The 55919-nt window shown below is 71.7% G+C and carries 54 protein-coding genes and 1 pseudogene (1 of these 55 running past the window's edge); 26 read left to right on the top strand and 29 right to left on the bottom strand.

Features of this window, described 5'->3' with window-relative positions:
- Window positions 1–491, bottom strand: partial view of a dienelactone hydrolase family protein gene (locus AC559T_RS22125; RefSeq protein ID WP_498869972.1) — the 5' portion only. The gene continues 256 nt to the left of window position 1, outside the view; the window shows 491 of its 747 coding nt (coding positions 1–491); the start codon lies at window positions 489–491; the stop codon falls past the left edge of the window.
- A 355-nt stretch (window positions 492–846) separates the two neighbouring features.
- Here AC559T_RS22125 and AC559T_RS22120 point away from each other — a divergent pair, with 355 nt between their 5' ends.
- The 3 genes from AC559T_RS22120 to AC559T_RS22110 all read left to right on the top strand — a co-directional run bounded on the left by AC559T_RS22120 (window position 847) and on the right by AC559T_RS22110 (window position 3774).
- Window positions 847–2304: an MFS transporter gene (locus AC559T_RS22120; RefSeq protein ID WP_498869971.1), complete on the top strand. Its 1458-nt coding sequence runs from the start codon at window positions 847–849 to the stop codon at window positions 2302–2304.
- Window positions 2305–2430: 126 nt separating this feature from the next.
- On the top strand, window positions 2431–3063 hold the full coding sequence (locus AC559T_RS22115; RefSeq protein ID WP_498869970.1) for a TetR/AcrR family transcriptional regulator: 633 nt from the start codon (window positions 2431–2433) through the stop codon (window positions 3061–3063).
- Between the two features lie 105 nt (window positions 3064–3168).
- Window positions 3169–3774, top strand: coding sequence for a hypothetical protein (locus AC559T_RS22110; RefSeq protein ID WP_498869969.1), 606 nt, complete (start codon window positions 3169–3171; stop codon window positions 3772–3774).
- Between the two features lie 51 nt (window positions 3775–3825).
- Here AC559T_RS22110 and AC559T_RS22105 read toward each other — a convergent pair whose 3' ends face one another.
- Window positions 3826–5496 carry an alpha/beta hydrolase gene (locus AC559T_RS22105; protein ID WP_498869968.1) on the bottom strand — a complete coding sequence of 557 codons (1671 nt, stop codon included), beginning with the start codon at window positions 5494–5496 and terminating at the stop codon, window positions 3826–3828.
- Window positions 5497–5806: 310 nt separating this feature from the next.
- Entirely contained in the window at window positions 5807–6289 is a 483-nt protein-coding gene (locus tag AC559T_RS22100) for a winged helix-turn-helix transcriptional regulator (protein WP_498869967.1), read from the bottom strand.
- Window positions 6290–6344: 55 nt separating this feature from the next.
- Here AC559T_RS22100 and AC559T_RS22095 point away from each other — a divergent pair, with 55 nt between their 5' ends.
- Both AC559T_RS22095 and fabG read left to right on the top strand, forming a co-directional pair.
- Window positions 6345–7763 (top strand): MFS transporter, encoded by a 1419-nt coding sequence (locus tag AC559T_RS22095; RefSeq protein ID WP_498869966.1) that lies wholly within the window; start codon window positions 6345–6347, stop codon window positions 7761–7763.
- 194 nt (window positions 7764–7957) lie between these two features.
- Entirely contained in the window at window positions 7958–8719 is a 762-nt protein-coding gene (gene fabG, locus AC559T_RS22090) for a 3-oxoacyl-ACP reductase FabG (protein ID WP_498869965.1), read from the top strand.
- A 94-nt stretch (window positions 8720–8813) separates the two neighbouring features.
- Here the strand turns inward: fabG and AC559T_RS22085 are convergent, their stop codons facing one another.
- Window positions 8814–9227, bottom strand: coding sequence for an ArsR/SmtB family transcription factor (locus AC559T_RS22085; RefSeq protein ID WP_498869964.1), 414 nt, complete (start codon window positions 9225–9227; stop codon window positions 8814–8816).
- A gap of 218 nt (window positions 9228–9445) precedes the next feature.
- On the opposite strand from AC559T_RS22085, the gene AC559T_RS22080 reads away from it, so the two are divergent.
- Together AC559T_RS22080 and AC559T_RS22075 are read left to right on the top strand one after the other, a co-directional pair.
- On the top strand, window positions 9446–10699 hold the full coding sequence (locus tag AC559T_RS22080) for a magnesium and cobalt transport protein CorA (protein WP_498869963.1): 1254 nt from the start codon (window positions 9446–9448) through the stop codon (window positions 10697–10699).
- A gap of 78 nt (window positions 10700–10777) precedes the next feature.
- Entirely contained in the window at window positions 10778–12013 is a 1236-nt protein-coding gene (locus tag AC559T_RS22075; protein ID WP_498869962.1) for a sensor domain-containing phosphodiesterase, read from the top strand.
- A 72-nt stretch (window positions 12014–12085) separates the two neighbouring features.
- Here AC559T_RS22075 and AC559T_RS22070 read toward each other — a convergent pair whose 3' ends face one another.
- The 4 genes from AC559T_RS22070 to AC559T_RS22055 all read right to left on the bottom strand — a co-directional run bounded on the left by AC559T_RS22070 (window position 12086) and on the right by AC559T_RS22055 (window position 13896).
- Entirely contained in the window at window positions 12086–12532 is a 447-nt protein-coding gene (locus AC559T_RS22070; protein WP_498869961.1) for a nuclear transport factor 2 family protein, read from the bottom strand.
- Window positions 12533–12629: 97 nt separating this feature from the next.
- Complete coding sequence (locus tag AC559T_RS22065; protein ID WP_498869960.1) at window positions 12630–13349, bottom strand: NAD(P)-dependent oxidoreductase; 720 nt, start codon at window positions 13347–13349, stop codon at window positions 12630–12632.
- 16 nt (window positions 13350–13365) lie between these two features.
- The gene (locus AC559T_RS22060) at window positions 13366–13626 is read right to left on the bottom strand and encodes a hypothetical protein (protein WP_498869959.1); all 261 of its coding nucleotides are present in this window, start codon (window positions 13624–13626) and stop codon (window positions 13366–13368) included.
- A gap of 15 nt (window positions 13627–13641) precedes the next feature.
- A complete protein-coding gene (locus tag AC559T_RS22055; RefSeq protein ID WP_498869958.1) occupies window positions 13642–13896 on the bottom strand; it encodes a hypothetical protein in 255 nt (84 codons plus the stop codon).
- A gap of 89 nt (window positions 13897–13985) precedes the next feature.
- Between AC559T_RS22055 and AC559T_RS22050 the strand changes: the two genes are divergently transcribed.
- Window positions 13986–14699 carry a hypothetical protein gene (locus AC559T_RS22050; protein ID WP_498869957.1) on the top strand — a complete coding sequence of 238 codons (714 nt, stop codon included), beginning with the start codon at window positions 13986–13988 and terminating at the stop codon, window positions 14697–14699.
- 328 nt (window positions 14700–15027) lie between these two features.
- Here AC559T_RS22050 and AC559T_RS22045 read toward each other — a convergent pair whose 3' ends face one another.
- The 12 genes from AC559T_RS22045 to AC559T_RS21990 all read right to left on the bottom strand — a co-directional run bounded on the left by AC559T_RS22045 (window position 15028) and on the right by AC559T_RS21990 (window position 27976).
- Window positions 15028–15978, bottom strand: a complete 951-nt coding sequence (locus tag AC559T_RS22045; RefSeq protein ID WP_498869956.1) for a TauD/TfdA dioxygenase family protein — start codon at window positions 15976–15978, stop codon at window positions 15028–15030.
- A 103-nt stretch (window positions 15979–16081) separates the two neighbouring features.
- On the bottom strand, window positions 16082–16786 hold the full coding sequence (locus AC559T_RS22040; protein ID WP_498869955.1) for a type 2 periplasmic-binding domain-containing protein: 705 nt from the start codon (window positions 16784–16786) through the stop codon (window positions 16082–16084).
- Window positions 16787–16843: 57 nt separating this feature from the next.
- On the bottom strand, window positions 16844–17614 hold the full coding sequence (locus tag AC559T_RS22035; RefSeq protein ID WP_498869954.1) for an ABC transporter ATP-binding protein: 771 nt from the start codon (window positions 17612–17614) through the stop codon (window positions 16844–16846).
- Window positions 17611–18555 (bottom strand): ABC transporter permease, encoded by a 945-nt coding sequence (locus AC559T_RS22030; protein WP_498869953.1) that lies wholly within the window; start codon window positions 18553–18555, stop codon window positions 17611–17613. The genes AC559T_RS22035 and AC559T_RS22030 overlap by 4 nt, the downstream gene beginning before the upstream one ends.
- Before the next feature lie 568 nt (window positions 18556–19123).
- Window positions 19124–19507: an SHOCT domain-containing protein gene (locus AC559T_RS22025; RefSeq protein WP_112107011.1), complete on the bottom strand. Its 384-nt coding sequence runs from the start codon at window positions 19505–19507 to the stop codon at window positions 19124–19126.
- 153 nt (window positions 19508–19660) lie between these two features.
- Window positions 19661–20260, bottom strand: a complete 600-nt coding sequence (locus tag AC559T_RS22020; protein WP_498869952.1) for a DUF2252 family protein — start codon at window positions 20258–20260, stop codon at window positions 19661–19663.
- A gap of 342 nt (window positions 20261–20602) precedes the next feature.
- Window positions 20603–21739, bottom strand: a complete 1137-nt coding sequence (locus tag AC559T_RS22015) for a hypothetical protein (RefSeq protein WP_498869951.1) — start codon at window positions 21737–21739, stop codon at window positions 20603–20605.
- Between the two features lie 266 nt (window positions 21740–22005).
- The gene (locus AC559T_RS22010; RefSeq protein ID WP_498869950.1) at window positions 22006–22944 is read right to left on the bottom strand and encodes a TetR/AcrR family transcriptional regulator; all 939 of its coding nucleotides are present in this window, start codon (window positions 22942–22944) and stop codon (window positions 22006–22008) included.
- A gap of 92 nt (window positions 22945–23036) precedes the next feature.
- On the bottom strand, window positions 23037–23630 hold the full coding sequence (locus AC559T_RS22005) for a TetR family transcriptional regulator (protein WP_498869949.1): 594 nt from the start codon (window positions 23628–23630) through the stop codon (window positions 23037–23039).
- Between the two features lie 142 nt (window positions 23631–23772).
- A complete protein-coding gene (locus AC559T_RS22000; RefSeq protein WP_498869948.1) occupies window positions 23773–25440 on the bottom strand; it encodes a CocE/NonD family hydrolase in 1668 nt (555 codons plus the stop codon).
- Between the two features lie 140 nt (window positions 25441–25580).
- Window positions 25581–27287 carry a hypothetical protein gene (locus AC559T_RS21995; RefSeq protein WP_112104808.1) on the bottom strand — a complete coding sequence of 569 codons (1707 nt, stop codon included), beginning with the start codon at window positions 27285–27287 and terminating at the stop codon, window positions 25581–25583.
- Between the two features lie 74 nt (window positions 27288–27361).
- Window positions 27362–27976, bottom strand: coding sequence for a TetR/AcrR family transcriptional regulator (locus tag AC559T_RS21990; protein ID WP_020461616.1), 615 nt, complete (start codon window positions 27974–27976; stop codon window positions 27362–27364).
- Window positions 27977–28077: 101 nt separating this feature from the next.
- On the opposite strand from AC559T_RS21990, the gene AC559T_RS21985 reads away from it, so the two are divergent.
- The 3 genes from AC559T_RS21985 to AC559T_RS21975 all read left to right on the top strand — a co-directional run bounded on the left by AC559T_RS21985 (window position 28078) and on the right by AC559T_RS21975 (window position 30771).
- A complete protein-coding gene (locus tag AC559T_RS21985) occupies window positions 28078–29016 on the top strand; it encodes an ATP-binding cassette domain-containing protein (protein ID WP_071063405.1) in 939 nt (312 codons plus the stop codon).
- Window positions 29016–29924, top strand: coding sequence for an ABC transporter permease (locus AC559T_RS21980; protein ID WP_498869947.1), 909 nt, complete (start codon window positions 29016–29018; stop codon window positions 29922–29924). Before AC559T_RS21985 ends, AC559T_RS21980 begins: the two co-directional genes overlap by 1 nt.
- Window positions 29925–29997: 73 nt before the next feature.
- The gene (locus tag AC559T_RS21975; protein ID WP_368955588.1) at window positions 29998–30771 is read left to right on the top strand and encodes a Clp protease N-terminal domain-containing protein; all 774 of its coding nucleotides are present in this window, start codon (window positions 29998–30000) and stop codon (window positions 30769–30771) included.
- 48 nt (window positions 30772–30819) lie between these two features.
- Here the strand turns inward: AC559T_RS21975 and AC559T_RS21970 are convergent, their stop codons facing one another.
- The 3 genes from AC559T_RS21970 to AC559T_RS21960 form a co-directional block, all read right to left on the bottom strand.
- Window positions 30820–33090 (bottom strand): serine/threonine-protein kinase, encoded by a 2271-nt coding sequence (locus tag AC559T_RS21970; protein WP_498869946.1) that lies wholly within the window; start codon window positions 33088–33090, stop codon window positions 30820–30822.
- Between the two features lie 8 nt (window positions 33091–33098).
- Complete coding sequence (locus tag AC559T_RS21965; RefSeq protein WP_071063411.1) at window positions 33099–35417, bottom strand: protein kinase domain-containing protein; 2319 nt, start codon at window positions 35415–35417, stop codon at window positions 33099–33101.
- Window positions 35418–35526: 109 nt separating this feature from the next.
- Window positions 35527–38058, bottom strand: a complete 2532-nt coding sequence (locus AC559T_RS21960) for an NHL domain-containing protein (protein WP_498869945.1) — start codon at window positions 38056–38058, stop codon at window positions 35527–35529.
- Between the two features lie 339 nt (window positions 38059–38397).
- Between AC559T_RS21960 and AC559T_RS21955 the strand changes: the two genes are divergently transcribed.
- The 5 genes and pseudogenes from AC559T_RS21955 to AC559T_RS21935 form a co-directional block, all read left to right on the top strand.
- Window positions 38398–38538 (top strand): hypothetical protein, encoded by a 141-nt coding sequence (locus AC559T_RS21955; RefSeq protein ID WP_498869944.1) that lies wholly within the window; start codon window positions 38398–38400, stop codon window positions 38536–38538.
- 428 nt (window positions 38539–38966) lie between these two features.
- Window positions 38967–39608 (top strand): carbonic anhydrase, encoded by a 642-nt coding sequence (locus AC559T_RS21950; protein WP_498869943.1) that lies wholly within the window; start codon window positions 38967–38969, stop codon window positions 39606–39608.
- Window positions 39609–41167: 1559 nt separating this feature from the next.
- Complete coding sequence (locus AC559T_RS21945) at window positions 41168–41617, top strand: reverse transcriptase N-terminal domain-containing protein (RefSeq protein ID WP_498869942.1); 450 nt, start codon at window positions 41168–41170, stop codon at window positions 41615–41617.
- Between the two features lie 3 nt (window positions 41618–41620).
- Entirely contained in the window at window positions 41621–42964 is a 1344-nt protein-coding gene (locus tag AC559T_RS21940) for a reverse transcriptase domain-containing protein (RefSeq protein WP_498869941.1), read from the top strand.
- Window positions 42965–43035: 71 nt separating this feature from the next.
- Window positions 43036–43185: pseudogene (locus tag AC559T_RS21935) on the top strand (ISAs1 family transposase); the annotation flags it as partial.
- 213 nt (window positions 43186–43398) lie between these two features.
- On the opposite strand, the gene AC559T_RS21930 reads toward AC559T_RS21935, so the two are convergent.
- Together AC559T_RS21930 and AC559T_RS21925 are read right to left on the bottom strand one after the other, a co-directional pair.
- Window positions 43399–43632 carry a hypothetical protein gene (locus AC559T_RS21930; protein WP_498869977.1) on the bottom strand — a complete coding sequence of 78 codons (234 nt, stop codon included), beginning with the start codon at window positions 43630–43632 and terminating at the stop codon, window positions 43399–43401.
- 320 nt (window positions 43633–43952) lie between these two features.
- Window positions 43953–44588: an NAD(P)-dependent oxidoreductase gene (locus tag AC559T_RS21925; protein WP_498869976.1), complete on the bottom strand. Its 636-nt coding sequence runs from the start codon at window positions 44586–44588 to the stop codon at window positions 43953–43955.
- Window positions 44589–44688: 100 nt separating this feature from the next.
- On the opposite strand from AC559T_RS21925, the gene AC559T_RS21920 reads away from it, so the two are divergent.
- The 4 genes from AC559T_RS21920 (at window position 44689) to AC559T_RS21905 (ending at window position 47425) form a co-directional block, all read left to right on the top strand.
- On the top strand, window positions 44689–45198 hold the full coding sequence (locus AC559T_RS21920) for a MarR family winged helix-turn-helix transcriptional regulator (protein ID WP_498869940.1): 510 nt from the start codon (window positions 44689–44691) through the stop codon (window positions 45196–45198).
- A 58-nt stretch (window positions 45199–45256) separates the two neighbouring features.
- Complete coding sequence (locus AC559T_RS21915; RefSeq protein WP_083391002.1) at window positions 45257–45586, top strand: PadR family transcriptional regulator; 330 nt, start codon at window positions 45257–45259, stop codon at window positions 45584–45586.
- Window positions 45583–46578, top strand: a complete 996-nt coding sequence (locus AC559T_RS21910; RefSeq protein WP_498869939.1) for a hypothetical protein — start codon at window positions 45583–45585, stop codon at window positions 46576–46578. The genes AC559T_RS21915 and AC559T_RS21910 overlap by 4 nt, the downstream gene beginning before the upstream one ends.
- Window positions 46579–46747: 169 nt before the next feature.
- The gene (locus tag AC559T_RS21905; protein ID WP_498869938.1) at window positions 46748–47425 is read left to right on the top strand and encodes a hypothetical protein; all 678 of its coding nucleotides are present in this window, start codon (window positions 46748–46750) and stop codon (window positions 47423–47425) included.
- Here AC559T_RS21905 and AC559T_RS21900 read toward each other — a convergent pair.
- Window positions 47415–48356: a helix-turn-helix domain-containing protein gene (locus AC559T_RS21900; protein WP_498869937.1), complete on the bottom strand. Its 942-nt coding sequence runs from the start codon at window positions 48354–48356 to the stop codon at window positions 47415–47417. The two genes, AC559T_RS21905 and AC559T_RS21900, sit on opposite strands and share 11 nt — an antisense overlap.
- A gap of 209 nt (window positions 48357–48565) precedes the next feature.
- Between AC559T_RS21900 and AC559T_RS21895 the strand changes: the two genes are divergently transcribed.
- The 3 genes from AC559T_RS21895 to AC559T_RS21885 all read left to right on the top strand — a co-directional run bounded on the left by AC559T_RS21895 (window position 48566) and on the right by AC559T_RS21885 (window position 51089).
- Window positions 48566–50140 (top strand): MFS transporter, encoded by a 1575-nt coding sequence (locus AC559T_RS21895; protein WP_498869936.1) that lies wholly within the window; start codon window positions 48566–48568, stop codon window positions 50138–50140.
- 210 nt (window positions 50141–50350) lie between these two features.
- On the top strand, window positions 50351–50587 hold the full coding sequence (locus AC559T_RS21890; RefSeq protein ID WP_112108832.1) for a hypothetical protein: 237 nt from the start codon (window positions 50351–50353) through the stop codon (window positions 50585–50587).
- A 25-nt stretch (window positions 50588–50612) separates the two neighbouring features.
- Window positions 50613–51089: an NUDIX domain-containing protein gene (locus AC559T_RS21885; protein ID WP_498869935.1), complete on the top strand. Its 477-nt coding sequence runs from the start codon at window positions 50613–50615 to the stop codon at window positions 51087–51089.
- A gap of 50 nt (window positions 51090–51139) precedes the next feature.
- Here the strand turns inward: AC559T_RS21885 and AC559T_RS21880 are convergent, their stop codons facing one another.
- Window positions 51140–52279: a hypothetical protein gene (locus AC559T_RS21880; RefSeq protein WP_498869934.1), complete on the bottom strand. Its 1140-nt coding sequence runs from the start codon at window positions 52277–52279 to the stop codon at window positions 51140–51142.
- On the opposite strand from AC559T_RS21880, the gene AC559T_RS21875 reads away from it, so the two are divergent.
- Window positions 52251–53363 (top strand): TIGR03618 family F420-dependent PPOX class oxidoreductase, encoded by a 1113-nt coding sequence (locus AC559T_RS21875; RefSeq protein WP_498869933.1) that lies wholly within the window; start codon window positions 52251–52253, stop codon window positions 53361–53363. The two genes, AC559T_RS21880 and AC559T_RS21875, sit on opposite strands and share 29 nt — an antisense overlap.
- Before the next feature lie 16 nt (window positions 53364–53379).
- On the opposite strand, the gene AC559T_RS21870 is transcribed toward AC559T_RS21875, so the two are convergent.
- Entirely contained in the window at window positions 53380–54465 is a 1086-nt protein-coding gene (locus AC559T_RS21870; RefSeq protein ID WP_498869932.1) for a GntG family PLP-dependent aldolase, read from the bottom strand.
- 88 nt (window positions 54466–54553) lie between these two features.
- Window positions 54554–55039, bottom strand: a complete 486-nt coding sequence (locus tag AC559T_RS21865) for a hypothetical protein (RefSeq protein WP_498869931.1) — start codon at window positions 55037–55039, stop codon at window positions 54554–54556.
- A gap of 169 nt (window positions 55040–55208) precedes the next feature.
- Here AC559T_RS21865 and AC559T_RS21860 point away from each other — a divergent pair, with 169 nt between their 5' ends.
- Both AC559T_RS21860 and AC559T_RS21855 read left to right on the top strand, forming a co-directional pair.
- Window positions 55209–55748, top strand: coding sequence for a sigma-70 family RNA polymerase sigma factor (locus AC559T_RS21860; protein WP_498869930.1), 540 nt, complete (start codon window positions 55209–55211; stop codon window positions 55746–55748).
- On the top strand, window positions 55736–55919 hold a 184-nt coding region (locus AC559T_RS21855), incomplete at its 3' end, for an anti-sigma factor family protein (RefSeq protein WP_498869929.1). The genes AC559T_RS21860 and AC559T_RS21855, both read left to right, overlap by 13 nt.

The following is a 55919-nucleotide window of genomic DNA, read 5'->3' as shown; positions in this document are numbered from 1 at the left end:
GGGCTGGACGGGTCGTCGCTGGCCAGCCCGCCGCCGTGGATCGACGCCGTCGCCGCGACCCGATCGGGGTGTGCCGTCGCCGCGGTGAAGGCCATCCGGCCGCCGATGCAGTAGCCGATGGTCCCCACCGGGCCGGGCAGCGCGCCCGGCTCGTCGGCCAGGGCGTCCAGCAGCGCGCCGGTGTCGGCCATCACCCGCTGCGGGGTCGCCTGGGAGGTGACCCGCCCCAGCCGGGCGCGCTGCTCGGGGTCGGCAAAGTCGATCTTCTCCGGTGCTGCCGCGTCGGCCCCGGCGCGGTAGAACGTGTTCGGCAAGGCCACCAGGTAGCCGGCCGCCGCCAGCCGCCCGGCCATCCGCTGCACCGTCTCCCGGACGCCGTAGGCATCCGAGTACATGATCACAACCGGGGCGGGGGCGCCGCCGTCGGGGGCATGGAGATGGACGTCCATCAGCCCGTCTGCCGTCTGGACGTCACGTCGGGACACCGCCATCGGGATCACCTTCCACTCATGCCGCCCCCCGCGCCCGGGCTCCGGTGGGCGGATCCCGGCGGGGACGGCCACCACGTGGCCCACCCACAGTCCGCGGCCGCGCCGGCCGCCAGGGTCCGGCATCCGGCTCCGGATGTGTCCGGAGCCGGGAATCCGACGCCCTTCGGGAGCCTGACACCCCGGTCCACCGCCGCGACCGGCGGGGGACGGGACGCCGGATGACGCCGGCCGCCGTCCAAAGCATTCACCAGCGCCACCTGGCCGCGTCTACAAGGGGGCGCCGACGGGAACGGAGGATCGGCTCCTGTTACGCTCCTTGCGGAGCGGAGGCTCCGTTCCGGAGCCTGGAGGGTTCATGATCCAACCTGCCCGCAGAGCCCACCACCAGGTCACGTTCGCCGTACTGGCGCTCGCCGTGGCCACCTACGCCCTGCTGCAGTCACTGGTCACCCCCGTGCTACCCACGATCATGGAAAGCCTGCACACCAACCAGAGCACGGTCACCTGGGTGCTGACCGCCTACCTCCTCTCCGCCTCGATCTTCACCCCGATCATGGGCCGCATCGGCGACGCCGTCGGCAAGAAGAAAATGCTGCTGGTCGCCCTCGGCGCACTCGCCGCGGGCTCCGCCCTGGCCGCGATCGCCACCGGCATCACCCTGATGATCATCGCCCGCGTCATCCAGGGCGTGGGCGGCGGCATCCTCCCGCTCGCCTTCGGCATCATCCGCGACGAGTTCCCCCTCCCGAAGGTCTCCAGCGCCATCGGCGTCCTGGCCGCGCTGACCGCGGTCGGCGCCGGCCTCGGCCTCGTCCTGGCCGGCCCGATCGTCGACCTGCTCGACTACCACTGGCTGTTCTGGGTTCCCCTGATCATGGTGCTGCTGGCCGCCGCGGCCACCGTCGTGTTCATCCCGGAATCCGCCATCCGCACCCCCTCCAGGATCAGCATCACCCCGGCACTGCTGCTCTCCGCCTGGCTGGTCTGCCTGCTGCTCGGCCTCTCCGAAGGCCCCGACTGGGGCTGGACGTCCGGCAAGGTGCTCGGCCTGCTCGCCGGCGCCGTCGTCATCGGCGGAGCGTGGGTCGTCGTCGAGACCCGCTCCGCCGCCCCACTGATCGACATGACCATGATGCGCCTGCCGGCCGTGTGGACCACCAACCTCGTCGCCCTGCTCATCGGCGTCGGCATGTACGCCCTCATGGGATTCCTGCCGCAGTTCGTGCAGACCCCGACCTCCGCCGGATACGGCTTCGGCGCCACCATCACCGAATCCGGGCTGATCCTGCTGCCGCTGAGCATCACGATGTTCGCCGTCGGGATCGCCTCCGGCCCGCTGGCCGCCCGCTACGGCTCCAAGGCCGTCGTCGTCACCGGCTCCGCGGTCACGATCATCTCCTTCGCCCTGATCGCCTTCGCCCACCACGACAAGTGGGAGGTCTACATCGCCACCGCGGTGATGGGCATCGGGCTCGGCCTGGCCTTCTCCGCCATGGCCAGCCTCATCGTCGAGGCCGTCCCCGCCCACCAGACCGGCGTCGCCTCCGGTATGAACGCCAACATCCGCACCATCGGCGGCTCGATCGGCGCCGCGCTGATGGCCACCATCGTCACCTCCGGCGCCGGATCCGACGGCATACCCAAGGAATCCGGCTACACCAACGGCTTCGCCATGCTCGCCGGCGCCACCGTGCTCGCCCTGATCGCCGCCCTCGCCATCCCGGCCGCCCGCCGGGGCCACCCGGTGACCGCCCAGGACCTGCCGCACGCCGAGCTGGGGCTGGTGCCCGGCGGCACCCTGCTCGGGGAATAGACCGCACCAGCCGGTGCGTACCGGCTGGGGCCCTACCAGCCGGGACAATCAGGCCAGTCGCCCCGTCAGGCCGACCACGGTCCGTCGGCGCCCACGGCTATGGTGGTAGCCGATGATCGTGTAACGATGCTGAGGCGGACTACAGTGATCTCCACGGCTACCGGCGGTGGGAACCAGAACACCGGAGACAGCACCGCGACCGACGCCGGGCCGCGGCTGCGCCGAGACGCCGCCGCCAACCGCCAGCGCCTGATCACCACCGCGATCGAGGTCTTCAACGACGAAGGCATCGAAGCCGGCGTCGAACACATCGCGCAGCGCGCCGGGCTCGGCATCGGCACGCTCTACCGCCACTTCCCCACCAAACAGGCACTCATCGAATACCTGATCCACGAGATCCTCGCCGACATGGCCGGGGCCGCCGAAGCCGCCCGCAACGCACCCGGCGGGCACGGCCTGGAACGCTACGCGCGCGCCGTCGCCAACACCATGGCCGCCCACCGCGGCTGCCTGGCCCGCCTGTGGGAACGCGCCCCCGCACCCGAACAGGAGAAGATGCGCCACACGGTCGCGGACCTGCTGCGCGACGCCCAGACCGCCGGCGTGATCCGCGACGACGTCACCCTGACCGACGTCCTGATGACCCTGCGCTCCGTGCGCGGAGTCGTCGAGGCCCCCGGCGACAACCCCGCCCAGGCCTGCCAGCGCCACCTCGACTTCATCTTCGCCGGCATGCGCCCCGCCTCCGTCCAGCGGTAACCGGGAACAACAGAAGTCCACCGGCAGACCTCGACCCACCGGCCGCACGGGCGTGTCGAACCCGCGGACGGCCGGTGGGTTCGACATACCATCTGACTCCTGACAATGATCAGGAGAGGCTGTCTGGTCGTGACGCTCGCCGCCCGGGAACGGGCACACCCACAAGTGGACGACGCGGTCACCAAGGCGGCGACCCGCTACCGGCGCAGCCGCCGCCTGGCCGGCATCGGCATCGGCGCGCTACTCCTCACCCCCGGCTGGGCCCTGGCCGCCGCCACCATCGCGCGGCACCTGACCGGAACCCACCCGGGCACCCCCTGGACCACCGCGGCCATCGTCCTGGCCGCCGCGGGAACACTCGGCTACGCCGCGATCTTCGGGAGCCGGTCCGGCGCCCAGATCCGGGAGCGACTGCCCTACGACCGGGTCGACGACCTGGCCTACCACTACCTGCGCGTACGCCAGGAAGCCGCCGCCGGCGGCGCGACAGCGCCCCCACCCGAACTCCTGACCGCCGCCGGCCGCGCCGCCCGCCGCCTCAGCGTCACCTGCCCGCACAGCGCCTCCCGACTCAAGGCCGCGATGCTCGCCCAGCGCTACTTCGACACCGCGGCCGGCGCACGCACCCCGGGCCGCCGCCACGGAGCCCTCGACCTCGCTGAAACCCTCGAGACAACCCACCACCTCCTCGCCTCTCTCCGCCCCGTCTGACGGTGCCGGCCGCCGCGCACACCAACGCCGACCGGACCGATTCGTCGGCTGTCACTCCGGAAGCGAACCCGGGGGAGCCGGCGGACGGGTGCAGGTGAGGTCGGCGCTGGGCAGGGTGCCCGACCGCAGGTAGGCATTGACTGCCTCGTCGACACAGCCACTGCGCCCGCCGTACACGCCGTGCACCCGTGCTCCGCGCAACGTCACCAGCCTCGACGAGGACAACGCCCGGTGCAGCGCCCGGCTGCCCGCGTACGGCGTGCGGTTGTCCTTCTCCGCGGCCACCACCAGCGCGGGCACGGCGTTCGCCACCCGGGTCGGTGCCTCCACCGGGCGCACCGGCCAGAACGTGCACGGGGTCAGGTTCCAGATCGCCGCACCCACATGCGGCTGCGGCCGCTGATGACGGCGGATGTCCGCCAGGTACTCACCGGCCACACGGGACGCCGGCACATCCCCGCACAGGACCGCGAGCTGCGCGCTCTGGAACGCGCTGATCGACCCCTCCGGCACCGCCTCCACCCGGCGCCCGGGTGACCCGCCGGGCAGCGTCGGACCGCCGGTCGCGACACCGTCCAGGAACTCGTCGAGGTAGGGGTTCTCCGCCGGCGCGCGGCCATCCGCCGCGTCGGCGAAGGCCCGCACACCCATCGCCAGGATGTCGGACGCCTCCGCACTGTCGTCGACGAGTGCATCCATGAGCAGCCCCGGGATGTCCCCGGCGTCGTACTCCACGCCGTCCACGGTCAGCGGACCGCGCGCGGCCGCGGCGTAGATCCGGTCGACGGTGGCCAGCACCTCCGCGGCCGTGCTGCCAAGCCCGAACTGGGCGTCCCGCCCGGCGGCCCAGCCGGCCCACTCCCGCAGCGCGCCCTCGAGCAGATCCCCGGTGTCGCGCAGCACCCGTGGGTTGTACGTCGTCGGATCCACCACGCTGTCGAGAACGAAACGATCGACCCGGTCAGGGAACATCTGCATGTACACCGCACCCAGGTAGGTGCCGTAGGAAAAGCCGAGGAAGGACGTCTTCCGCTCATCAAGCGCAGCACGGACAATATCCATGTCACGAGCGGTGTTCCGTGTCGACGCGAACGGCAGCACATCGGCGTGCACCGCGCACGCCTGCGCTATCGCGGCCTGACCGTCGGCGGTGCGATCGAAACTGTCCTGGTCGGGGCCGCCGGCGCGCGGCCAGGGCCGCTTCAGGATCGGCCCGCAGTCCAGCGGTGCGCTGCGGCCGACGAAACGGGGGTCCATCCCGACCACGTCGAAGCCGTCCGCCGCCTCACCGAGCAGCCCACGCAGGTCCGGGGTGGCGTCCAGAGCGGGGCCGCCGGGACCGCCAAGATTGATCATCAGAATGCCGCGCCGGTGGGCGGTGTCGGCCGCCCTGGTCCGGGACACCCCGAGGGTGATCTCCCGGCCGTCGGGGCGGGCGTAGTCCAGCGGGACGCTGATCCCGGCGCACTGCGCGCCGGCCGCGTCCAGGTAGGAGCCGATCGCGTCGTTGGGGCCGGTCCGGCACTCGTGCCAGCGCACCGGCTGGTTCTCGAACGGGGCGAGGGCCGGGTTCAGGCTCGCCACACCGGGCGGGGCGGGATCGGGCGCGCCGTCCGCCGCCAGCGCCCCGGGGATCGGCCCGGCGAAGGAGCTGACCCCGACGAGGGCCGCGGCGCCGACAACGACACCGCACATCCACGTGCGTTTCTCATCTCGTCTCATCGCCAGCCAGGATCAACGCGGACGGCCTTTTCCCCGAGGTCCCGGGAAACCGGGCGTTTCCATGATCAAGGCGACATCGATGTTATTTGGAGGCACTCGGGGATTCCGTTTGCCTTGTATGTGGGTTGAAAGGTGTTCAAGGAGGAGTCGGTGGCTGACTGTTCAAGATCATAAACTGGAAGGCGGCGACGTCAACACCGTTGACTATCTTGAGTCTCGGGACGCCGCACAGGGGCGCGGGGCGGACACGCCGCTCCCCCACCGCATCTGTCTGGCGTTCCAGCGGCAGGTCGTCGACGCCTTCGTGCGCTCATGCCTGCGCTGACCGGGCGGGCAGGAGATCCGCGCTGCCGCCGGGGCCGACGACCGCGCGGACGTCGCCCGGGCCCACCGGCTCGCCGCACTGCGAGCAGGTGGGCACCGTGTGGAAGACCTCGCCGCAGCCACGGTGCCGCACGTTCACCGGCGGGCCCGCGGGCGCGGCGTACCGGTCGCCCCACTGCCGCATCGCGGACAGCACCGGCCACAGGTCGCGGCCCTTGTCGGCGAGCCGGTAGTCGTAGCGCGGCGGATGCTCCTGGTAGGTGGTCCTGGCCAGGACGCCGGCCTCGACCAGACCGGTGAGGCGCTGGGTGAGCACGTTGCGGGAGATCCCGAGCCGCCGCTGGAAGTCGTCGAAGCGGCTCACCCCCAGGAAGGCGTCGCGCAGGATCAGCATCGTCCACCACTCGCCGACGACCTCGAGGCACTGGGCCACCGAGCAGTTCATGTCCGCGAAGCTCTTGCGCTCCATGACCGGCACGTTAGTCAGTTGCGTGACGGAACGCCAGCGCCCTAAGTTCAGTTGCATGACAGAACTGATGATGGACCGGGGCGTCTCGCCCTCACGACGCCGCGAGGCGTCCGGACGCGAGGTTCTGCTGATCGTCTGCAGTGGCGTGATCCTGGCGAGCCTCGACCTGTTCATCGTCAACGTCGCGCTGCCGCAGATCGCCCACGATCTCGGCGAGACCGACCTGAGCCGGCTGTCGTGGGTGCTCAACGGCTACGCGGTCGTCTACGCGGCGCTGCTCGTCTTCTTCGGACGGCTCGCCGACCGGTACCGCCGCGACCTCGGCTTCCTGCTCGGCGTCGCGGTGTTCACGCTCGCGTCGGCGGCCTGCGCGGCGGCCACCACCGTCGACATGCTGATCGGCTTCCGGCTCGTGCAGGCCGCCGGGGCCGCGCTGGTGACACCCACCTCACTGGGTCTGGTGCTCGCGGCCCACGAACCCGAGCGCCGTCAGGGCGCCGTGCGCACCTGGACCGCCGTCGGCGGGATGTCGGCGGCGATCGGCCCGGTCGTCGGCGGGCTGCTCGTCGCCGCCAGCTGGCGCTGGGCGTTCCTCGTCAACGTCCCGGTCGGCCTCGCGGCCCTCGTCGTCGGCTGGCGCCGGCTGCCGCGCCTGGCCGGCCAGCCGACCGAGCGGCCCGACGCCGTCGGCGTGCTGCTGGCCACCGGCGGGGTCGGCCTGCTGACCGCCGGGCTGGTCCGGGGGCCGGACTGGGGCTGGTCCTCGGCGGCGCTGGTGGGATCCCTCGCCGGCGGGGTCGGCCTGCTCGTCCTGTTCGCCGTCCACTGCGCCACCAGCCGGAACCCGCTCGTGCACCCGTCCCTGTTCACCTCCCGGCACTTCACCGGCGCCTCGGTCGTCGCGCTGTTCTTCTCCGCCTCCTTCGGCGCGATGCTGCTGTCGATCGTGCTCTGGGAGCAGGGCCAGTGGGGATGGTCCGCGCTGCAGGCCGGCCTGGCCATGGCGCCTGGGCCGCTCATGGTCCCGCTCGTCTCGTTCGGCATCACCGGCAGGCTGATCGCCCGCTACGGGCCGGCGATCGTCATCGGGCTGGGCAGTGTCATCTTCGGCGGCGGGGTCGCCTGGTGGGCGCTCGCGATCACCACGGAGCCGAACTACGTCTCCGGCGTGCTCGGCGGCATGACCCTCACCGGGATCGGCGTCGGCCTGACCCTGCCCACCATGATGTCCACGGCCGCCGCGTCGCTGCCCCCGCAGTCGTTCGCGACCGGCTCCGCGGTCGTCAACATGGTGCGCCAGACCGGCATCGCCCTGGGTGTCGCCGTCACCATCGCGGTGCTCGGCGAGTCGTCGGTGGGCAGCGGCATTCCGCTGCACCTGTTCACCCGGGTCTGGTGGGTCACCGCCGCCCTGTCCTTCGCCGGAATCGTGCCCGCCGTGGCCCTCCTGCGCCGCCCCGCCCGCGCGGCTTGAGCACCCGACCGGCGACGTTGTCGACCGGTGGCGTTCGGGGCCGCGAACCGGTTGACTTTAGGCCGCCGGGCCGGTGTGGGCCCGGTGCCGGCGGTGGTCCGGTCGCACCGGCGACTCGCCCGCGGCGGACGGCTGCCGGCGTGTGTCCGATCGCCACTCCGTCGCGCGTGGCGTCTGGTGTGAGGAGCCGGTCCGTGTCCGAAGCCCCGTCCCGCGTCGCGATCGTCACCGGAGCGGCCCGCGGCATCGGCGCCGCCATCGCGCAGCGCCTGGCCCGTGACGGCATGGCGGTGGCCGTGCTCGACCTCGAGGAGTCAGCGGCCAAGACCGCCGTGGACGCGATCGCGGCCGCGGGCGGGAAGGCGATCGCCCTGGGTGCCGACGTCTCCGACGCCGCCGCGGTGGACGCGGCCGTCGCCCGGGTGGCCGCCGAGCTCGGCGCGCCGACGGTGCTGGTCAACAACGCCGGTATCACCCGCGACAACATGCTGTTCAAGATGACCGAGGGCGACTGGGACGCGGTCATGGGCGTCCACCTGCGTGGCTCGTTCCTGACCGCCCGGGCCACCCAGAAGTACATGGTGGACGCAAAGTGGGGCCGGATCGTCAACCTCTCCAGCATCTCCGCGCTGGGCAACCGCGGCCAGGCGAACTACTCGGCCGCCAAGGCCGGCCTGCAGGGCTTCACCAAGACGTTGGCGATCGAGCTGGGCAAGTTCGGCATCACGGTGAACTGCGTGGCGCCCGGGTTCATCGTCAGCGACATGACGCGGGCGACCGCCGAGCGCCTGGGTGTCGGCTGGGAGGACTACCTGGCCGTGGCGAAGTCGAAGATCCCGGTCGCCCGGCCCGGCGAGGTCGACGACATCGCCCACGCGGTGTCGTTCTTCGTCGGCGAGGGCGCCGGCTTCGTGTCCGGCCAGGTCCTCTACGTCGCCGGCGGCCCGAAGGCCTGAGCCTGTCTGCACGATCAGCCCGGGCGGGCGGACCTCATCGTGGTCGGGTTCGTGTCGGTGGCGGGCATGTCGATGCTCCTGTCAGGCTCGGCGGTCAGGCCAGGTCAGGTCGTCGGTTCGATCGGGTCGGGTCGGGTGACTCGGTCAGGTCGGGTGGGTGGCGGGGCGGCATCGGGTCGACGTCGTCGGGCATGGCTCGCAGGACGTCGTCGAGGCGCCGGTAGCGCTCCTCGGCCTGGCGGCGGTACCGCTCGAGCCACGTCGTCAGGAGGTCGAGGACGTCGACCTCCAGGTGCATCGGACGCCGCTGTGCCTGCCGGCCGCTGCTGACCAGGCCGGCGTCCTGCAGCACCCGCAGGTGCTTGGACACCGCCTGGACGGTCATGTCGTAGGGCGCGGCGAGCTCGTTGACAGTGGCGTCCCCCACCGCCAGGCGCGCCACGATGTCGCGCCTGGTCGGGTCCGCCAGCGCCGAGAACACCCGGGACAGCGTGTCCGCCGCCACCACCGGCACTCCCCCTCCGCATTCCCCAGGCCGGCCACGATCAGCCGGCCACTTCCTCAACCGATTGGTTGAATACCGAGCTTAGGTCGCCTCACCCAGGTCGTCAACCAGTTGGTTGAGGACAGGGCGCGGCGACCGGCCGCCACTGTTCGTCCCGCCGCGGTCACCGCCGTGGGCCCAGGGCTCATCCGGGGCCGGGGCCGCCTGCGCCGTCCGCAAGGATGGACTCCGGGCCGGACAGGGGCCGCAGCGAGCTCGCGGAGGAGAACGGCGTGAACGGGCACGACCAGGACGGCTCCGGCACCGGCGGACACCACGGGCACGGACACGACAGCAACGGGCTCGACGACGGGCTCGACCTCGAGCACGGCGGCGGGTTGCTGCGCGACCTGCTCGCCGGTGCCCTGGCGCGCCCGGTGTCGCTGGTGCGCACCCGTCCCAAGCGGCCCCCGACGCCCACCGCCGAGCAGGTCCGTTCCGGGCAGGTCGTCGCCTGCCACGTCTACGCCGACGGCCAGCGGGTCCCCGACGGGTCGAACATGCTGACCGCCGCGCACATCGCCCGCCGCCACCATGGCGCGTTCGCCTGGCTGGGCCTGTTCGAGCCCACCGACTCCGAGCTGGAATCCATCGCCGGCATCTACGGCCTGCCCGCGCTCGCCGTGGAGGACGCCGTCGTCGCCCACCAGCGACCCAAGATCGAACGGTACGGCAGCACGCTGTTCGTGGTGCTCAAGACCGCCCGCTACGTCGAGCACGGCGAGCTGACCGCGGACACCGAGGTCGTCGTCACCGGCGAGGTGATGGTCTTCATCGGCTCCGACTTCGTCGTCACCGTCCGCCACGGTGCGCACGGTGGGCTCCAGCAGCTGCGCGGCCAGCTGGAGGGACGGCCGGAGATGCTGCGCCACGGGCCGTCCGCGGTGCTGCACGGCGTGTGCGACCGGGTCGTCGACGACTACCTGGCGGTCGTCGACCGCATCGAGGCCGACGTGGACGCCGCCGAGGCGTCGGTGTTCGAGCACTCGGCGCGGCCGTCGGTGGAGAAGCTCTACCAGCTCAAGCGCGAGATCCTCGAGTTCAAGCACGCGGTGAGCCCGCTGACCGCCCCGCTGCGGTCGCTGTCCGACACCCCACTGCCGATGATCGACCCGCATGTGCGCGACCACTTCCGGGACGTCTTCGACCATCTCGTGCAGGCCACACAACGGATCACCCACCTCGACGAGCTGCTGTCGTCGATCCTGCAGGCGACACTGACGCAGGTGACCATCGCGCAGAACGAGGACATGCGCAAGATCAGTGCGTGGGTGGCGATCGGGGCCGTGCCCACCGCGGTCGCCGGGATCTACGGAATGAACTTCGAGCACATGCCCGAGCTGCGGCAGGTCTGGGGCTATCCGGCCGTGCTGGTGACGATCGCGACCGCCTGCCTGTTCCTGTACCGGGCGTTCCGCCGCAACGGCTGGCTCTGACTCCTCGGGAGCCCTCGGCCGTGCCGCGGTGTGTGTGCCGCACCGGCCTGGGCATGCCGTAGCGAGGAGGTGGTGCCCATGGCGCGTCCGGCGTCGCCACTGGGCCCACCGATCGAGGTCGTGGAACCGGACCCCGCGGTGGCCGACCTGCTCGGGGTGCTGCGCCGCCACCTCGGCATGGATCTCGCCTGGCTGGGCCGGGTCGAGGGCAACCTGCTGGTGCTACAGGTCGTCAACGGCGACGCGGCCGGTTTCGGCATCGCGCCGGGCAGCACGATCCGCCGCGAGGCGGCTCTGTACGCCCAGGTACTTGCCCACAATCAGCCGGTCATCATCCCCGACACCCACCGCGACCCGCGGACCGCCGGCGCGGGCACCGTCCAGGTACTGGGTATCGGGGCGTACGTGGCCACGCCGGTCTACGACAACGACAACGACATCTACGGCATCCTCGGCTGCCTCGCGCACCAGCCCCGCCCGGAGCTGCGCGAACGCGACGGCCGGTTCCTCAGCCTGCTGGCCGCGTTCCTCAGCGACGCCGTCATCGACCTGCACCGGGTGTGGGAGACGCGCAGCCGGGTCTCCCGGGTGATCAACGACCTCATCGACGCCGGTGGCCCGCAGATCGTCTTCCAGCCGGTGGTCGACCTCTCCGATGGCGGCGTGGTGGGAGTCGAGGCACTGTCACGCTTCCCGGGATCGACCGACGACCCGGAGGGCTGGTACGCCGTCGCCAGCAGCGTCGGGCTCGGCACGGACCTCGAGCTGACGGCCATCCGGCGCGCACTGACCGTGATGTCCGAGCTGCCCCGCTCGGTCACCCTCGCCGTGAACGCCTCACCGGCCACCATCACCTCCGGTCTGGTCGGCCTGCTGGCCCCGTTCCCGGCCTGCGAACGACTGATCGTCGAGATCACCGAGCACGAGTACTTCAGCGCCGACCCGGTGGTCATGCGCGGCATCCACGCGCTGCGCGCGCTCGGCGCCCAGATCGCGGTGGACGACATCGGCACCGGCTACGCCGGCCTCGAACAGCTCATCCACCTGCGGCCCGAGATCGTGAAACTCGACTACCTGATCACCCACGGGATGGACGGCGACCCCGCCCGCCGCGCCGTCGCCGCAGCCATCGTGGACGTCGCCGCGGAGATCGGCAGCTGCGTGATCGCCGAGGGCATCGAGAACACCGCCGAGCTGCGGGTCGCCATCGACGCCGGCATCGACTTCGGCCAGGGCTACCTGCTCGGCGCACCCGCCCGCACCGCACGCGCCGCCTGCGCCCCGGCCGTCGCACTCGCCAACCACCCCGGCTGACCCCCGCACGACGGGGCGCGAGCCGACGTACGGGGCCGGTGTTCCGGTGTTCCGCGGAACACCGGGTCCGGTTCAGGGGTGGCCGGTCTCCGGCAGGTCGACGGTGTTGCGACGGTAGTGGATCCTCCAGCCGTCCGGAGTGCGCACGTGCCGGCTGTGGTGGTGTCCGAACCAGATGACGCGGGTCAGCCCGTCGTCCTGGGTGCGGCCGACTCCGTAGAGCATCGTGGAACGGGCGGTGTCACCGTCGACGGTGATCCGCGGGTTCATCTCCATGTGGACAACTGCCGGCGGGTTCTTCTCCATCACCGCGGCGAGCATCTCCCTGATCGCGGCCCGCCCGCGTGCCGTCCGACCCGTACTCATCTCGAACTCGCCGTCCTCCGCCCACAGCTCGGCCCAGGCATCGAGGTCACGTGCGTCGAGCAGCTCGCCGTAGTCGATCAGACTCTGCCGGATCTCCTCCCGGTCCTCCAGCAGTTGCACGCGCTCTTCGAGGCTCAACCTGCTTCTGCTCATGGCGAGTAGCTTGACCAAAAAATTTGTACTCAGTCAAGATAATTCTCTCGGCAGCACCGCCCGGTCGCACAGCACGGTCGCCGCGCCGCGCGTCGCCTCAGGGTGGTAGGTGGAGGGTGACGGGGAACGCCGCGTCGTCCAGCAGCCGGTCCGTGTCCGGGGTCAGTGGCGCGGCCACGACGAGGTGGTCCGCCTCGCCGACCAGCTCGGGCAGGGTCCGCACCACGGTCACGGTCGGCTGTTCGGCCGGGCGTCCGCTGCGGCGCAGGGCCAGCAACCGGGTCCCGAACCCGTCCAGCCGGCGAGCCAGCTCCTGACCGATGGACCCGAATCCGATCAGCCCTACCGTCCGACCGACGAGAGTGCCCAGCGGCTCGGTGAGGAACGACTCGTTCGTCTCGGCCTCCCAGATCTGCGGGATCCGCTTCTCGGCGGCGAGCAGCAGGCTGACGGTGAGCTCGGCGATCGCCGGGCTGTTCGCCCCTCGGCCGCACGTCACCGCGCGGCCGGAAAGGCGATCGAGTGGGAAGCCGTCGACACCGGTCGACAGGAAGTGCACCCAGTCGGCCCGGTCGACCGCCGCCAGCACGGCGCGCGGCCGCGCACCACGCAGCACCGCGGGCATCACCAGCGCTGTCACCGGTCCGGGCGGTTCCGCCGGCACGGCCTCTCCACCGAGGACGTCGACGACGTGTGCCTCGGTGCCGAGCCGGGAGCGGACCTGGTCGACGAACGGGCTCGGCAGCACCGCCGCGATCACCACGGAGGTGCCCGGCCGGGCGCGAGGTGAGGCGCCGGGGATTGAGGTGAGCGACATGGTGCGCTGGCTCCCGTCAGGCTCCTGTGGCGAGTTCGAGATGCGTGGCGTTCCGCTGCGCGGCCGGCAGCTGCGCGAGCACCTGCCGCAGTGCCTCCGCGACGCGCTGCGAGGTCTCCGCGGGAAGGCCCTGCCTGGCCCAGAGGGCCAGCGGCAGCGGGGCCGGCCTGGGCAGGTCGTCGCGGGCGACGAGGCCCTCGGGGGTCTGACCGAAGGTCGCCATCAACGCGATCCCCAGACCGGCCCCGACCGCCGCCTGCACACCGGCGAGCTGCATGGCCTCCGGCGCCGATCACCGTCTCGATCGCGTGCAGCGACAGCGTCTCCAGGGCCCGGGACCGCAGCGCGCAGGGGGCTGGTCGAAGGCCACCACCGAGACCGGCTGCGCCGCCGCCGGCCGCCGCCAGGCCGGGGCGGAGTACCAGGTCAGCTCCAGCTCGCCGACCGGCCACGTGCGCGGGTCGTCGGCCGGGCCGATCAGCAACGCCAGGTCGATCCGGCCGGCCTCGAGCCCTTCGCGCAGCGTGGTGCCCCGAAGGAAGGCCATCGTCCATGAGGATCAGACGGGCGTCTGCACCGACCGGAGAGGAATCTCGCCCACGCCGCGGAGCACGGCTACGGCGTTCCTTCGCTGTGATGACGGCGGCTACCGCAATGCTCGGCGCGGTCCAGGCCGTCGCCGTTCCGGCGCCGGCCGAGGCTGTGTCCTGCAACCTGAGCGCGTTCGCGGTCTGGGATACCAGTGACGACTGTCTCCAGCAGTTCATCTGGGAGATCATCGGGTCCTGCGGCTTCATCGACCCGAACCCGCAGTTCGTGCCGGTGCAGAACCCGCCGCCCCCGCCCCCGACGCCGGTACAGCGCACCCGCGCCGAGATCTTCCGCACTGTCCGGGACAGGGCACAGTACGTCCTGGACTCCTTCGATAGCTGTAACGGGCACATCTCCAAATTCGAGGGGTCTCAGGCCAGGGACGCACTACGCAACGCCGTCATCATCAATTCACCTATTCCGGACATGCAGGTCCCGAACACTGTCGCGACCTACGATGCGAATGCTGTGGTGTTCCCGGGCGGACAGAAGGGAGTCATCACACTTTTCCCCAGTTTCTATGAGAGCTCGGCGTCGACACTGTGGTCGATCTTCGGGACGTATCAGCTCGATCAGAATCCGACACTCGACGAGCTCCGGGTCGTCGCCCTGCTCCACGAGGTGGGACACATCACGGAAGTCAACAACCACCCGGTCAACGATCCGGGCGCGGACTTCAACGTCGGCATCCTTCGGGAGTGCATTGGCATCACCGCCACCAAGCCGGGGCTCCAGCCGGAGGCACCGACGCAGAACTGAAGGCTGTACAGGTGGCAGGCGCCTGTCGATACCCCCATCTGCCCGGCGGGTTCTGATCAAGCTCGATCTCCCCACCATGGCAGGCGGGCGTAGCGTCCAGGCAGGCCGAGGTCTGGCCTGGCGACACGCGCCTGCCCCTCCTGGCCGGGTACTTCGACGGCGACGGCCGACTGCTGGGCTGTGTCGCCCCGAACTAGACGTCGAGCCGCTACGGGTCGCCCTCGTCTGGGTGAACAGCGCCTCCGACCCGCTCGTGGCCGGGTTCGCCGAGGTCGTCCGCGAACTCGCCGCTGCTTCGGTGCCCGGCTGACACCGGCCCACAGGCGGGTCAGGGCTGAGGCGCGCCGGGCGCACCGGCGATCGGCGAGTAGGCCGACGAGTCACCGGCTCGGACGACACTCGGCCGGCCGTCGGTACCGACCGGGAGGTCGCCCGCCACCGTCACGCGGTGCACGATTCGGGGCTCGGTCGTGTAGTCGTTGACGGCGTAGTGCTGGGTCGCCCGGTTGTCCCAGATCGCGACGTCGCCGGTGTTCCAGTGCCAGCGAACCTGGTTCTCGGGCCGGCTGACGACCTCGGCGAAGATGTTCAGCAGCAGTGCCGACTGGGTTTGCGAGACTCCCTTGAGCTGCTTGACGAATCCGCCGAGCACCAGGGCGCGTTCGCCTGTCTCGGGGTGGACCCGGACGACGGGGTGCTCCGCCTCGAACTCGATGGAGCGGAACTCCTCGAACTTCGCGATGAACTCCTCCGGCAGCCCTTCGAGGTCCTGCCGACGCAGGCCGTAGTCATGCTGGTTGGTGTGGAAGACCCGCAGGCTCTCGGCGAGCGCCTGGAGCTCGAGCGGGAGGTCGGTCAGGGCGGTGGCGGTGTTGCCCCAGACCGTGTCGCCGCCGGTCGGCGGGATCTCCACGCCCCGGAGCACCGAGATCGCCGGTGGGTTGACGACGAACGTCACGTCGGTGTGCCAGGCGCCCGCCCGGCCGCCCTTGGAGGCGTCCAGCTCGTGGATGATCGGGTAGCCGGCCAGCGACGTCTGCGTCGGGTGCGCCAGCGTGAGCTCCCCCAACGTGCGGGTGAAGGCGATCTGGCTGTCGGGGTCCAGGTGATGCTGCCCCCGGAAGAACAGCACTTTGTGCTTCAGCAGCGCCTGGCGCAGCGCCGCCACGGTCGCGGCGTCGAGATCGCCGGACAGGCGGACACCGTCGACGCGAGCGCCGATGCGGAGAGTCAGGGGGGTGACGTCGAGGTCGACGTCCACAACGGCCGGGCTGGTCATGGTGCGGCTTCCTTCCGGGAGGAGTTGCGGGCCGACGGGATCAGGGGCGGCGGCTCGGAGAACCCGGGGCGCGAGGCGGGCGGGAACCAGTGCGGGTGGATGGTCACGATTTGGCCGGCGTTGCCGGAACGGACGACGACGCCACCGCTGAGGGAGTGACCGACGCCGGGACCGCGTCGTTGAACTCGTCGGTGACGAAGTCGGCCACCACCACCTCGCGGGGGATCAGCTCGGCGTCGGTGAAGGCATCCGCCACCACCTGCAGCCGCTTGGCGACGTCGTCGTCGAGCGGGATCCAGACCCGGTTCTCGCGGCCCAGCGCCACCTTGGCGATCTCGGTCGTCAGACCGGTCTCGGTGGCCCACGCCTGCGCCCACGCGTCCGGGTTCTCGGTCGTCCAGGTGTAGGCCTTACGCAGTCGGGCCAGGAAATCCGCGATCGCGGCGTGCCTGCCGGGGTCGGCCACCGCCTCCGGGCGGGCGGCCAGGAAGGTCAGGCCGGTGCTGAGGCCGCCCTCGCCGTTCACCAGCACCCGGGCGCCGAGGTTCTGCTCGGCGATGGCGGTGTAGGGGTCCCAGATCGCCCACGCGTCCACGCTGCCGTTGTTGAACGCCGCCAGCGCGTCCGGCGGCTGCAGGTAGGCCGACACCAGCGTCAGCTCGGCACCCGAGGCCGCCGCGAAGATCGGCGGGGTCTCGCCGACGCCGCCGAGGTCGATGGCGTCGGCGGCCAGCGCTTCGAGGAGGGGTGGCCCTGAGGTGAACGAACTCCACTCGATCTTGTACGGAAGATCGTCCAGGAGGCCCACGGCGCCGAGCAGCGCCTTGGTGCCGGCCTTCGGGAACAGCGCGGGCGCCGGCCGAGGTCACACCGGAACCCCCAGCAGGCCGAGCAGCTGGGTGCGCAGCCGTCCGACTTCGGGGTCGTCGAGCCGGCGAGGCCGGTCGACCTCGACCGGGACGTCCTGGGCGATCCCGCCGTCGGCCATCACGAGGACACGATCGGCCAGCAGCAGTGCCTCCTCCACGTCGTGCGTGACCAGCACGACAGCCGGGCCGTGCCGCCGCCACAGGTCCGCGATCAGCGCCTGCATCCGCAGCCGGGTGAGCGCGTCCAGCGAGGCGCAGGGCTCGTCGAGCAGCAGCAGGTCCGGCGAGCGCACCAGCGCGCGGGCCAGCGCGGCGCGCTGCGCCTCCCCACCCGACAGCGTCAGCGGCCAGGCGTCGGTCCGGTGGTCGAGGCCCACTTCGGCGAACGCGGCCAGGGATCGCAGGCGCACCTCCGGTCCGGTGAGGCCGAGCGCGACGTTGCGCCACACCTTTTTCCACGGCAACAGTCGTGGCTCCTGGAAGGCGACGGAGCGTCTGGTCGGGACGACCACATCGCCCTCGACCTCGCGGTCGATGCCGGCCAGAATGCGCAGCAGTGTGCTCTTGCCACAGCCGCTACGACCGAGCAGCGCGACGAACTCGCCGGGGGCCACCGTCAGGTCGAGCCCGTCGAGGACGGCCTTCTCTCCGACGGCCGGATCGGTGAACACCCGGCGCAGGCCTCGTACGGTGACGGCGCCACGCCTGGCGTTCTCCTCCGTGGTGTTCTTATTCCCGGTGTTCTCGTTCGCCGCGGTTTCTTTCACTGCCCCGAGAATCCGCGCCGCCACGACAGCGCCCCCTTTTCCAGCAGGCGGACAACGACGTCGGTCAGAAGCCCGAGCAGGCTGTACACGACGAGACAGACCACGATCACGTCGGTCTGCAGGAACTCGCGGGCGTTCATCATCAGGTAGCCGATGCCCTGGTCGGCGTTCACCTGCTCACCGATGACCAGGGCCAGCCAGGAGAACCCGAGGGCGTAGCGCAGCCCGACCAGCATGCCCGGCAGTGATCCCGGCAGCACGACGTGCCAGACCAGCTGCCAGCGGTTGAGCCCGAGTGTGCCGGCGGCTTCCACCAGGCGTTCGTCGACGTCACGGATGGCCGCGTAGGTGTTCAGGTAGAGCGGGAAGGCGACCGCCAGCGTCACCAGTGCGATCTTCGGGGCCTCGCCGATCCCGAACCAGATGATGAGCAGCGGGATGAGGCCGAGAAACGGAACGGTGCGCAGCATCTGCATGGGCGCGTCGATGAGATCCTCGCCGAGCCGGAACAGGCCGGAGAGCAGGCCGAGGGCCAGCCCCGCGAGCCCGCCGAGGACCAGCCCGTAGCCGACCCGGCGCAACGAGACCGCCAGCGCCTCTGGCAGCGAACCATCGACAATCATGTCCCAACCGGTGCCGGCCACCGCGCTCGGAGCCGCGATCGTGTCTTCGGGGATGTAACCGACGACCGAGCCGACCTGCCAGATCGTCAACAGCAGGACGGGGCCGAACAGCCGACGGATCGGCCGGGGCAGGCTGCGCCGCTGCCGCAGTCCGGCCCCGGACAGCGTCTCGACGGCGGGCATGGGCCGGGCCCTCTCCCCCGGCGGGTCCGAGGCTGGCGGGGATTCGTCCTTCTGCCGGGACGTCACCGCGGGTGGGGGCACCGCCTGCCGGGACGCCGCCTCGACGAGCAGGTCCGACGCGTCGGGTGGTGACATGTCAGCCTTCCGTTGCTGCGCTGATTCTGTGACGTGGTTCGAGCGCGTCCGTCCCCTCTGACGTCCTTGCCGTCACCCAGCCGGGAATCGGTGTCAGACGGGAGGACTGACCGTCAGGGCGAACTCGCACATCGGAGCGTTTGCCAGGCGGGACCGGCCAGCCGCCCGGCGCCGCCGCAGGTGGGAGGTTCGGTTGCGCTGGTGACATGGCACAGCTGCGAGTGCGCGACGTCGGAACTGTCAGACGAGCAAGTTCGGACGATCAGCGAGGAGACTTTCGTGGAGTGAGCGGCAGGCTCAGCGGCAGCGTCGACAGAGGGCGCTGGCTACCCGCCCGTAGTCGACGTGCGGGCGGTCGACCAAGATTGCATGACCGCTCATGTCAGGGACGGTACCGACAGGCCAGAACTATGTCTACCAATTTAGTAGACAAAGCCCGGAACCTCTGCCGAGCTGGCCGAGGACGACCGCATGGTCGTGGTCGAAGCCTCATCCAGCGCGGCCGGGGCGCTGGTGCCGGGCCCGACGAGGTTGCGCCAGATGGCGTTGCGCTCGATCCGTAGCACGCTCAGGCCAGGACCCGCGACTTCGCCTGCTGGAACTCCTCCTCGCTGATCTCACCGTTCCTCCGGAGAGCGACCAGCTTCGCCATCTCATCGGCAACCCCCTGAGACTGCACCGCGGACGGCCGAAATGCCTGATGCAAGGCATGCTGCCGCTGCGCGTCCTCAAACGCCCGCTCACCCATTGAATCGCCACGGAATATGGTGTATGCCAGGACACCCAGAAGTGGAATGATGATGACCGCCGCCAACCAACCGGCCTTCGCCCAGCCGGAGAGGTCGCGACTGCGAAAGACATCCGATACGACGATGAAGAGCAGGTACAGCCACAGGACAAACCCGAAGAAGAGCAGCATCGTCCAGAATACTGACAGAAGTGGATAATCCATTACGGAGCCCCCCTTGCGCGCGTCAACAACGATCGTCAACGACGTCTCACGGGTCCGCCGCGCGGTTTCGGTGCCCGCCCTCGGTCGTCCCTGACAGCGCGCCGGCACCCCCGCGTGGTCCGACCGCCGACGGCATTCGCGGTCTGCCGGCCTTCACCCGGGCCGCTGGGGCCGGGGACGGTCGATGCCGACGGGTCCCCGGCCCCGCTCGTTGACCTGCCGTACTGATCCGTCCGGACCGCGCGGCCTCGGCGAGCGCCGCGAAATCACGTTCGTTCTGGTCCGGTCCCACTCCCACGGGCCGGGAAGCGTCTCGTCGAAGTCGTTGATGTCGAACACCAGGTGACGCTCAGGCGACGCGAGCAGACGGAAGTCGAGCAGGTGCGCGTCGCCGCAGAGCTGGACGTCGATCCCCGAGACCGGCGTGCCGGCGAGATCCGCCGCCATCACCGCGGCAGCACCGCGAAAGAACCGGAACGGAGACTCCAGCATGCGCTGATAGCGCAGCGGGACAAGCTCAGGCAGCCGCGCCCCCGACTGCCGTTCGAGCAGGTCGACCGGATCGACCCGGCCCGACGCCGGCGCATACTCGCCATGAATCCCGCGCGGCGCGCGCGTCCTCGCGTCCTTTCCCCGTGCCGCACGTTCGATCGGCGTGAGTTGTTCGGGTTTCGCGGACAGTCGTGTGGATTTCGCGGACAGCCGCGGCCGCGAACCAGCCGCGACCGGCGGCGAGCTGACGACAGCTGCCATGCTCTACCTCACACCGTGTCGGCGGGCCGGTCGGAGGCGACGTCGGCGTTAGGGATATTTTCCTAAGTATTGGCTGCCCGGGACCAGCGAGCAGCAAACATGCAACGCCGACAGGCCGACAGATCAAAACAACGAAGCCCGATTTCGATATTTTTCCAGAATTTCTCGACGCCACGTGCCAAGCTCACTCGCAGCGCCGCGAGGTGGCCGCCAGATCGTCGAGGTTGCCGAAGAAGCGGGTACTGGAGGTCTCGGACATCGCCACCTCCGTCGAGCAGAGGACCCTATGAAACGGCACGTGTCTCCGACCCGCGACGTCGTGACGACGGTGGACACCTGTCGTCAGATCCGCTTCCACCACGCGTCCGCGAAGGTGTCCGGGATGCCGGCCCGGTATTCGAACAGCATCGCCGGACGGCCGCCGACGGTCGCGGCGGCCGGCGGGTGCCCGCCCATCTCACCCTCGGCGAGAACGTGGCGGCGTGCCCTCTCCCAGACTTCGGCACTGGGCACCTGGCCCCAGTCGGCCGCCCAGGCCGGTACCGCCCGGTTGGTGACCATGCGGCGGGCCGCCGTGCTCGCCACGGGGCGCAGCGAGTTCAGGATCTGGACGGGAGGCGTCCGAGGCAGCACGTCCCACATGCTCTTGGCCTCCAGGAGGTGCAGCCTGTCGGGATACCTCGTCCAGATCTGGGCAAGTTTGAGGACCGCCGACATCACGAATGCGTAACTGACTTTTTCGCGGTCTTCCAGGGCGAGCAGCCCGGGGTCGGCGGTGAACCGCTCCGCATACCACGGCAGTGTCAGGAGTGGATGAACTTTCCGGAGGCGCTGCCGGTCGTCCAGGGTGACTCCGGTGCCGATCTCCGCGGCGGCGACCCCGACCGTCGCGTGTTTCGCCGTGCCCTTGACGGTCCCGTCCGTAACACTCCTGATGAGATTACCTGGGTTGAAAATGGTTATCCGGTAGGCACCGGCAGCCCTGCTGGACAGGTGCCCGCCGACGTTCTTTTCGATCGTCGATATCAGGGCCTGCAGGGCGAGTCGTCGTTCTCGCCAGCCGGCCTGGTCGGACAGCTCTGTCGGCGTCGTCCGGAGTTCGATCGTGTATTCACCAAGATCACCCAAAGCCGACACCTGGAGGTCCTTGGTGATCTGGACGAGAACTTCCGGGTCGTCGATTCGGCTCACGACCCCGAACAAGCTCCAGTCGGTCGTCATCAGTTGGATCGTCGCGGGGAGTTCCTCTTCGGTCCCGAGCGACGCCGAGGCGAACGCCGTACGGTAGTGGTTCCGAGCGAAATCCTGTTCGGCACGGTTCGAGACCCGCCGCCGTATCTCCGCCAGGTGATTCCTGGTTGAATTTAAGATCTCACGTACCTTAACTGCCCGCTCTGCGTTGAGGCCGGTCCCCAACGCGTCGATTATGCCTAGCTGCCGGTTCAGCGAATTGAGCGCCTCGGCCTCGTCCGGGGTCACGTGGTCGTCGAAGTTCCAGGAGAGTTGGGGCTGCTCCGACGTGGATTCGGTCATCGTCAGGCTCCTCCGGCCGTTCCGTGCCTCGCACGACGGCGGCGCGCGACGGCGGGGTGTCGGGATGGTGGGTCCAGGCAATCTGGACACCGGTCCTGGCGCATGCTGCCCGCTGGCCGGGGGGTGGGGCAGTCGAATGGGAAAAGTCGTGTTGACTTTCCGGGTTCTCCCCTGTTCCAACGTCGACCTCGGCGGTTACCGCCGGCGGGGAATCAGGCCGCGGCGGCGTCTGGTGGCAGGGTGGCGGCGATGCCGGACAGCAGCCAGTCGAGGCCCTGCTCGAAGGCCCGGTCCGCATGTCCGCCCGAGAGCGTGAGCGGTTCGGTCAGCACCTCGGCGAGCGCCGGGTGCTGTCCACTCGCCGCGAGCTGGTGCAGATGCTCGACGACGGCCTGCCAGCGCGGTTCGGCCGGCAGGCCGGGCACCGCGCGATCGACCGCGCGATCGACCGCGGGCGCTCCCGTGCCACGGTCGCGCTCGTCCCCGCCGCCACCCGCCCGCGCCGGGGCCCGGTCCTGCTCCGCGGCCAGGCGACGCTCAGGGGCCAGGTTCTGGTCCGGGGCCGGGCCGTCGGCGGCGCACGCCTGTTGGCCCTCGCGCTTGCGCGCGGAGACCTCCCCGAGGATGTGCCCGATCACGAACGTGTCCACGGCCCGCAGGATTTCAATCCTGCGGCTGGTCTCCACCCGCAGGCCGGCGAGGGCCTCGAACGACTGCTCGATGTGTCGCACGGCGTTCGGGCCGATGTTTCCGCGTTTCACGACGGACCGCAGCATCCACGTATGGCGCAGGCCCACTTCCCGGCTGCGGGCAGCGATGGCCCGCATCGCCGCCCGCCAGTCCGTGGGCAGCGCCTCGGTCAGGACGGCCTCCCCGGCGACCCGGTCGGTCATGAGGTCGAGCAGGTCGTCCTTGCTCGGGACGTGGGTGTAGAGGCTCATCGGCCGGGCGTCGAGCACGGCCGCGACCCGGCGGATGGAGACCGCGTCGAGCCCTTCGCGGTCGGCGATGTCGATGGCGGCTCCGACGATCGCCGCGCGGGTCAGCCCGGGTCCGGGCGGCGCCGGCGGACTTTCCCACAGCGGGCCGAGTGCCGCACCAGGCCCGGTTCCCCCGCTCGCGGCGCGAGGTTCCGGCTGCCGGTCATCCACCCGTCCAACACTAGCCGCGCGCGGCTTCGATCAGGTGCGACGTGAAACGTCTGCCACGATGACTTCCACTCCTCGGAGCGAGGGATGGCGCATCATTCGCTGGCGCCGACCCCGCCCAGGACGACGGTGTCGATGACGGTGAGGGCATCGCTGATCGTCGCCGCCAGGTCTCCGCCGAGCAGATACCAGCGGGTCTGTGCGGCGAGGATGATCGCACCCGCGGCGACTGCGAGCATCGCGGGCTCCAGGTCGTCGGGCGCCTTGCCCAGCCGCATGCCAAGGAACTCGGCGAGGACGCCGTTGAACTCCAGGATGCTCACACCGAGCATCACCCGGGTGGCGTAGAGGCTGGCCTCCACGACCTGGACCCACCGGGCGACCTCGGCCGAGTCCTCGGCGGCGACGACGTCCTGGACGGCCTGGCGGACCGAACGCATCGGCGCCTCGTCCGCAGGTCGGGTCGCCAGGGCGGTTGCGACGGCCTGTGCCCGGCGCCGGACGACGGCCCGCAGGACATCGTCCTTGGCCGGGAAGTAGCGGTAGAACGTGCGGACGGAGATCCTCGCGGCGGCCGCGATGTCGTCGACCGTCACCACGTCGAATCCGCGGAGCTCGAACAACTGGAGAGCGGCTGACTCGACGGCCCGGGCCGCGGCTTCCAGCCGGTCGGCCCGGGCCTGTCGCACACTCGGCGATGTTCGGTACGGCCGCTTTGCGCCGTCCCCAGCCACTCGCCCTCCTGCCCGTGCGCCCGTGACGGTGGATCGGACCGTCCACCACCAGGCTAGGCGCCGGGCAGGCCCCACAGGCTCAGGGTCAGGGTCAGGGTCAGGCGACGGTCGGAAGGGTCAGGGTGGAGCCGCCGACGCCGGTGGCGACGGTGACGTCGACCGGGGTCGGATTCTGGGTGAGCATCGTCGAGACGCCGCCGGAGACGCGCACGGCGATGCGGTGGCCGGCCCCGAACTGCCAGTCGTCCGGCCGGATCGGAACGGTGAGGGTGACGGGTGCCCCGGTCGGCACCGGGGTGGGCACGACGCTCGAGATCCGGTGGCTGGCCCGGAGGAAGCCGTTGTTGACCAGCGTCTCGGTACCGTCAGGTCCGACGTCGAGCAGTTCGACGTAGAGGTTGGCGTCCGGGCCGGACAGCCTCGCCCGCAGCGTGAGCGTCGGGCGGCCAAACAGCGCCGTCGGTGCGGTGAGCGCGCTGGTCTGGAAGAGGACGGACCCCCCGGCGGTCGACGGATCCTGCGGCTGGTGGAACGTCCTGGTTCCGGCCGTCGGGCTGGCCGCTCCCAGCGAGCCGTCCGGGTTGAGGGTGAACGCTCGCGTGGTGGTGCCGGTCGGCCGGTAGCCGATGATCTCCCGCCATCCCGCTGAGGTCGTGCCGGGGCTGGCGCCGGCGTAACTGACCAGCGTCGGCCGGGGCGGGATCGGGACGTTGGGAATCCGCATCACCCAGTGGTCGAACCAGGCGAGTGTGATCCCCGGGGAGAGTCCTTCGGAGTTGCAGACCCGCCCGCAGCTCGGATACCGCAGCGGGGCCTGGTGCGGCCACTGGCCGTAGATGGCCCACGTGCGGCCGAGGGCACCTTCGATGTTGGTGAACTGGCCGGAGCGGAAGTACTGGTCGACCCAGCCGCCCATCGCGAAAATCGGGACGTTGATCGCATGATGGCGGCCGACGAACGATCGTGACTGCCAGTAGTCGTCGTAGGTGGGGTGCGCGCGGTTGGCCGCGTACTCGGCCTCGGCGTTGATCGCTCCGCCGCTGATCAGCTGAGCGGTGTCGGGCCAGTTGTCGATGCTGCCGCCCTCTGTGGTCTTGATGCCACCCGGATAGATGACGTCGCTGTAGAGGTCGGCCGGGGACTGCAGCGGGGCGATGGCGACCAGGTGCGGAGGCCGGTTGATGGCGGCGGCGTAGGTCGTGTCACCGCCGTAGCTCTCGCCGGTCATTCCGATCCGGCCGTTCGAGAAGGGCTGGACGGCCAGCCATTCGACCAGGTCGCGGGCATCCTTGCCGTCCTGGGGCGACATGGCGTGCTGCCAGGTGCCCCCTGATCCGCCGGTCCCCCGCAGGTTGCAGACCAGGGCGTTGTAGCCGTGGGTCGCGAAATAGGTGGCCTCGCTGGCGACGTAGCTCGCCCGTAATGCCGTATACGGAGTGAACTCGACGACCAGGCCGGGGAAGGTACCCGCGGCCGGCGCACCGTCGGTCGCCGGCCGGACCAGGGTGCAGCTGAGCGGGGTGCCGTCCCGGGCCGGAACTGTGGTCTCGGTGGAGACGGTCTGATAGGTGGCCGGACGGTCGTAGTTCCACCAGGCCTGTGTGCCCGCCGATAAAGGACGGGCGAGGGCGGGCGAGGGCGGGGATGTCGACGGGGCGGCGATACCGGCCGTTGCGGACAAAGCCGATGCGGACAAAGATGCGGCGACCGTCAGAGCGGCGACCGGAGCGAAGCGGCGGATGAACGTTGGCGCACATCTGGCCATGAGGCTCCTTCCCAATCAGACGGCAGATGCTGCCATACAATTTGGAGAAGGTCACGACGGTCCTCAATTCCGCATACCGGATTCGACGGTCAGCATCCTGTTCTGGTCGCCGCTACAGCTGGTATCGACTGCCTCCGTACTCAGGCCGGCGTGGTGCCGGGCAGCCCGGTGACCCGGGGCAGTTCGGCGATCGGGGGCAGCTCGGTCATCCGGGCGAGCAGCCGGGCCAGGAAGAGCGTCTGGCGATGCAGTAGGTCCCGGTCCAGCTTGTCGAGGTTGTCGCCCGGGGTGACCTGCAACAGGTAGGCCGGCCCGGTGATCATCGCGATGGTGGGGATGCCGAGGCGGTAGGCGAAGGTCCCCTCGCCGTAGAGGCCGTCCTGGAACGGCTTCTGGATGCCGGTGCGGGCCAGGTCGCTGTGGCGGACCTCGTCGGTGGCCAGCCGGCGCAGGGTCTCGCTGTTGCCCACCGCGACGGCGACCGGCTCGGTGCGGCCGGTGGCGCGGTAGGGGCCGGTGCCGCCGTCGTCGTCCCAGGCCATGGCGCCGAGGTGTTCGACGGCGAGCGCCATGTCGATCCCCGCCGTGATGTCGGGGTGCTCGCGCAGCCACTCGTCCGGCTTCACGGTCGCCGTCTCGGCGGTCATGTGGCTCGGAGAGAACATGAACAGCAGGTCGCGGCGGCGGGTGGCGGCCGGGAACCGGCTGAAGTACTCGGCGAGCGCGAGCAGCGCCGGGCCGCCGTTCTCCTCGAGCGCGTTCTGCCCGTCGGTGTGGGTGGCGACGAGGACGGTTCGTGGGTCCTGGCGCGGCCCGGCTCCTGGCAGGCGGGCCAGCAGGTAGTCGACGGTGGTGCGGCTCCGGTCGGCGTCCAGGACGAGGGTGGCGCGCACCGGCCCGCGGGCGAGCAGGCCGCGCAGGAGGGCGCCCTGCTCCCGGTCGACCCGCAGCGCCGGGAGGTCGGCGTGCTCCTGCTGGTGTGGGGTGTACTGCCCGGCGGCGAGGGCGGGTGACATGTCGGAGACCTCGATCATGCCGACGGCGCCGTGGGCGCGGGCGGTGGCCAGGCTCGGCGCCGGCGGGATCCCCAGCCAGACCCGGGAGTAGTCCTCCGCCGCGAACTCGGCGCGGGCCTCGGGCGGGTGGACGTCGTACGCCAGGTCGGCGAGCACCGAGGCACGCAGCCGGGCCACCGGGGCGTCGACCAGCACGATCGCCCCGGACGGCGACCCCGCGCCCGGGACGCCCGGGGCATCCGGGGCTCCCAGAGCACCCGGGCCGCTCGCGGCGCCCGCCAGGCCGGCGCCGGCGGCCTGGTAGTCGGCTTCGGCGCCGGCGCCCAGGTCGACCAGCGGTCCCTCGACACCGGCCGGGCCGGTCTCCCCCGAGTACGGCCGGTAGTAGGCGACGGGCACCGACCGGGTCGCGCCGGTGGCGTCGGTGACCCGCAGCGACCAGGACCGCGCGAGCCACTGCGACAGCGGGGTCGGATGGCGGGTCACCTCGAGGCCGTAGTCGCGCAGCTGTCGCTCGAGGTCGTCGATGTGGTGCCGGTGCGCCGCCGAGCCGGTGAACCGCGGTCCCACCGCGGTCATCCGCTCGACCCAGCCCCAGAGCGTGTCGACGTCCACCAGGTCGGTGGCGGCGATCGGGCCCGGCGTGCCGGTGGCGAAGGGCCGGGGCGCGGCGGTGGCCGACGGTGCGCCGCCCGGGTCGGGCGCCGGGCCGTCGCAGCCCGCCGCCCCGGTGCCGGCGACCGCGGCGAACCCGCCGGAGGCCGCCAGCCGCAGCGTCGCGTCGAGGAATCCCCGCCGGCTGGCCGGCTGCCGCCCGTCCCGCGTCGTCATGGCCCTGGATCATGGCAGGTGCGCGGCCACCCGTCGCCACCTGACGGCTACCCGCGCGACACGGCGCGGTTCGGTCAGGAGGTGCGGGTCGGCTGCGCGAGGGCGGCGGCCGGGGACATCAGGTCACCGACGGCGGCGCGCAGCATCCGGCCGAGGTCGGCGTCCGGGACGGCGGCGAGCACCTCACCGCCGAGCACGAACCCGCCGGCGATCGCGCCGAGGGCGCACATCAGCCGCACCCGCAGCTCCACCGGGACGTTCTCGTCGGTGAGGATCCGCTGGAACCGCTCCTGCAGGTCGGCGTGGTCGGCGTCGTGGCTGTGGCCGTGCAGCCGTTCGAGCGCACCGTGGTTGCGGATGTGGAACAGGAACAGCGACCGGTTCGCCAGCATGGTGTTGACGACGAGGTCGAGCAGCTGCGGCCAGCGCTCCGGGCGGGCCAGATCCGCCTCGAGGTCGTCGAAGCCCGCCCGGCCGAGATCGTGCAGACGCAGGTGCAGGGCGAGCAGGATGTCGTCCTTGCTCGAGAAGTGGTAGTAGAGCGCCGCCTTCGTGAAGTTCATCCGCTCCGCGATCTCGCGCAGCGACACCGCTTCGTACCCGGCGGTGCTGAACAGCTCCAGGGCCACGTCGAGGATCCGTTCCCGGGTGCTCTTCTCCCCTTCGGTGGGCGCGGGCGGTCTGGGCATGATCTCAACCTACTTGACGACCCGACACGATGTTACTTACCTTGCGACAGGTAAGTCAGCTTACCTGCTGGCAGGTAAATATTCGGCGGGACGGAGCCCGGATGGACCAGATCATGATCGAGGCGACGGACCTCGCGAAACGCTACGGCGACACCCAGGCGCTGGCCGGGGTCGACCTGAGCGTCCCCGCGGGAACGATCCTCGGCGTCCTCGGCCCGAACGGGGCGGGCAAGAGCACCGCCGTGCGGATCCTGACGACGCTGGCCCGGCCGGACGCCGGTCACGCCCGCGTCGCCGGCTACGACGTCGTCACCCAGGCCGGCGAGGTCCGCCGACGCATCGGCGTGACCGCGCAGGACGCCACCGTCGACGAGGCGCTGACCGGCCGGCAGAACCTGCGGATGGTCGCCGAGCTCAGCGGCCTGCGCCGCGGCGCGGCCGCCACCCGCGCCGACGAGCTGCTGGAGCGGTTCGAGCTGGCCGGCGCCGCCGACCGCGTGGTGAAGGGCTACTCGGGCGGGATGCGCCGGCGCCTCGACCTCGCCGCCAGCCTGGTCGCCCACCCGGCCGTGCTGTTCCTCGACGAGCCGACCACCGGGCTGGACCCGACGAGCCGGGCGCGGATGTGGGACGTCGTGCGCGACCTCGTCGCGGCCGGCACGACGATCCTGCTGACCACCCAGTACCTGGAGGAGGCCGACGCGCTCGCCGACCGCATCGTGGTGATCGACCACGGCCGGGTCGTCGCCCGCGGCACCGCCGGTGAGCTGAAGGCGGCGACCGGCGGGCACCGGCTGGAGGTCACGCTGAGCGCCCCGCACGACGGCGCACTCCCCGCGTTGGCGCCTCTCGTCGAGGGCCGGGTCGACGTCGACGCGGGCGGGCGGCGGCTGCGGGCCGGGGTGCGCAGCGGCTCCGGGGTGGCGACCGAGGTGATCCGGGCCCTCGACGGGGTGGGTGCGCTCGTCGACGACGTCGTCGTGCACGCCCCGTCCCTCGACGACGTCTTCTTCGCGCTCACCGGCCAGGGAGTGTCCTGATGTCCCAGCTCACCGTCGCGACCGGCACCCCCACGCCGAGCGCCCCCGCGACGCCCGCGACGCCCACGACGCCCGCGGCGCCCGCGGCGCCCGCGGCGCCCGCGCGGTCGGGCTCGATCGGCCAGGCGGTGCGCGACGTCGTCGTGCTGACCCGCCGCAACCTCGTCCACGTCGCCCGGGAACCTCTGCAACTGTCCGACGTGACCATCCAGCCGGTGCTGTTCACGCTGCTGTTCGTGTACGTGCTCAGCGGCGGCGTGGCCGTCGGAGGCGGGGACTACAAGCAGTTCGCCATCGCCGGGCTGATCTCGCTGAACCTCACGACCGCCTCGATCGGGACGGCGGTCGGCCTGAGCACGGATCTGGGCAGCGGCGCCGTCGACCGGTTCCGCACCCTGCCGATCTGGCGGGCCGCCGTCCTCGTCGGCCGGTCGCTGTCCGACCTGCTCTCGTCGCTGGTGTGCATGTCGATCGTCGTGCTCACCGGGCTGGCGATCGGCTGGCGGCCGCACACCTCGCCGGCCCGGTTCGTGGCGGCGTTCGCGATCCCGCTGCTGTTCGCCTACGCGCTGGCCTGGGCGACGGCGTGCCTGGGCATGGTCAGTGACGGCCCGGAGAGCGCGCAGGGGATCGGGCTGGTGGTGTTGTTCCCGCTCGCGTTCGTCTCCAACGCGATGGTGCCCACGGCCGGCATGCCGGCCGCGGTGCGGGCGATCGCCGAGTGGAACCCGGTCAGCGCGGTGACGGCGGCCGCGCGGGACCTGTTCGGCAATCCGAACCCCTCGGCCACCGCGGACGCCTGGCCGATGCAGCACCCGGTGGTCGCCGCCGTGCTCTGGTCGGTGGGGATCGTCGTGGTGTGCGCGCCGCTGGCGGTCGCCCTCTACCGGCGCCGCACGACCGACTGAACGCACCCGCGGCCGCAGCCATTCGTCAACTCTAGGTTGACGCTTCGAGGAGCGTCAACCTAGAGTTGACGGCATGACGAACCCGAGCCCCGTCCCCATCAGCAACCCCGTCCGCCTCGACGACCTCATCGCGGCGATCAAGACGGCGCACTCGGACGCCCTCGACCAGCTCACCGACGCCGTCATGGTCGCCGACCACCTCGGCGAGGTGGCCGACCACCTCATCGGCCACTTCGTCGACCAGGCCCGCCGCTCCGGCGCATCCTGGACGGAGATCGGCGCCAGCATGGGCGTGACGAAGCAGGCCGCCCAGAAGCGCTTCGTACCCAAGGGGCCCGGCGAGCCGTCCAGCCTCGACCCGTCACAGGGGTTCGGCCGCTACACCCCGCGGGCCCGCAACAGCATCGTCGCCGCCCAGAACGAGACCCGGGCGGCGGGCAACGCCGAGATCACCCCCGGCCACCTGATCCTCGGTCTGCTCGCCGACCCGGAGGGCCTCGGCCCGGCCGCCATCGCCGCCCAGGGTGTCTCCCTCGACGCCGTCCGCCAGGCCGTGACCGCGGCCCTGCCCCCGCGGGTGGACGACCTTCCCGCTCTGATCCCGTTCGACGGGCCGTCCAAGAAGGCCCTGGAGCTCACCTTCCGGGAGGCGCTGCGGCTGGGGCACAACTACGTCGGCACCGAACACATCCTGCTGGCGCTGCTGGAGCTGGAGGACGGCACCGGCCCGCTCACCGCCCTGGGGATCAGCAAGACCGCGGCCGAGACCTACCTCGCCGAGGTCCTCTCCCTGATCACCGCCGGGCGCGCCACCGGCGGCCAGGACTCCGGCGTGTCCCCGTCCTGACCTGGCGACGGCCCGAGGCCTCGCGCTCTCACGCTCGCGGCGCCACGGTCACTCGTGAATCGTGGTGATGATCCCGTCGAGGCCGACCCGTCGGATGGTCGTGCCGGTCTCGTTCACGTACAGGACGCCCGCGGCGTCGACCGTGATGCGGCGGGGAAACCAGAGCCGGGCCTTCGCGGCGGGGCCGCCGTCGCCGTCCGAGCCGAGCTCGCCGGTGCCGGCGACGGTGGTGATGGTCCCGCCGGGGTCGACCCGCCGCACCCGGTTGCCGAGGGACTCGACGACGTACAGACCGCCCGCCGGGTCGAACGCGAGGACAGAGGCATCGACGGACAGGCTCAGGGCGGCGGCGGTCGCCGGGCCGCCGTCCCCGCTGTCGCCCTCCCGGCCGCCGCCGGCCAGGGTGCGCACGGCGCCGTCCGGGCCGAGCACCTGGATCCGGTCGGCGGAGTAGTCGGCGATGTAGACCTGTCCGTCGCGTACCTCCAGGTCACCGATGTTGGCCGCGACGACGGGCACGTCCTCCTCGCCCTCCGGGGGCGCCTCGGTGGATCCCGGCTCCTGCGTGCGGGCGACGACGTGCAGGATGCCGTCGCGGTCGACCCGGTAGATCCGGCCCGCGCCGTAGAGGTAGAGGTCGCCGTCCGTGTCGACGGCTATCGGGCCTGAGATGAAGGAGAGCGAGACCTCGGTTGCCGGCTCGCCCTCCCGGGCGAGGCGCGTCCCGCCACCCACCACCGTCGTGATCACCCCGTCGCGGCCGATCCTCCTGATCTTGCCGTTCGAGTCCTCGCCGAGATAGACGGTGCCGGCGCCGTCGACCGCGACGGCGTCGAGCCCACGCAGGCGTGCCTGGACGGCGGGGCCACCGTCACCGTCCGACCCCTGCGCACCGGTGCCCGCGACGACGGACACCTTCCCGTCCAAACCCAGCCGCAACAGCCGGGTGCCGCCGTCCTCGACGACGTAGAAACCGCCGGACGGCGCGGCGGCCCAGGCGGCGATGCTGTCGATCGTCGCGGGCGCGGGAGTCCGCGGCGGGGCGGTCGGGGTGACGGGGACGGCGACCTCGTCGTCGGAGCCCGCACCGCCGCCGACGAGCACGACCACTCCGGTGACGGCCAGGGCGACCGCGGCCACCCCGGCGACCACGGCGGCGGTGACGCGCCGCCCGCCCCACCCGGCGGTACGCCGGCGCGGGCCGTACGGGGTGCCCTCGAACAGGTTCCGCCCCGGCGGCCCGGAGGCGCCGCCGGAACCCGCGGAGCCCTCCGGACCGGGCCCACCCGGCGCGACCGGAACCGCCACCGGACCGGACGTCACCGCCAGGTCAGCCGCCCCCGGTGAGCCCGGCGGGCCGGGTTCGCCGGGTGGGCTCACCAGACCGGAGGGTCCGGGCGGGACGGACCGTCCCGCGGCCGGGGTGAAGCGGCGGACGGTGCCGGTGCCACCGGGCGGATCCGGTGCGTCCGTGGTCTCGGTGCGCCGGACGATCAGCCCGCTGCGCGCCAGCCAGTCCGGGCCGAACAGACCGAGGGCCGCCTCCGCCAGGGCGCGGGCCAGCTCGTGCGCGCCGGGCTGGCGGGCGGCGGGATCCTTGGCCAGCGCACGCAGGATGATGTCGCTCACCACCGGCGGCACGCCGGGCGGCGCGGGCGGGTCGACCTCGCACTGATGGCGCAGCAGCTGCGCGACCCCCAGCCCGGGGTCGAACATGGGCCGGCCCGCGGCCAGCTCGTAGAGGACGGCGCCGAGCGCGTAGAGGTCCGCGGGCGGCCCGACCGGCGCACCGGTGATCTGCTCGGGCGCCATGTACTTCGGGGTACCGACGGCGCGGCTGACCGTGCCCGCCCCACCCTCGACGATCTTCCCGATGCCGAAGTCGGTGAGCTTGGGCTGCCCGGCGTCGGTGAACAGGATGTTGTCCGGCTTGATGTCACGGTGCAGCACGCCGTGGGCGTGCGCGTGGGCGAGCGCGTCGGCGACGGCCACCCCGACGGCGAGGGCCGCCTCGGCCCGCAGGCGGTGCTGGGCGAGGCTGCCGCCCCCCAACTTCTCCATGATCAGCAGGCACAGGTCGTCCTGGGCGACGTAGTCGTAGATGCGGACGATGTGCGGGTGGTCGAGGCGGCTGAGCATCCGCGCCTCGGCCCGGAAGTCGTCCGCGAGCGCCGCCACCAGGATCTTGATCGCGACAGGGCGGTCGAGATCCTGGTGGTGCCCGGCGATGACCAGGCCGAACGAGCCCGAGCCGAGCTGGTCGCCGAGGGTGTAGCGGGGCAGCGCGTGGGCGATCCGCGCGCGGTCGACGGCGGGCACGCCGGACCCTAGGCCGCGGTGCCCGCGACCGCGGGCGTCGCAGCTGTCGCGGGCGGGACGGGTCCGGCGGGCGCCGGGGACGCGCCGGGGGCCGGTGAGGACGTCGGGCACGGCGCGGCGGCGCAGCTGCCCGGCGGGAGGCGTACGGCTCGCACCCGGCTGTCGATACCGTCGGCGATGTAGAGGTTCCCGAGCTGGTCGAGAGCGAGTCCGCCCGGGTACACCAGCTCGGCGGCGGTCGCCGGGCCGCCGTTGCCGGAGTACTTCGACACCCCCGTACCGGCGATCGTGGTGATGGTCCCGTCGGGGGCGATGCGGCGGACCCGGTTGCTCCCCGGGTCGGAGAGGTAGACGTTGCCCGCAGCGTCGACGACGAGGTCGGCGCCGACCGCGTTGATCTGCGCCTGGTCGGCCGGGCCGCCGTCACCGGAGTACCCCGTCTTTCCCGTCCCGGCCAGCGTGCTGATCGTCCCGTCCCCGGCGATGCGGCGCACCCGGTGGTTGTCCTGGTCGGCGACATAGAGGCTGCCGTCGGGGCCGCGGGCCAGCGCGCTCGGGTAGCTGAACCGGGCGGACGTGGCCGGGCCGCCGTCGCCGCCGAAGCCCTCCGCGCCGGTGCCCGCGATCGTGGTGATGATCCCGTCCAGGCCGATGCGGCGGACCCGGTTGTTCTCACCGTCCGCGATCAGCAGACTCCCATCGGTCTCCATCAGCACGGTGTTGGGGTAGTTGAGCTTCGCGTTCACCGCGGGCAGGCCGTCGCCCGAGTAGGCCAGGCCGTCCTCGCTCACCTCACCGGCGAAACCGAACTCGTCCTGCCCCGCGATCGTGGTGATGATCCCGTCCCGGCCGATGCGGCGGACCCGGTGGTTCCGCGTGTCGGCGACGTACAGGGTTCCGTCGGGGGCGACCGCGACACTGGTCGGCTCGTCGAGCTGCGCCTCGGTGGCCGGGCCGCCGTCGCCGGAGAAGCCGTCCGCCCCGGTGCCGGCGACCGTGGTGATCGTGCCGGCCCGGTCGACGCGGCGGATCCGGTGGTTGTCGGTGTCGGCGACGTAGACGTAGCCGCGCGGGGCGTCGATGGTCAGATCGCTGGCGCGGTCGAACTCCGCCTGTACGGCGGGACCGCCGTCGCCGGAGAAGCCGTCCGAGCCGGCCCCGAACACGGTGGTGATCGTGCCCGTGGCCAGCTCCGGCTGCCAGGCCGGCGGCGGCGCGGGCGGCGCCGGGGGCGCGGGCTCGGGCTGGCCCCACACCGCCCAGCCGACCCCGCCACCGGCGACTAGGGCGAGGAGGACAGCCAGCGCCGTCACCGCGAGCGGCACCCGGCCGCCGGATCCGCCGCCGGCGAGCAGCACCGCGGGCAGCCGGGAACGCACCCGTCCGGCCGGGCCCGGGCCGCCGGCACCGCGCCACGGATGGTCGTCGGCCCGCGGGGCCCGCCCGAACCTGCGGGTGGTGATCTGGCGGACGTCGTCGGCGAGGTGGATCGGGATGCCGGCGCGATCGAGCCAGTGCCGCCCGAACACGGCGGTGGCGGCGCGGGCCAGATCGATCGCGAACGCCCGGGCGCTGGGATGGCGGTCCTCGGGCCGCTTGGCCAGGCTGCGCATCAGCACGGCGGCCAGCGGAGCCGGCACCCCCGGCGGCGGGGGCGGGACGACCTCGGTGTGATGGCGCAGCAGCACCGGCAGCGGCAGCGACGGCGGGGCCAGTGACGCGCCGGTGAACAGTTCGTAGAGGACGACGCCGAGCGCGTACAGGTCGGTGGCCGGGCTGAGCCGGTCGCCGGTGATCTGCTCGGGGGCCATGTAGCGGGGGGTGCCCACCACCCGGCTCGCCGTCGACGCCGACCCCTCGAACACCTTCGAGATACCGAAGTCGGTGATCTTCGGCTGGCCGGCGTCGGTGAACAGGATGTTCGCCGGTTTGATGTCGCGGTGCAGCACGCCGTGCGCGTGCGCGTGGGCGAGCGCGTCGGCGACGGCGAGGCCGACCGCGCAGGCGGCCTCGGGGCGCATCACCCGGTGCGTCAGCGTCCCGCCGGGCAGCATCTCCATCACCAGCAGACACAGGTCACCGCGGGTGACGTAGTCGTAGGTCCGCACGATGTGCGGGTGGTCGAGCCTGCTGAGCAGCCGGGCCTCGGTGCGGAAGTCCGCCGCCGCCTCGGCCGCTCCGCTGGAGAGCACCTTGACCGCGACCCGCCGGTCGAGCTCCTGGTGGTAGCCGGCGAGGACGAGCCCGAAGGCACCCGACCCCAGCTCACCGCCGATCCCGTAGCCCGGGAGCGCGGCGGCGACACGCGCGCGGTCGACGACTGGCACGGCTCCCCTCCGTCCTGGTCTGGTCGTCCGGTCTGTCGGTTGTCCGGCTGTCTGGTCCGCTGGTCCGCTGGTTCTCGTTCCGGCACCGGGACGGCCGGCGGCTCCGGTGCTACCCGGAGCCGGTCAGCTCCACGTGGAGCACCCGGTTGTGCCGCCGGTCGGCGACGAAGACGTCCCCGGTGGGATCGAGCGCGACCGGCCCATCGGGACTCATCTCGTCCGGGTCGACGGACTCGTCCCGGCCCGGGTGGGCGGTGCCCGCGACGGTGGTGATGATCCCGGACGGGTCGACCCGCCGGATACGCCGGTTGGTCCGGTCGGTGATGAAGATGGCGCCCCGCGCGTCGACGGCGACCCCGCGCGGGGAACGCAGCGTGGCGCGGGTAGCCGGCCCGCCGTCGCCGGAATAGCCGGGCAGGCCGGTGCCGGCGACGGTCTCGATCACCCCGTCCAGCCCGATCCGGCGGATCCGGTTGTTGCCGGAGTCGGCGATGTAGAGCCGGCCGGGGCGGTCCATCGCCACACTGATCGGGAACGTCAGCAGGGCGTCGACCGCCGGGCCGCCGTCACCGAACGCGCCCTCGCCGTCCCCGCCGGCCACGGTCTGGATGATCCCGTCGGTGCCGACCCGCCGGATCCGGTTGTTGCCGCTGTCGGCGATGTAGATGTTGCCGGTCGGGTCGGCCACGACCCCGCCGGGGTACCAGAGGCTGGCCTCGGTCGCGGGGCCGCCGTCGCCGCCGGGCCCGCGGTCGTCGCCACCGGCCACGGTGGTGATGATCCCGGCCGGGTCGACGCGGCGGATCCGCTGGTTGAACGTGTCCGCGATCAGGATGTTGCCGGTCGAGTCGAGCGCCACCGCCGCCGGCTGACGCAGCTGCGCCTGGGTGGCGGGCCCGCCGTCGCCGGAGAAGCCCGCCTCGCCGGTCCCGGCGATCGTGGTGATCGTCCCGTCCGCCGTGATCCGCCGGACCCGGTTGTTGTCGAAGTCGGCGACGTAGATGTTGCCGGCCCAGTCCGCGACCATCCCGAACGGGCCGTTGAGCGCCGCCGAGCCGGCGGGGCCGCCGTCGCCGGAGAACGCCGCCTCGCCCGTCCCGGCCACCGTGACCACCGGGTACGGCGGTGGCGGCGGCAGCGGTCCCGGCCGTTCCGGCGGCGCCGCCGTACCCGGACCGCTCAGCGGGCTGGCCGGAGCGGCACCGGTGACCGCCTGCTCGTCGCCGGTGACCCGCGGGACGACCAGCGCGGCCACGACCGCCAGCACCGCCGCGACCGCGGCGCCGACAATCCACACCCGCCGCCGGGACGCCCGCCGGCCGGCCGGTCCCTCAGGCCCGCCGGGGCCGGCGCCGGGTGCTTTGCCAGGCGTGGCGCCGGGGGTGGCCCACGGTCCGCCGGGATGGTGGCCGGCAGCCTGGTCGCCCGGCGCCGCAGGCGGGAACGCGCCGGGCGGGCCGACAGGCACGGGCTCCGGAAGCAGGGAGGTCACCGGCGGCAGCGGCGGGTCCAGCCTCGTGGTCCGCCCCGCCGGATCGTCCTCGGCCCCTGTGCTGGCTCCGGCATCTCCGGGGCCGGAGCCAGGTGTGCCGCCGGTGCCGGTGCCGGTGGCGCCCGGCGGTCCCAGCGCCGGGTGGGGCCCCGACCCCTGCTCGCGCAGCCCGTCACTGACCGCCAGCGGGACGTCCGCCCACGTCAGCCAGTCGCCGCCGTACCCCAGCCGCGCGGCCGCGGCGAGATCCATGGCGAACTGCCCGGCGGTGCGGTGCCGCTCCCCCGGCGCCTTCGCCAGCGCCCTGGCCAGCACCGCCGCCACCGGTGGCGGAACGCCCGGCGGCGGAGCCGGGACGACCTCGCAGTGATGGCGTAACAGGTCGGGCGCGGTCAGGCCGGCACCGAACAGCGGCGTCCCGGCCAGCAGCTCGTACAGGGTCGCGGCCAGCGCGTAGATGTCCGTCGCGGGCCCCAGGCGGCCCCCGGTCACCTGCTCGGGTGCCATGTACTGAGCGGTTCCGACGACCCCGCCGGCGGTCAGCGGCGTCCCGTCGACGAGCCCGACCACGCCCAGGTCCGTCAGTTTCGGCCGGCCGTCCGCGGTGAAAAGGATGTTGGCGGGTTTGACATCGCGGTGCAGGACGCCGGCGGCGTGGGCATGCATCAGCGCGTCGGCGGCGGCGAGCACGACCGCGCACGCGGCCTGCGGGGTCAGGCTCTGGCTGGCCAGCGTCCCGCCGGGCAGCAGTTCGGTTACCAGCAGCCGCAGCCCGTCGGCGGGGACGATGTCGAGCAGCTGGCACAGGTGTGGATGATCGAGCTGGGTGAGGATCCGGGCGTCCTGGTCACGGTCCGGGGCCGGCGGCGGACCGGCACCGGGATCCGACCCGAGCACGACGGTGCCCGCGGACGCCCCGCTGGGGCCGTCACCGTCGGCCACGCCCAGGTCGAGGATCTTGACGGCCACGTCCGTTGCGGCGCCGTCGCCCGCCGCGTCGCCTCCCGCCTGGTCCAGGCCAGGCGCGCCGGGGCCGGGTGCGAGTCGACGCCCGGCGATCACCAGACCGAACGCGCCCGCGCCCAGTTCGCGGCCGAGCACGTACCCCGGCAGTGCCGTGGCCACCCGAGCCCGGTCGATGACCGACACAGACCGACCTCCTGGTCGCCGCCCCGCGGAACGATGGTGCGCGAGACACGCCCGCTATCACCATCCGTGCCCCTTTTCGGGCACCCCTAGAGTGCCGGATGGTAGCAAAGCGCGATCGGTCCCGGTCTGGCAGTGATACGCCCACCCGGGCCCTAACACGACCGACGCATGACCGGCTTCGACCCCACCGCAGCACTCTGACCTGCGGTAACGCAGCGAACGAGATGCCCGGCGGCCGCGGCACCCGCCCCGACTCGCCGGACCGACCGGTACCCGCTGACGGCTATCCGACAACGAGGCCAGGAGCCGGCCTCCGGCGCGAGCGGCCCTCACGCCGTAGTGGACGACCCTGGCACCCGGCGCCGTCCCATCAACGAGATCCGCCTGGTCCGGGACGACTTCCTCGTCGCGGACCCGTGTCACGCCGACCTCGAAGGCGCCTGGCTGGAAGGCGTGCAGGGGACCACATCCACGCGCTGACCCGTCATCGCCCTGCCCGACATCGACCCGGGTCACCCCAGCCAATCCCCTGTACGCCCCCGATGTCATTCATGACTGGCGCGACGACAATCGCACTCCGTGACGTCATCACTGGTGGAGGTGCGAAAACCATTTTCGCATATGTTCGCGGCGAGCTCGTCGCGCCATCCATTCCCGACGGAGATCAAATACCTCTCAGCAGAACAGCAAGATCACCAGTCGGAGGCACAGGCCGTCAACGGCGTTGACTATCTTGGGTTTGGGATGGCGGGCCGCGTTCGAGGGGCGGGACCGGGCATAGGGACGCCCCGGCACCCGGAGGAGACACTTCGACGACCGGGCCTTCGCGGCGCCCGGCTGGTTGTGGTTGCTGGTGGCGTTGGCGCGATCGGGTTCGGTTCGGCGCCTGACCAGATAGGTTGCTGCGCGTGCCCGATTTCAATCTCGCTGCTTCCTCGCCCGCTGAGGCGTTCGCGGTTCTGAGGGAAGGCAACGCGCGCTTCGTGCGCGGTGAACGGCTGCACCCGAACCAGGATGCTGACCGTCGATCGGCTGTGGCGCCGAGACAGCATCCGTTCGCCGTGCTGTTCGGATGTTCTGATTCCCGGCTGGCAGCTGAGATCATCTTCGACCGGGGGTTGGGGGATCTCTTCGTGGTGAGGACCGCCGGTCACGTCGCCGGGCCTGAGGTTCTGGGCAGCATCGAGTACGGCGTCAGCGTGCTCGGCGCGCCACTCGTCGTCGTTCTCGGGCACGATTCGTGTGGCGCTGTCACCGCCGCGTCCGAGGCAGATCGTGACGGGACCGCGCCTGCGGGCTATCTCGGGGACGTGGTCGAGCGGGTGATGCCGAGTGTGTTGTCGGCACGGGCGGCCGGACACACTGACATCGACGCGTTCGTGCGCACGCATATCCGGCGGACGGTCGACGGCCTGGTCGGCCGGTCAGTCCTGCTCGCGGCCGAGGTCGCCGCAGGACGATGTGCGGTAGTCGGTCTGTCCTACCGGCTCGCTGAGGGCACCGTCGGCGTTGTCACCATCCACGGGCCTGTACCCGCAGCCACCCGATGACCTGCGCCGGCGCCCTCCGGCTGCCTCACTGTGGACCACACCGGCGACCGGCCTCGCCGAGCCGCGGCCCTACCTGTCAAGATGGTTCGAGCCACCGAAGATGCGGCCACCTACGCCTCCCACCTCGTCAGCGGAAACTACCAGTCCGCTTAGGCCGATCACTCCAAAGGCCATTGCCGGCACTGTCATCGCCCAACTACAGAGGCGGGGTCGCAGTACTATCCCGTCAGCAGCCATAGCAGCATTCCTTCGATCAGGGTGCGTAGTAGCGACGGTCCCGCCACCGAGCGAAACCACTGGTAAAATTTGCGGCCCCACTCAGTCCGCCTCCCGCTTTCAGAATCCCTTCGTATGCCGGCAGAGGATGGGGAGTAGGGCAGGCCGAAGCGGTCGGCGCGCCTATTTCGTAAAGTGCTATTCTTCCATGGATAACGTCGCCTTATGGACCCTCGCCGACAAAGCATCACCCGCTCTCACCGAAAATCTAATCGCCGCCACCCGAGACAAACAGCGAGTACATCCAGGGCAGCTCACCGTGCACGCCAACCGCACCGGCTCCATGGCCTCGAAAACCGTGCCAGCGCCAGCTTGAATCAACCCCACCCGACCCCTGTCAGCAGTCCCTCGGTGTGCCTTCCAGCCAGCACTGTCCGCCCAGCTCACAGTCCTGCCCTGGACCCGCGTCCCCGCCCTGACCCGATCACGCGACCGTGGCCATGGACGCACCGAGACCGCGTCGCCAAGGCCACCGAGGCCCGCGCCGGCCTCGACTTCCCCCACGCCGTCCAGGCCGTCCAGATCACCCGCCGACGGCGGCCCCACACCGGCGGACCCGAGAGGACGACCTCGCCCGCGGCCACTGGACCATCGAGGTGCGACATGAGGTCGCACTGTGTGAGTCAGTTAACTGAACTGGAGGGTCGGATATCGACAGTTAGCTGCGAGTGAGTGCCCGAACACTCGTCCCCGCTCCTGTCATGCGTCGCCGGTGACGGCGGGGTGTGGAGCACGGGAGGAAGCCCAAGGACCGCTGTTCCACCCGAGCGGTTACCGGCAAGGGGAAGACCGGAGGGGCGAACGTAGCGTGAACCCTTGTAGGCCTCGTTAACCAGAGCCTCGGATAGGTGGAAGTGACACCGAGGGGGAGGGCCGGCCGCTGGAACGCGGCACGTGCTGGCCGGAGTTTCAATGTCGGCCAGGTGGGCACCACGGCCCCGGGGTATAGAGGGCGCCCGGTACCGGTCGTATCTCAGCAGTGCGGAACATGGAAACCCCGTCATAGGTCCGGTGGCTTGACCAGCGCCGGTAGGCCGACCGCGAGGGAGGCGGAATGCCCGGCGGGAACAGGATGGCCAAGAAGCGAACGGCGGCACGCCGAAAGGCGACAGGAAGGCGGAGCGTATGGTTGCACCCTCCAGGTGGCCGCTCTGTATAACTGGCCGCATACCAGGCTGGACCCGTGCCTGGGCCCGAAAGGGAGCTGACGTGGCCAGGTATGCCGTTGACAGAGTCGAAGCCCACGAACCGCCAGAGTCCGAAGGACAAGTTAGGCGCCTGTCATGACGACAACGACAACCACGGTGCTCGACGCCGAAAGGCTGCCGTTGCCGCGCGGCACGGTGAACGGACCGGAGGACCTCATCGACTGGGAGGCCGTCGACTGGCGGCACCAGAACGAGCAGGTACGGCGGCTACGGCAGAGGATCTTCAAGGCGACGCGGGACGGGGATCGGAAGAAGGTCCGCAACCTGCAGAAGCTGATGCTGCGCAGCCGGGCGAACACGCTGGTCAGCGTGCGCCAGGTGACCCAGCGCAGTACCGGCCGTCACACCGGCGGGATCGACGGGCAGGTCGCCCTGACCCCGCGTGCCCGTGGCAAACTCGCGGCTCGGCTACACGCCGCGCCGCCGAGCGAGGCCCTGCCGGTGCGACGGGTGTATGTTCCCAAGAAAGGCGGAAAACATCGCCCGATCGGTATTCCTGTTATCGCGGACCGCGCCCAGCAGTAGCGGGTGCGTAACGCATTGGAACCCGAATGGGAGGCCCGGCTCGACCAGAAGCAGTACGGTTTTCGGCCGGGTCGCGGGTGCCACGACGCGATCGAGATGGTCCACAGAGTGCTAGCGGCGTCGAACGCGAAGCGTGAGTGGATCATCGATGCCGACCTGGCGTCCGCATTCGATAGAATCGACCACACCTTTCTGATGGGCAGGATCGGATGGTTCCCCGCCAGGGAGCAGATCCGGCAATGGCTAAAAGCGGGAGTGGTCGACAAGGGCCGGTTCGCACCGACCGAGGAGGGAACTCCTCAGGGCGGTGTGATCTCCCCGTTACTCCTGAACATAGCGCTTCAGGGAATGGAAGAGGCTGCAGGGGTCGAGTACGACTACCGTGGGATGGTGAAGGCCGGCCGCCCAACCGTCATAACGTATGCGGATGACTTTGTGGCCCTGTGCCACAGTCGTGAGCAGGCACAGGCGGTGCAGGCGAAGGTCGACACGTGGCTGGCGGAACGGGGTCTGACTCTGAACAAGGAAAAGACCGCGATCCGTCATGTCGACGACGGGTTCGATTTCCTCTCGTTCACCATACGCCGCTACCATCCCAAGGGCGGCGGAACGAAGGTACTCACCAGACCCAGCAAAGAAGCGCTTGCCAGAATCCGACGGGGAAACGCGGAGTCGCTGCGCTCCCTGCGCGGCGCCAACGTGGCCGCCGTGATCCAGGTCATGAATCCCAAGATCCGGGGCCAGGCGAACTACTTCCGTAACGGAGCATCAAAGGAGGCATATCAAAGCCTGGACGAGCACCTGTGGCAGCTGATCTACAAGTGGATACGCCACAGGCACCCGCACAGGAGTTGGAAGTGGGTCGTCAACCGCTACTTCGGTCCGTTCAACTCGGACAGAAACGACAGGTGGATCCTCGGCGACCGCACCAGCGGCGCCTACCTCCACAAGTACGCCTGGACGCCCATCGTCCGACATGCCCCGGTACCCGGCAGGAACTCACCCGACGATCCTGACCTCGCCCGCTACTGGAGCGACCGGCGGCGCAGACGAAAGCCGCCCCAGCTGGCGAAATCCCGCCTCAGCGCCATGCGCGCCCAAGACGGAACCTGCCCGCTGTGCGGTCTGCCGCTGCTGCTCGATGGCGACCCGCCGGACTCCCCCAGCCAGTGGGAGCACTGGTACGCCGCCGTCGGCAAGGTGATGACCTACACGGACATCACCGACAGCGAGAACCGGACGAAATACCGCCTTGTCCACACCGGCTGCGCCCGTCGGCAGGGAGACGGAACGCGGCCAGCCCGGACCAGCAGAGCAGGAACCCGCGCGCCCCTGAGGCGTGCTTGAGCCGTGTGCCGCGACGAGTGGCAAGCACGGTTCTGACGGGGCCCCGGCGCAGCAATGCGCCGGGGCTACCGGACAACCAGTTGCACTGGATCCGCGACGTCGCCTTCGACGAGGACGACCACCGCGCCAGCACCGGCAACGCCCCTCAGGTCATGGCCAGCCTCCGCAACCTGACGATCAGCATCCTGCGCCTGACCGGCGCCACCAACATCGCCCAGGCACTATGCCCCCACGCCCGCCAACTCGAACGACCACTTCAGGCGATCATGAAACCTGAATTACTAGCCCGCAGCCTTGCCGGAGCCCTGCCCCCGGCCGGCACGGTGCTCCTCAGCATTGATGAGAGAACCGGGATCAGGCGAAGACCCGCAGATCCTGCTGCCACCCGACCGCGGCGCATGCCAGGAGTCCGAGTACGGACGAAAAAGATCCGTTCAACCAGATTCCCATTCAACAGCGATCTCAAGATCCTGAAACCACTCTTCTATCCGGCGTTCATTCTCGGCCCAAATATCCCAACCCTCACCCGGGTCACCCGGCGGATTCTCCGAGACGTAGATATGCCAACCAGCTCCGGTCCTGTCTTTTTCTATGTAGATATAACGGCCACCATACTCTCCGGCTACAACCCTTCCAGCCACACCCGTTCGCCACAATGGAATCGACACAGAAACTCCTCGTCTCCCTACTGTAGATCCGAGCCGGGGTCGAATCCGAAGATGACCGTTGTGACGCCACCTTCCACTCGGCTTCCCGCGTCGCTCAAAATTACTCCAGGCTCCGCCGTACGGGTTCCTCGCAGGACTCCCGTTACGAAGGCCCTATACGCCGTGACCGCGCCCCTGCCACTGAGATAAAGGAGGCAGCAGGCTGAACTACAACGGCTGTACCAGGAGAACGCCCGCCTGCACAGAGCGCTGCTGCGGCGGGAGACACCGCTCCCGCACCGAGGCCCTCCACGTCGTGCCGGCCGGCGGCCGGCGGCGGTTCAGTGCGCGACGGTTACCGCTCGGCGGTGGAGGTCGCGGCGGTCGAGCACGTCCAGCAGGGCCATGGCCAGGTCGGAATAGGTGATGCTGCGGGCCCTCGGCAGCGGCGCCTCCGTGGCGACGCGGTAGGAGCCGGTCCCGGGGCGGGCGATCAGGCGGGGCGGGCGCACCGAGATCCAGTCGGCGTCACTGGTCCGCAGGATGTCCTCCATCCGCCGCATGTCGGCGTAGGCCTCGCCGAAGAAACGGTCGAGTACCGGCATCATCAGCCGCCGTTCCAGGAAGGGCAGTTCGCCGCGCGGCCCCGCCGGGGTCGCGGAGATCACGGCGATGGTGCCCGCGCCGCCGGCCCGCATCGCCCCGAGCAGGTTGCGGACGCCGGTGGAGTACACCGTCGTCGGTTCCCTGCCGGCCGCCGCGCCCAGCGCCGAGACGACGGCTTCGACGCCGGCGAGCGCTGGGAGGAGGGTGTCCCGGTCGAGCACGTCCGCGGCGGCGACCTGCAGGTTGTCGTGCCGGGCCGGCACCGCCTCGGGCCGGCGTGCCACGGCCGTCACCCGATGGCCGCGGGCCAGTGCCTGCTCCACGACCAGGGCTCCGGTCCGCCCGGTCGCCCCCACCACGGCGATCTTCATCTCAGCCACTCCCCACCTCGATCACACAGAATCGGCGTCAAACGCCCGTCCAGTGATTGTCACCTTAGACGACAATCACTGGAAGGTACACTTCCGACTCGTGAGCGACGTCCCGGCGGCCCCCTACTCCGCGTCCCTGCCCTTCCTGCTGTCCCAGGTCGGCGCCCGCACGGCGCAGGAGTTCGCCGACCGGCTGGCGCCGCTCGGCGTCTCACCGCGAGCGTTCGGTGTGCTCAGCAACCTGACCACCGCGGCCGCGGGCCGGACCCAGCAGCAGCTCGCGGACGCGCTGGGCATGCACCGCAACAACATGGTCGGGTTGATCGACGAGATGGAGGAGGCGGGCTGGGTCCGGCGGCGGCGCAGCGCACAGGACCGGAGGGCCTTCGAGATCGACCTGACGCCGGCCGGCACGGCGCTCCTGGAGCAGGTCGCGGAGATGCTCCCACCGCTGGAGGGCGAGATCGCCCGCGATCTGACCGCCGACGAGCGGCGGGTGTTCGTCGGCCTGCTGCGCCGGGTGGCCGCGACGCTGAAGCTGCACCCGGGGATCCATCCGCACCTGGGAGCCCGGCCCCGTTCCACCTGTGCGACGCCCGAGGATTCCTAGGCCGATCACCGGCCGCCGGTATACCGATGGGCGGCACAGTCGACGGTATGATCGCGGGGTGTCCGCCTCCGTCCCGCTGCGGGAACCGACGTTTCTCATTCTCGCCGCGCTGGGGCCCGGGCCGCTGCACGGCTACGGGGTGATCAAGGCCGTCGAGGAGATGTCCCAGGGGCGCGTCCGGCTCCGCGCGGGCACCCTGTACGGCGCGCTCGAACGCCTGGAGGCTGACGGGCTCGTCGCCTTCGACGGTGAGGTGTCGGACGGCGGCCCGCCACGCCGCAACTACCGGCTGACCGACACCGGTGCCGACCTGCTTGCTCAGGAGGCCGCGAGGCTGCGGGCGAACGCCGACCTGGCCGTGGCCCGGCTCGGGTTGCGCGGCACGTGACGGCGTCCACCCCCGGCCCGCTGGGACGCTGGAGCGACGGCCGGCTCGCCGCGTCGACGCGGTGGCTCGCCGCCCGCCTCGAGGGTGTGGACCCCGCGTTCACCCACGACGTGGCGCTCACCGTCGCGGAGGTCGGTGCCACCCGCGGCCGGCGCGCCCACCTCGGCGAGCTCGGGTCGCTCGCCGCGCTGGCGCTGCGCCTGCGCGCACGGGCCCGCGCCGGACCGGGACCTGTCGACATCTGGCGCGGCGGCCTGTACCTCGGCGCGGTGGTGTTACTGCTCGTCATGACGGTGGATGTCTGGACCGCACAGTTCGGCGGCGCGACGCCCCGGATCACCCCCGCTCTCCTGATTGGTCCGGTTCCCGGGTGGTGGACCGCCGTGGCGGGGGTGAGCGGGGCGGTAGGCGTCGGACTGGGATACAGCGGGCGGCGGGCCGGCGCACTGACGGCAACCGCGCTCACGGTCCTGGTCACGATCACAGCCAGTCTGACCGCCGCGAACAGCGGCGGGTACGGGGATCTCGGCTGGCTGTCCGGCCTCGGCGTGGTCTTCCTGGGCCTGCTGCTGGGCCGTCCGGCGCAAAGGCCGGCGGCAGCGGCCGGGCCCTCCGTGCGGCACTGGCCGCGGTCCGCGCGCCGGGCCGGCGTCGCCGCGACCTACGCCGCCGGCCCGCTGCTCGCACTCGCCGCGACCTGCACCGTGGGAGAGGCGGCACCGGTCGCGCTCCGCCTCGGCCTGACCGTCCTGCTGCCCGCCTTGTGCGTCCTGCTCGGCGGGCAGGATCCACGGCTGGCGGCCGCCGCGGCCGTCGTGTGGTTCGGCCGGCTCGCGCTGGGTGCGCTCGGGGAGCTCGGCGACGCCCTGCGGGCCGTGGCGCTCGACCGTGACGGGCTGCTCCTGCTGCGCTGGCTGCTGATGGCGGCGGGAGTGGCGATCGCGGTGGCGGTGACCGGCAGTGGAAGCCGCCGCCTCACCGAACTGCACTGAAACTCACCGACCCGCACTGACCCGCACCGAACCGCGCCTCCAGCGGGGCGGCCAGCTGTCCCGTTGCCCACTAGTACGTCTACCGTTATATTGGCGATCAGAGTACCGGCTACCGATATAGACAGGGTCGGTGGCCGGGGCGACACTCCCCGCCGTTCGGAGGACGACCATGAGCACCGACCGAGACACCCCCTCCAGCCCGCCCGCTGTCGAGCCACGAACCCGGCTCGCGGCCGCGGCGGCGAGCATCGCGGGCGGCGCCGCCGTCCTGCTCGACGCGCCGGTGGACATCGCCGGCAGCGAGAACGCCGTGCTGAACACCGCCGGGGTCGCCGCGCCCGTCCTCGCGGTGCTCGCCGTCGCCGGCATCACCGCCTGCCTGCGCAGGCCGGGTCCCCTCGCCGGGCCGGGCAACCGGCTGCTCGACCTGGGCGCGCTGGCGAACGTCGTCGGGCTGGTGCTGCTGACCGGTATCGAGTTCTCCCGGGTGTACGTGCTGTTCCCCCTGGATGAGCCCGTCCGCGACGCGCTCGCGGACTCCGCCCCGACGATGCCGGCCGTGTACACCGCCGGGATCCTCTACGTCGCCGGCAGCATGCTGTTCGCCACGGCGCTCGTCCGTGAACGGTTCGTCCCCGTCGCGAGCTGGCTCCTCCTGCTGATGGCCCTGCCCGGCACACTGGTGGACGTCCTTCCGCTCGCCCTGGTGGCCGTCTTCCAGGCCGTGGCCGGAGCCGCGTTCGTCCTGGTCGGCGTCCACCTGCTGCGGGCGGACCGCGACCGCGCCGGCCTCGGTGACCACGGCACGGGTGCGGGCGTGGGGAAGGCGACGGTGGTTACGGGATGAGGTGCTGGCTGCCAGGAGTCGTGGCGCAGGGGTGCTCGCCGACGGCCGTGGCGACGGTGGCGGTGGCGGTGGCGGTGGCGGTGGCGGCGGCGGCGGCGGCGGTGAGGCTGGCGAGCAGGGTGAGCCGTTCGGCGCTCGCCGAGCCCGGCTCGGGGGAGAGCACGAGCAGCCGCAGGCCCGAGTCGTCCTGCACGCGCAGCACCTCCTCGGCGAGGACGAGGTCGCCCACCAGCGGGTGCCGGTACTCGCGGACGGCGTGCCCGCAGTCACGCACCTGGTGGCGGGCCCAGTTCACCGCGAATTCCGGGCTGTTCACACACAGCTCGCCGATGAGGGTGGTGAGCTGCTGGTCGTCGGGATACTGACCGGAGGCCAGCCGCAGGTAGCGGACGACCTCATCGACCTTGCGCCGCCAGTTCACATAAAGATCACGGATGTGGGGGTCCAGCAGGATGAGGCGGGCCATGTTCGGCTGGGTCGCGCAGCGGTTCGGCGCCGCGAAGTCCAGGTGCGGCGCGAGCAGGGCGTGCGCGAGCCGGTTCCAGGCCAGGACGTCGGTCCGCCGTCCGATGACGAGCGCCGGCACGTCGCGCACCGCGTCCAGCAGCAGCCGCACGCCCGGGCGGACCTTCTCCGGCCGGGCGGTGCGCCGGGCGACGCGCGCCGGGCGGGCCAGGGTGCGCAGGTGGGCGTGCTCGTCGTCGCCGAGCAGCAGCACCCGGGCGAGCGCGTCCAGGACCGCGTCGGACGCGTTGCGACTCTGCCCCTGTTCCAGCCGGGTGTAGTAGGTGACACTCACCCCGGCGAGCTGGGCCAGCTCCTCGCGCCGCAGGCCCGGGACGCGGCGGCGGTCACCCGGGCGGGTCAGGCCGACGTTCGCGGGTGTGATCTGGTTGCGCCGCGAACGGAGAAACTCCCCCAGCTCGGTCATGCTCGGCATTGTCACGCCGCGCGGCGCGCGAGTCGACGGGGCGAGGGTGACCCTGCCAGTGCCAGGAACCACCAGGACCGGGTTCCGCCGCCGGGCTATTCCCGGTGGTCGTCACCCTGACGGTGCCATCCACGCCGTGGGCAGGACCCGTGGGGGTGGCAACGGCGGGGGCGTGGCTAGGGCCGCCGACGTCCAGAATCGTGCGGGGCATGACAGATTCGATGCCCGCGGCGATCTCGGAACGGGCCTCCGTCGGCGCGCCGGACGCGACCGACCCGGCCGGCGTCGCCGTGCCGGCCCCGAGGCACCCCGCGCCGTCCGCGACCGGGCGGCCCGCCACCGCGGATCGACGGCCGGCGGGGCTCGACCGGATGACTCCGCGGCAGCGGCTGGCGCTCGTGCTGCTGCTGGGGACGCAGTTCATGCTCGCGATCGACTTCTCGATCCTCAATGTGGCCCTGCCGTCGATCGGGGCGGGGGTCGGGCTCGGTGAGGGTGACCTGCAGTGGATCGCGACCACGTTCGCGCTGCCCTCCGCGGGGTTCACCCTGCTGTTCGCGCGGGTCGCCGACCTGGCCGGGCGGCGCCGGATGTTCCTCACCGGCCTGGTGCTGCTGATCGTGGCGTCCCTGCTCGGCGGGCTCGCCCAGGGGCCGACCCTGCTGCTGCTCGCCCGCGTCGGCCAGGGCCTCGCGGCCGCGATCGCCATCCCGGCCGCGCTGTCCCTGCTGGTCACGACGTTCCCGGAGGGCCCCGTCCGGCAGCGTGCGCTCAGCCTCAACGGTGCGCTGCTGCCGGCCGGCTTCACCGTGGGCGCGCTGGTGGGCGGGCTGCTGACCGGCTATCTCAGCTGGCGCTGGGCCTTCCTCGTCAACGTTCCGGTGGCGCTGGCGATCCTGCTCGCCGCGCCGCGGGTCGTCCCCGGTGGCCGCGCGGACGTCCGCCAGCGGCTCGACGTCCCCGGTGCGCTGACCGTCACCGCCGGGCTGGTCGCCTTCGTCTACGGCATCTCCAGCGGCGGTGAGGACGGCTGGGGCCGGCCGTCGGTGTGGATCGCGGTGGCCGCGGGGCTCGTCCTGCTCGGCGCCTTCTGGCGGATAGAGGCGACCAGCCCGCATCCGCTGGCCTCGCTGGAGGTGCTGCGGCTGCGCCACGTCGGATGGGGCAACCTCGGCGGGTTGGTCGTCTTCGCGATGGGCAGTTCGATCGTGTTCCTGATGACGCTGTACCTGCAGCGGGTCCTCGGCTACTCGGCGGTGACGACCGGGCTGATCTTCGGACTGCCCGGGGCGGCCGCGTTCGTGGCCGGACTGGTGGCACCGCGCGTCCTGGCCGTCGTGGAACCGCGCCGCACCCTGGTGTTCGGGCTGCTCGTCCAGGGCCTGTCCGCGCTGGCCCTGGCCTTCGTCGGGCTGGACCGCAGCTCGCTGTCGCTCGTGCTGGCGGCCTCCGTCGTCGGATTCTTCGGCCACGCCAGCGGGCTCGTCGCCTACCTGGTGACGGCGACCTCCGGGCTACCCGACACCCAGCAGGGCCTGGCCACCGGCCTGACGACGATGACCCAGCAGGTGGCACTCACACTGGGCATACCGATCATGAGCGCGGTGGCGACCGCCCGGACGTCCGCGCTCACCGCGGGTGGCGACCACTCGGCGCGGGAGGCGACGCTGGGCGGCATCCAGACCGCGCTGGTCGTGAACGGGCTCGTCACGATCGCCCTGGCCGCGCTGATCGCGGCCTTCCTGCTCCGCCGCCGCCCGGCCCTCCGGACAGCCATGGTGTAGCCGCACCCCGTGCCCGAACTGATGACGGCCGTTCCAGCAGAACCGTGGCGGGTGAGTGGGTCCATGGACTCACTCACCCGCCGCGCTTTCCCGGGTACGCCCGGTTTCGGTGAGGTCTGTCGGCGGGCCCGGGGGTCCGCACGCCGGTGATGTGGTGGGCCGATCGGGGGTCCGGGCAACAGGGGGACGCGGCGGCAAGCACCATGGGGTATGGCCAAACGCGCTCTCCCGCCCCGCGTCCCCGCGTTGATCGGTGACGGCACGGAGTTCGACTCGAAGGAGTTCCTACGGATGTCGGTCGACGTCCTCGCGGACATCGACGTCGACGCGCTCGACGAGGCGGGCAAGGTCGCCTACGCGCAGGCTCTCGCGCTGGTGGCGATCGCGTCCAACGCGAAGCACCTGCAGCACCTGCCCCTGATCGAGGGCAACCTGGAAGTGCCCTGAACCCACGTCCACGTTCCCGACGCTGATGACCGTGCTGGCCCAGGACGACGGGGGAAACGTCCTGTTGGCGTTCCAGCGGGTGGCCGAGCAGCAAGCCACGGGCGTCGCCCCGCTGCCGCTTGCGCTGGTGGCGCTGTGGAGGGGCGACGACCTCCTGCTGGTCCGCGACCGCCGCCGGGAGTGCTGGGAGCTGCCCGGCGGCACGATCGAGCCCGGGGAGACACCCCGGCAGGCAGCCGTCCGCGAGCTGCGCGAGGAGTCCGGGTACGAGGCCGAGGCGCTCGTGTTCGCGGGCCTCGCGCACTTCGGCCTGGCCGCCCCGTCCCGGACGGAGTACGCCGCGGTCTTCACGGGACGGGCCGGTGCCTCCCACCCGTTCACACCCGACGCGGAGATCGCCACGATCACCTGGTGGGACGGCACCCGCCCGCTTCCCGGCCGGGTACAGGTCATGGACGTCGCCCTCGCCCGCCTGAGTCGAACCGCCCCGCCGCCGCGTTGAGAGCCCGCTCCGGCCGGCGGTGCTGGCGGTGAGAATCGGCGAGGCGGCGGTCAGTCCTCCAGGTCGACGAGGATCGGCTCCTCTCCGACGAGGATCGGCTCGCCCGCCGTCGTCTCGGTCGTGGTGCCGTCGAGATGGCGAACCGTCCGGGTGCGCGGGCCGGCCGTCGTCGCGGCGGTGCCGTCATGGGTCCAGCGGATGAAGGCGCTGTGCGTTCCTTCGGCGTCGCGCACCTCGAACTCGCACTGCCAGACGTTCTCGGGCTGGCCGACGGCCACACCGCGCCCGCAGGACCGGCTGCTGGCGCCGTGGAGCCAGCGCTGAAGCTGCTCGACGGCGAGCGCCGCCCCGGTCGGCGCGCCCCCGACGGCCTGTAGGACCAGCGGGATCTTCGTGCCGCCCCAGTTGTAGAAGTACATGCGTTCGAGGTTCAGATCCCGCGCGTAGATGCCGGCGAGAAAGAAGCGCACGGCGTAGTTGCGGGCGGTGACATCGTCGAGCGCGGTCCGGGAACGGATCCTGTAGGTGGTCCCGGTGTTCCACAGCGGCGGATGGTTCCCGGTGTCGTGCAGAATCTTGTCGACGGTCATCGCCATGCCGAGCATCGACTCCGGTGGGTCGGCGGCGCTGCGCTGATGCAGTTTGATCCCCGCCGCGTCGCAGTGGTCGTAGCCATCGAGCTCGGCGAAGCGCCGCAGCGTCTGTTGGCCCTCCGGTGTCTCGAGGTTCCCCATCCCCGGGCACACCAGCCTGGCGGCCGGGTCCACCGCACGGATCACGCGGCTTGCCCGGCGGGTCATCTCGACGAGGGTCTCCACCGGGCCGTCGAAGAAGCGGCGGTCGTTGCCGAGCACCCACAGTTCGTAGGCCTCGATCCGGCCCCGGTACCGCTTGGCCAGGGCTCGGTCGAACACGTCCCAGTCAGCGAGGTCATCGGGTGGCGTGGCACGGGTGCCGTCCGGATAGAGCCCGCGCGCCCCGCCCGGGCTCGCCCAGGGGGGTGTGCCGCCGAGGACGAACAGGACGGGTAGCCCCGCGTGCTCCGCACCGGCCACCTGCCGGTCGACGATCGTCCACTCGAACTCGCCCCGGGCGAACTGGATCTCGGACCAGCGGGTGCCGCTGTCCCAGAGCCGGACGGCGCCGACGCGGAAGGCCGGCATGGAGCCGGTCGCGCTGTTGACCGTCACTCCGAACAGAGTCGGCCGCACAGGCGCGAACGGCCGCGTCCATGCCGGTCCGTCGATCCACTGGGCCACCGGCACGCCCTCCGAAGCGGCTTCCACGGACGGTGAGGACCCCTGGGACACATTCGCGGTCTACGGCGGTCTGACCTGGGAAGGGACCATCGGGTCGACGCGTGGGAGCCGAGGAGGAACTGTGGGCGTGCGGTTGGCGGACGAGGGCAGGGATCTTCTTCACCGGACGGCGGCGCGCCACGTCGGAGACGACGCCGGGGACGACCTCGTCCCCGGCCTGGTCGCCCTCGTCGCGGCCGGGGACGACGTGCACGTGGAGGCGCTGGGCGCCCTCGCCGTCGGCGGCGCCCCGATGGCGCGGGACACCATGTTCCGGATCTCCTCGACGACCAAGCCGATGACGGCCGCGGTGACGATGACCCTGGTCGACGACGGGCTGGTGGACCTCGACGAGCCGGTCGACCGGCTGCTTCCGGAGCTGGCAGGACGGCGGGTGCTGTGCCATCCGGACGGCCCGCTCGACGACACCGTCCCGGCGCGGCGGCCGATCACGGCGCGGGACCTGCTGACGTTCACCTTCGGGTTCGGCCTCGCCGGGGAGATGTTCACCGCGGCGGCACCGTGGCCCGTCGTCGAGGCGGCAGCCGAGCTGGGGCGTGCGGAGAGCGGGCTGGCCGTGATCTCCACCAGCCGCGCCGACGGGAGCATCCAGGCCTCTGTGGTGAACGCCGCGTTCATGCCCCATCCGCTGCCGCCCGATCCGCGGGAGCCCGCGCCGGTCGTGGCCTTCGTGACCTACGGTCGGACGAAGCTGGCCAACCTGCGCCGCCGGCCGCAGGTCAGCGCGACGTTCCGGTCCGGGTGGCGGTGGGCCACCGTGGAGGGCACGGCGGAGATCGTCGGGCCCGACGACCCCCACGATCAGGTCGACGCGGAGCGTCTCCGGCTGCTGCTGCGGGAGATCTTCACCGCCGCCGGTGGTACCCACGACGACTGGGACACCTACGACCGGGTGATGGCCGAACAGCGCCGCGCCGCCGTCCTCATCCACCCGACCAGGGCCTACGGCCCCTGACACCTCGGCGCCGCGGTCAGGAACCGGCTGGTGGCAGGGCGTTCAGCAGCGGGGCGAGGACGTCCCCGGCCCGGCGGATCGCGGTGTCGTCGACGTCGAGGTGGGTGACGATCCGGATCGTCGTCGGACCGGCCAGGCCGACGAGCACACCGCCGTCCGCCGCCTGCGCGCAGAAGGCGGCCGCGTCCGGGACGTCGACGAGCACCATGTTGGTCTCGGTGCGCTCCGGGTGGACCCGCCGCGGTGCCGCGTCGGCGAGGGTCGCGGCCAGCGCGGCGGCGTGGCGGTGGTCGTCGGCGAGGCGGTCGAGGTGGTGCCGCAGCGCGTACAGGCCGGCGGCGGCGAGCACCCCGGCCTGGCGCATCCCGCCGCCGAGCCGCTTGCGCCACTCGCGGGCCCGCTCGACGTGCTCGGCGCCGCCGACGACGAGGGAGCCGACCGGGGCGCCGAGGCCCTTCGAGAGGCAGACCGACAGCGTCCCGAAGATCTCGCCGAGGCGGCGCGGCGGGACGTCGAGCGCCACCGCCGCGTTCCAGAGGCGGGCGCCGTCGCAGTGCAGGACCACCCCGGCATCCTCGGTGATCAGCCGCAGCCGGTCGAGCCGCTCCAGGGGCCACACCCGACCACCGGCCCGGGCCCGGGTGTTCTCCACCGCGAGCACGCTCGTCCGGACCATGTTGTAGTTGTGCGCGACCGGGAACGCGCGCAGCTGGGCCGCGATGTCGGCCGGGTCGAGCGTCTCTGCGAGGCCGCTGAGGGTCCGGGTCTGCACGCCACCGAGGGCGGCGAGCCCGCCGAGCTCGTAGGTGACGACGTGCGCGTCGGTGTCGGCGACGACCTCGGTGCCCACCGGGGCGCCGGCGCGCAGGGCACAGAAGTTGCCCATGGTGCCGCTCGGCACGAACAGCGCGGCCTCGTGCCCGAGCAGCACGGCGGCCTGCTCCTCGAGCTCGCGGACGGTCGGGTCCTCGCGGTAGACGTCGTCGCCGACCTCCGCCTCCGCCATCGCGCGGCGCATGCCGGGCGTGGGCCGGGTGACGGTGTCGCTGCGCAGGTCGACGGGCAGGCCGGCGGGCCGTGTTCGCGGGGGCTGGACGCTCACCCTCCCGACGTTAGCCCGGCGCCGCCCCGGACGCGGACCACGGCCAGGCGGACCACGACCAGGCGGACCACGACCAGGCGGGGCGAGGTCAGGTCACGGTGATCTCCGTGGACATGCCCCGCGACTCGTGGTTGCCGACGGGGCAGTACAGCTTGTACGTGCCCGGGCTGAGGGTGACGGTGAGTCCCTCGGACTGGCCCGGCCCGAGGTCCGCTGTCTCCGAGCCGCTCACGCCCGGTCCCTCGATCTCCAGGGCGTGGATCGCCTGGCCGTCGTTCGTGGTGACGAACGTGTAGGTGCCCGCGGTGAAGGTGTCCTGGGAGAGCTTGAGCGCGAACTCGGTCGCGGTGACCGTGACGGTCGTGCCGGTCGCCGTCGGCGCCGCCGGGGCGCCTGCTCCCGCGGTCGCGCCCGCGCTCGGCGCACCGGTCCACGGCGCGGCCGTGGCCGCGGCGGGCTGGGAGGCCGCCGGCGCGGCGGCGGTGTCGTCGCCGCCCCCGCAGGCGGCGGTGAGGGCGAGCAGCATGACGCCGGTCGCCAGTGCGGCCGCGGTACGTGTATGCGGACGGTGCATCACATGTTCTCCTGTCTCTCGGAAGGGCCAGCGCCTCGGAAGGGCCGGGAACCGGTGCGGACGTGAGATGTCACGCGGCACGGGCCGTCCCGGTTCACCGTGACCGCTGTCACCCGTCCGACAGCGCGGCCGCTGAACCGAACAGCCGTTCTGCCCGTGAAGGGGGGATGTGGGACTGCGCCGCGGCGGCCGGCCCGGGGTGGACGACCCCGGGGCCGTGTTCGTGCGTGCCGTGCACGCCGAGCACGGGGCGGCACTGCTCGCCTTCACCACCCGGCTGACCGGTGACCGCGGCCGGGCCGAGGACGTCGTGCAGGAGACGATGCTGCGGGCCTGGCGGCAGGCGCCGAAGCTCGGCGCGGACGACCGGCCGCTGCGCCCGTGGCTGTTCACCGTCGCGGCCCGGATCGTCGTGGACGAGCAGCGCGCCCGCCGGGCCCGCCCGGCCGAACTGCCCGGCGACGTCCTGGCGTCGCTGCCCGCCGGCGACGACCTGGAACGGGCGATGGAAAGCTGGCAGGTCGCGGAGGCGTTCCGCACACTCAGCCTGGAACACCGCGCCGCGCTGGTCGAGACGTACTTCCTCGGCCGCTCGGTGGCCGAGGCGGCGGCGGCGCTGGATATTCCGGAGGGCACGGTGAAGTCCCGGGTCTACTACGGCCTGCGCGCGCTGCGGCTGGCGCTGGAGGAGCAGGGGTGGGCGCCGTGACCGACACCTGCTCGGCGCTGCGCGTCACGCTCGGCTGCTACGTGCTCGGCGCGCTCGCCCCCGGAGAACGCGCCGCGGTGGAGACTCATCTGGACGGATGTCCCGACTGCCGCGCCGAGCTGACCCGGCTGGCCGGGCTGCCGGGCCTGCTCTCCCGCCTGCGCCTCGCCG

The sequence above is a fragment of the Frankia sp. Hr75.2 genome (genome assembly GCF_949319125.1).
Taxonomy (GTDB): domain Bacteria; phylum Actinomycetota; class Actinomycetes; order Frankiales; family Frankiaceae; genus Parafrankia; species Parafrankia soli.
Note: the sequence above shows the minus strand (reverse complement) of the source record. Positions and strands in the feature narration are given on the sequence as shown.

What these genes read in the sequence shown, in the direction of transcription:
- AC559T_RS21875 (WP_498869933.1), top strand. Translation starts at nt 52,251, where the DNA reads ATGGAGCCGGTCGCGCTGTTGACCGTCACTCCGAACAGAGTCGGCCGC.
- AC559T_RS21980 (WP_498869947.1), top strand. Translation starts at nt 29,016, where the DNA reads ATGTCCCAGCTCACCGTCGCGACCGGCACCCCCACGCCGAGCGCCCCC.
- AC559T_RS22025 (WP_112107011.1), bottom strand. Translation starts at nt 19,507, where the DNA reads ATGGATTATCCACTTCTGTCAGTATTCTGGACGATGCTGCTCTTCTTC.
- AC559T_RS21890 (WP_112108832.1), top strand. Translation starts at nt 50,351, where the DNA reads ATGGCCAAACGCGCTCTCCCGCCCCGCGTCCCCGCGTTGATCGGTGAC.
- AC559T_RS22115 (WP_498869970.1), top strand. Translation starts at nt 2,431, where the DNA reads ATGCTGAGGCGGACTACAGTGATCTCCACGGCTACCGGCGGTGGGAAC.
- AC559T_RS21985 (WP_071063405.1), top strand. Translation starts at nt 28,078, where the DNA reads ATGGACCAGATCATGATCGAGGCGACGGACCTCGCGAAACGCTACGGC.
- AC559T_RS21905 (WP_498869938.1), top strand. Translation starts at nt 46,748, where the DNA reads ATGAGCACCGACCGAGACACCCCCTCCAGCCCGCCCGCTGTCGAGCCA.
- AC559T_RS22045 (WP_498869956.1), bottom strand. Translation starts at nt 15,978, where the DNA reads ATGACCAGCCCGGCCGTTGTGGACGTCGACCTCGACGTCACCCCCCTG.
- AC559T_RS22065 (WP_498869960.1), bottom strand. Translation starts at nt 13,349, where the DNA reads ATGTCGCTCACCTCAATCCCCGGCGCCTCACCTCGCGCCCGGCCGGGC.
- AC559T_RS22020 (WP_498869952.1), bottom strand. Translation starts at nt 20,260, where the DNA reads ATGGCAGCTGTCGTCAGCTCGCCGCCGGTCGCGGCTGGTTCGCGGCCG.
- AC559T_RS22080 (WP_498869963.1), top strand. Translation starts at nt 9,446, where the DNA reads ATGGACTCCGGGCCGGACAGGGGCCGCAGCGAGCTCGCGGAGGAGAAC.
- AC559T_RS21885 (WP_498869935.1), top strand. Translation starts at nt 50,613, where the DNA reads ATGACCGTGCTGGCCCAGGACGACGGGGGAAACGTCCTGTTGGCGTTC.
- AC559T_RS21895 (WP_498869936.1), top strand. Translation starts at nt 48,566, where the DNA reads ATGACAGATTCGATGCCCGCGGCGATCTCGGAACGGGCCTCCGTCGGC.
- AC559T_RS21990 (WP_020461616.1), bottom strand. Translation starts at nt 27,976, where the DNA reads ATGCCCAGACCGCCCGCGCCCACCGAAGGGGAGAAGAGCACCCGGGAA.
- AC559T_RS22095 (WP_498869966.1), top strand. Translation starts at nt 6,345, where the DNA reads ATGACAGAACTGATGATGGACCGGGGCGTCTCGCCCTCACGACGCCGC.
- AC559T_RS22055 (WP_498869958.1), bottom strand. Translation starts at nt 13,896, where the DNA reads ATGGCCTTCCTTCGGGGCACCACGCTGCGCGAAGGGCTCGAGGCCGGC.
- AC559T_RS22000 (WP_498869948.1), bottom strand. Translation starts at nt 25,440, where the DNA reads ATGGCCAGATGTGCGCCAACGTTCATCCGCCGCTTCGCTCCGGTCGCC.
- AC559T_RS22030 (WP_498869953.1), bottom strand. Translation starts at nt 18,555, where the DNA reads ATGTCACCACCCGACGCGTCGGACCTGCTCGTCGAGGCGGCGTCCCGG.
- AC559T_RS22100 (WP_498869967.1), bottom strand. Translation starts at nt 6,289, where the DNA reads ATGGAGCGCAAGAGCTTCGCGGACATGAACTGCTCGGTGGCCCAGTGC.
- AC559T_RS21975 (WP_368955588.1), top strand. Translation starts at nt 29,998, where the DNA reads ATGACGAACCCGAGCCCCGTCCCCATCAGCAACCCCGTCCGCCTCGAC.
- AC559T_RS21865 (WP_498869931.1), bottom strand. Translation starts at nt 55,039, where the DNA reads ATGCACCGTCCGCATACACGTACCGCGGCCGCACTGGCGACCGGCGTC.
- AC559T_RS22050 (WP_498869957.1), top strand. Translation starts at nt 13,986, where the DNA reads ATGACGGCGGCTACCGCAATGCTCGGCGCGGTCCAGGCCGTCGCCGTT.
- AC559T_RS22105 (WP_498869968.1), bottom strand. Translation starts at nt 5,496, where the DNA reads ATGAGACGAGATGAGAAACGCACGTGGATGTGCGGTGTCGTTGTCGGC.
- AC559T_RS22060 (WP_498869959.1), bottom strand. Translation starts at nt 13,626, where the DNA reads ATGCAGCTCGCCGGTGTGCAGGCGGCGGTCGGGGCCGGTCTGGGGATC.
- AC559T_RS22110 (WP_498869969.1), top strand. Translation starts at nt 3,169, where the DNA reads ATGATCAGGAGAGGCTGTCTGGTCGTGACGCTCGCCGCCCGGGAACGG.
- AC559T_RS22070 (WP_498869961.1), bottom strand. Translation starts at nt 12,532, where the DNA reads ATGAGCAGAAGCAGGTTGAGCCTCGAAGAGCGCGTGCAACTGCTGGAG.
- AC559T_RS21925 (WP_498869976.1), bottom strand. Translation starts at nt 44,588, where the DNA reads ATGAAGATCGCCGTGGTGGGGGCGACCGGGCGGACCGGAGCCCTGGTC.
- AC559T_RS21945 (WP_498869942.1), top strand. Translation starts at nt 41,168, where the DNA reads ATGACGACAACGACAACCACGGTGCTCGACGCCGAAAGGCTGCCGTTG.
- AC559T_RS21995 (WP_112104808.1), bottom strand. Translation starts at nt 27,287, where the DNA reads ATGACGACGCGGGACGGGCGGCAGCCGGCCAGCCGGCGGGGATTCCTC.
- AC559T_RS21900 (WP_498869937.1), bottom strand. Translation starts at nt 48,356, where the DNA reads ATGACCGAGCTGGGGGAGTTTCTCCGTTCGCGGCGCAACCAGATCACA.
- AC559T_RS22075 (WP_498869962.1), top strand. Translation starts at nt 10,778, where the DNA reads ATGGCGCGTCCGGCGTCGCCACTGGGCCCACCGATCGAGGTCGTGGAA.
- AC559T_RS22120 (WP_498869971.1), top strand. Translation starts at nt 847, where the DNA reads ATGATCCAACCTGCCCGCAGAGCCCACCACCAGGTCACGTTCGCCGTA.